The 57,671-nt window shown below is 72.4% G+C and carries 48 protein-coding genes (1 of these 48 running past the window's edge); 26 read left to right on the top strand and 22 right to left on the bottom strand.

Annotated features, from left to right (window positions below; genetic code table 11):
- On the top strand, positions 1 to 962 hold the 3' portion of the coding sequence (locus ACWGIS_RS10340) for a cytochrome P450 family protein (protein ID WP_453361960.1). 301 nt of this gene lie to the left of the window's left edge; only the last 962 of its 1,263 coding nucleotides appear in the window; the start codon falls outside the window, past its left edge; it ends in the stop codon at positions 960 to 962.
- A gap of 25 nt (positions 963 to 987) precedes the next feature.
- Here the strand turns inward: ACWGIS_RS10340 and ACWGIS_RS10335 are convergent, their stop codons facing one another.
- The 7 genes from ACWGIS_RS10335 to ACWGIS_RS10305 all read right to left on the bottom strand — a co-directional run bounded on the left by ACWGIS_RS10335 (position 988) and on the right by ACWGIS_RS10305 (position 7,870).
- Positions 988 to 1,347, bottom strand: coding sequence for a DUF742 domain-containing protein (locus ACWGIS_RS10335; RefSeq protein ID WP_453361959.1), 360 nt, complete (start codon positions 1,345 to 1,347; stop codon positions 988 to 990).
- Positions 1,344 to 3,344, bottom strand: coding sequence for an ATP-binding protein (locus tag ACWGIS_RS10330; protein ID WP_453361958.1), 2,001 nt, complete (start codon positions 3,342 to 3,344; stop codon positions 1,344 to 1,346). The genes ACWGIS_RS10335 and ACWGIS_RS10330 overlap by 4 nt, the downstream gene beginning before the upstream one ends.
- Before the next feature lie 104 nt (positions 3,345 to 3,448).
- A complete protein-coding gene (locus ACWGIS_RS10325; RefSeq protein WP_453361957.1) occupies positions 3,449 to 4,249 on the bottom strand; it encodes a VOC family protein in 801 nt (266 codons plus the stop codon).
- 243 nt (positions 4,250 to 4,492) lie between these two features.
- Positions 4,493 to 4,900: a peptide-methionine (R)-S-oxide reductase MsrB gene (msrB, locus tag ACWGIS_RS10320; protein WP_453361956.1), complete on the bottom strand. Its 408-nt coding sequence runs from the start codon at positions 4,898 to 4,900 to the stop codon at positions 4,493 to 4,495.
- Between the two features lie 28 nt (positions 4,901 to 4,928).
- Complete coding sequence (gene murC, locus ACWGIS_RS10315) at positions 4,929 to 6,320, bottom strand: UDP-N-acetylmuramate--L-alanine ligase (RefSeq protein ID WP_453361955.1); 1,392 nt, start codon at positions 6,318 to 6,320, stop codon at positions 4,929 to 4,931.
- Positions 6,321 to 6,405: 85 nt separating this feature from the next.
- Positions 6,406 to 6,879: an indole-3-glycerol phosphate synthase gene (locus ACWGIS_RS10310; RefSeq protein ID WP_453361954.1), complete on the bottom strand. Its 474-nt coding sequence runs from the start codon at positions 6,877 to 6,879 to the stop codon at positions 6,406 to 6,408.
- A gap of 187 nt (positions 6,880 to 7,066) precedes the next feature.
- On the bottom strand, positions 7,067 to 7,870 hold the full coding sequence (locus ACWGIS_RS10305; RefSeq protein ID WP_453361953.1) for a pyrimidine reductase family protein: 804 nt from the start codon (positions 7,868 to 7,870) through the stop codon (positions 7,067 to 7,069).
- Positions 7,871 to 7,907: 37 nt separating this feature from the next.
- On the opposite strand from ACWGIS_RS10305, the gene zapE reads away from it, so the two are divergent.
- From zapE to ACWGIS_RS10230, 15 genes are all read left to right on the top strand, one after another.
- Entirely contained in the window at positions 7,908 to 9,029 is a 1,122-nt protein-coding gene (gene zapE, locus ACWGIS_RS10300) for a cell division protein ZapE (RefSeq protein ID WP_453361952.1), read from the top strand.
- A gap of 147 nt (positions 9,030 to 9,176) precedes the next feature.
- Positions 9,177 to 9,512: a hypothetical protein gene (locus ACWGIS_RS10295; RefSeq protein WP_453361951.1), complete on the top strand. Its 336-nt coding sequence runs from the start codon at positions 9,177 to 9,179 to the stop codon at positions 9,510 to 9,512.
- Positions 9,513 to 9,583: 71 nt separating this feature from the next.
- A complete protein-coding gene (locus ACWGIS_RS10290) occupies positions 9,584 to 10,162 on the top strand; it encodes a carbonic anhydrase (protein WP_453361950.1) in 579 nt (192 codons plus the stop codon).
- Positions 10,159 to 11,649 carry a SulP family inorganic anion transporter gene (locus ACWGIS_RS10285; RefSeq protein WP_453361949.1) on the top strand — a complete coding sequence of 497 codons (1,491 nt, stop codon included), beginning with the start codon at positions 10,159 to 10,161 and terminating at the stop codon, positions 11,647 to 11,649. The genes ACWGIS_RS10290 and ACWGIS_RS10285 overlap by 4 nt, the downstream gene beginning before the upstream one ends.
- A gap of 138 nt (positions 11,650 to 11,787) precedes the next feature.
- A complete protein-coding gene (locus ACWGIS_RS10280) occupies positions 11,788 to 12,618 on the top strand; it encodes a slipin family protein (RefSeq protein ID WP_453361948.1) in 831 nt (276 codons plus the stop codon).
- Positions 12,619 to 12,706: 88 nt separating this feature from the next.
- Positions 12,707 to 14,089 carry a PhoX family protein gene (locus ACWGIS_RS10275; protein ID WP_453361947.1) on the top strand — a complete coding sequence of 461 codons (1,383 nt, stop codon included), beginning with the start codon at positions 12,707 to 12,709 and terminating at the stop codon, positions 14,087 to 14,089.
- A gap of 343 nt (positions 14,090 to 14,432) precedes the next feature.
- Complete coding sequence (locus tag ACWGIS_RS10270; RefSeq protein ID WP_453362063.1) at positions 14,433 to 15,269, top strand: PPK2 family polyphosphate kinase; 837 nt, start codon at positions 14,433 to 14,435, stop codon at positions 15,267 to 15,269.
- A gap of 104 nt (positions 15,270 to 15,373) precedes the next feature.
- Positions 15,374 to 16,231 carry a polysaccharide deacetylase family protein gene (locus ACWGIS_RS10265; protein ID WP_453361946.1) on the top strand — a complete coding sequence of 286 codons (858 nt, stop codon included), beginning with the start codon at positions 15,374 to 15,376 and terminating at the stop codon, positions 16,229 to 16,231.
- 104 nt (positions 16,232 to 16,335) lie between these two features.
- On the top strand, positions 16,336 to 16,533 hold the full coding sequence (locus ACWGIS_RS10260; RefSeq protein WP_453361945.1) for a hypothetical protein: 198 nt from the start codon (positions 16,336 to 16,338) through the stop codon (positions 16,531 to 16,533).
- Positions 16,534 to 16,638: 105 nt separating this feature from the next.
- Positions 16,639 to 17,373 carry an aminoacyl-tRNA hydrolase gene (locus tag ACWGIS_RS10255; RefSeq protein ID WP_453361944.1) on the top strand — a complete coding sequence of 245 codons (735 nt, stop codon included), beginning with the start codon at positions 16,639 to 16,641 and terminating at the stop codon, positions 17,371 to 17,373.
- A gap of 119 nt (positions 17,374 to 17,492) precedes the next feature.
- Positions 17,493 to 18,284 (top strand): DUF4142 domain-containing protein, encoded by a 792-nt coding sequence (locus tag ACWGIS_RS10250; protein WP_453361943.1) that lies wholly within the window; start codon positions 17,493 to 17,495, stop codon positions 18,282 to 18,284.
- A 195-nt stretch (positions 18,285 to 18,479) separates the two neighbouring features.
- Positions 18,480 to 20,006 (top strand): multinuclear nonheme iron-dependent oxidase, encoded by a 1,527-nt coding sequence (locus tag ACWGIS_RS10245; RefSeq protein ID WP_453361942.1) that lies wholly within the window; start codon positions 18,480 to 18,482, stop codon positions 20,004 to 20,006.
- Between the two features lie 294 nt (positions 20,007 to 20,300).
- A complete protein-coding gene (locus ACWGIS_RS10240) occupies positions 20,301 to 21,092 on the top strand; it encodes a DUF4142 domain-containing protein (protein WP_453361941.1) in 792 nt (263 codons plus the stop codon).
- Between the two features lie 43 nt (positions 21,093 to 21,135).
- On the top strand, positions 21,136 to 21,906 hold the full coding sequence (locus ACWGIS_RS10235; protein WP_453361940.1) for a TIGR04222 domain-containing membrane protein: 771 nt from the start codon (positions 21,136 to 21,138) through the stop codon (positions 21,904 to 21,906).
- A 170-nt stretch (positions 21,907 to 22,076) separates the two neighbouring features.
- Complete coding sequence (locus ACWGIS_RS10230; RefSeq protein WP_453361939.1) at positions 22,077 to 23,771, top strand: alpha/beta hydrolase; 1,695 nt, start codon at positions 22,077 to 22,079, stop codon at positions 23,769 to 23,771.
- Here the strand turns inward: ACWGIS_RS10230 and hemQ are convergent.
- Together hemQ and hemG are read right to left on the bottom strand one after the other, a co-directional pair.
- Entirely contained in the window at positions 23,720 to 24,439 is a 720-nt protein-coding gene (gene hemQ, locus ACWGIS_RS10225; RefSeq protein ID WP_358853119.1) for a hydrogen peroxide-dependent heme synthase, read from the bottom strand. The two genes, ACWGIS_RS10230 and hemQ, sit on opposite strands and share 52 nt — an antisense overlap.
- A 4-nt stretch (positions 24,440 to 24,443) precedes the next feature.
- Entirely contained in the window at positions 24,444 to 25,919 is a 1,476-nt protein-coding gene (hemG, locus tag ACWGIS_RS10220; RefSeq protein WP_453361938.1) for a protoporphyrinogen oxidase, read from the bottom strand.
- Between the two features lie 161 nt (positions 25,920 to 26,080).
- Between hemG and ACWGIS_RS10215 the strand changes: the two genes are divergently transcribed.
- On the top strand, positions 26,081 to 27,100 hold the full coding sequence (locus ACWGIS_RS10215) for a DUF4349 domain-containing protein (RefSeq protein WP_453361937.1): 1,020 nt from the start codon (positions 26,081 to 26,083) through the stop codon (positions 27,098 to 27,100).
- 27 nt (positions 27,101 to 27,127) lie between these two features.
- Positions 27,128 to 28,537: an FAD-dependent oxidoreductase gene (locus tag ACWGIS_RS10210; RefSeq protein WP_453361936.1), complete on the top strand. Its 1,410-nt coding sequence runs from the start codon at positions 27,128 to 27,130 to the stop codon at positions 28,535 to 28,537.
- Positions 28,538 to 28,587: 50 nt separating this feature from the next.
- Here the strand turns inward: ACWGIS_RS10210 and ACWGIS_RS10205 are convergent, their stop codons facing one another.
- On the bottom strand, positions 28,588 to 28,923 hold the full coding sequence (locus ACWGIS_RS10205; protein ID WP_453361935.1) for a hypothetical protein: 336 nt from the start codon (positions 28,921 to 28,923) through the stop codon (positions 28,588 to 28,590).
- Positions 28,924 to 29,049: 126 nt separating this feature from the next.
- Between ACWGIS_RS10205 and ACWGIS_RS10200 the strand changes: the two genes are divergently transcribed.
- The gene (locus tag ACWGIS_RS10200; protein WP_453361934.1) at positions 29,050 to 29,865 is read left to right on the top strand and encodes a rhomboid family intramembrane serine protease; all 816 of its coding nucleotides are present in this window, start codon (positions 29,050 to 29,052) and stop codon (positions 29,863 to 29,865) included.
- A 7-nt stretch (positions 29,866 to 29,872) separates the two neighbouring features.
- Here the strand turns inward: ACWGIS_RS10200 and hemE are convergent, their stop codons facing one another.
- Entirely contained in the window at positions 29,873 to 30,943 is a 1,071-nt protein-coding gene (gene hemE / locus ACWGIS_RS10195) for a uroporphyrinogen decarboxylase (protein ID WP_453361933.1), read from the bottom strand.
- Between the two features lie 193 nt (positions 30,944 to 31,136).
- Between hemE and ACWGIS_RS10190 the strand changes: the two genes are divergently transcribed.
- The 5 genes from ACWGIS_RS10190 to ACWGIS_RS10170 all read left to right on the top strand — a co-directional run bounded on the left by ACWGIS_RS10190 (position 31,137) and on the right by ACWGIS_RS10170 (position 37,987).
- Complete coding sequence (locus ACWGIS_RS10190; RefSeq protein WP_453362062.1) at positions 31,137 to 31,763, top strand: DUF3000 domain-containing protein; 627 nt, start codon at positions 31,137 to 31,139, stop codon at positions 31,761 to 31,763.
- A 374-nt stretch (positions 31,764 to 32,137) separates the two neighbouring features.
- Positions 32,138 to 32,797: a helix-turn-helix transcriptional regulator gene (locus ACWGIS_RS10185; protein WP_356174473.1), complete on the top strand. Its 660-nt coding sequence runs from the start codon at positions 32,138 to 32,140 to the stop codon at positions 32,795 to 32,797.
- Between the two features lie 126 nt (positions 32,798 to 32,923).
- On the top strand, positions 32,924 to 34,207 hold the full coding sequence (locus tag ACWGIS_RS10180; protein ID WP_453361932.1) for an HRDC domain-containing protein: 1,284 nt from the start codon (positions 32,924 to 32,926) through the stop codon (positions 34,205 to 34,207).
- A 430-nt stretch (positions 34,208 to 34,637) separates the two neighbouring features.
- The gene (locus ACWGIS_RS10175; protein ID WP_453361931.1) at positions 34,638 to 35,864 is read left to right on the top strand and encodes a thiolase family protein; all 1,227 of its coding nucleotides are present in this window, start codon (positions 34,638 to 34,640) and stop codon (positions 35,862 to 35,864) included.
- Positions 35,861 to 37,987 (top strand): 3-hydroxyacyl-CoA dehydrogenase NAD-binding domain-containing protein, encoded by a 2,127-nt coding sequence (locus tag ACWGIS_RS10170; RefSeq protein WP_453361930.1) that lies wholly within the window; start codon positions 35,861 to 35,863, stop codon positions 37,985 to 37,987. Before ACWGIS_RS10175 ends, ACWGIS_RS10170 begins: the two co-directional genes overlap by 4 nt.
- A gap of 98 nt (positions 37,988 to 38,085) precedes the next feature.
- Here the strand turns inward: ACWGIS_RS10170 and ACWGIS_RS10165 are convergent, their stop codons facing one another.
- A complete protein-coding gene (locus ACWGIS_RS10165) occupies positions 38,086 to 39,099 on the bottom strand; it encodes a hypothetical protein (RefSeq protein ID WP_453362061.1) in 1,014 nt (337 codons plus the stop codon).
- A 90-nt stretch (positions 39,100 to 39,189) separates the two neighbouring features.
- Between ACWGIS_RS10165 and ACWGIS_RS10160 the strand changes: the two genes are divergently transcribed.
- On the top strand, positions 39,190 to 39,573 hold the full coding sequence (locus ACWGIS_RS10160; RefSeq protein ID WP_453361929.1) for an NTP pyrophosphohydrolase: 384 nt from the start codon (positions 39,190 to 39,192) through the stop codon (positions 39,571 to 39,573).
- 69 nt (positions 39,574 to 39,642) lie between these two features.
- Here ACWGIS_RS10160 and ACWGIS_RS10155 read toward each other — a convergent pair whose 3' ends face one another.
- The 10 genes from ACWGIS_RS10155 to ngcE all read right to left on the bottom strand — a co-directional run bounded on the left by ACWGIS_RS10155 (position 39,643) and on the right by ngcE (position 53,324).
- Positions 39,643 to 41,109: an ArnT family glycosyltransferase gene (locus ACWGIS_RS10155; RefSeq protein ID WP_453361928.1), complete on the bottom strand. Its 1,467-nt coding sequence runs from the start codon at positions 41,107 to 41,109 to the stop codon at positions 39,643 to 39,645.
- A gap of 72 nt (positions 41,110 to 41,181) precedes the next feature.
- Positions 41,182 to 42,705, bottom strand: a complete 1,524-nt coding sequence (locus tag ACWGIS_RS10150; protein WP_453361927.1) for an amino acid permease — start codon at positions 42,703 to 42,705, stop codon at positions 41,182 to 41,184.
- 145 nt (positions 42,706 to 42,850) lie between these two features.
- Complete coding sequence (dxs, locus tag ACWGIS_RS10145) at positions 42,851 to 44,773, bottom strand: 1-deoxy-D-xylulose-5-phosphate synthase (RefSeq protein WP_453361926.1); 1,923 nt, start codon at positions 44,771 to 44,773, stop codon at positions 42,851 to 42,853.
- A gap of 237 nt (positions 44,774 to 45,010) precedes the next feature.
- On the bottom strand, positions 45,011 to 46,303 hold the full coding sequence (locus ACWGIS_RS10140; protein ID WP_453361925.1) for a sugar ABC transporter permease: 1,293 nt from the start codon (positions 46,301 to 46,303) through the stop codon (positions 45,011 to 45,013).
- Positions 46,300 to 47,091: an ATP-binding cassette domain-containing protein gene (locus tag ACWGIS_RS10135; RefSeq protein WP_453361924.1), complete on the bottom strand. Its 792-nt coding sequence runs from the start codon at positions 47,089 to 47,091 to the stop codon at positions 46,300 to 46,302. The genes ACWGIS_RS10140 and ACWGIS_RS10135 overlap by 4 nt, the downstream gene beginning before the upstream one ends.
- 181 nt (positions 47,092 to 47,272) lie before the next feature.
- Positions 47,273 to 48,370 (bottom strand): substrate-binding domain-containing protein, encoded by a 1,098-nt coding sequence (locus ACWGIS_RS10130; protein WP_453362060.1) that lies wholly within the window; start codon positions 48,368 to 48,370, stop codon positions 47,273 to 47,275.
- Between the two features lie 133 nt (positions 48,371 to 48,503).
- On the bottom strand, positions 48,504 to 49,703 hold the full coding sequence (locus ACWGIS_RS10125) for an ROK family transcriptional regulator (protein WP_453361923.1): 1,200 nt from the start codon (positions 49,701 to 49,703) through the stop codon (positions 48,504 to 48,506).
- A 258-nt stretch (positions 49,704 to 49,961) separates the two neighbouring features.
- Complete coding sequence (locus ACWGIS_RS10120; RefSeq protein WP_453361922.1) at positions 49,962 to 50,897, bottom strand: carbohydrate ABC transporter permease; 936 nt, start codon at positions 50,895 to 50,897, stop codon at positions 49,962 to 49,964.
- Positions 50,898 to 50,911: 14 nt separating this feature from the next.
- On the bottom strand, positions 50,912 to 51,844 hold the full coding sequence (locus tag ACWGIS_RS10115; protein WP_453361921.1) for a carbohydrate ABC transporter permease: 933 nt from the start codon (positions 51,842 to 51,844) through the stop codon (positions 50,912 to 50,914).
- 34 nt (positions 51,845 to 51,878) lie between these two features.
- Positions 51,879 to 53,324, bottom strand: a complete 1,446-nt coding sequence (gene ngcE, locus ACWGIS_RS10110) for an N-acetylglucosamine/diacetylchitobiose ABC transporter substrate-binding protein (RefSeq protein ID WP_453361920.1) — start codon at positions 53,322 to 53,324, stop codon at positions 51,879 to 51,881.
- Between the two features lie 444 nt (positions 53,325 to 53,768).
- Here ngcE and ACWGIS_RS10105 point away from each other — a divergent pair, with 444 nt between their 5' ends.
- The gene (locus tag ACWGIS_RS10105) at positions 53,769 to 57,569 is read left to right on the top strand and encodes a GH92 family glycosyl hydrolase (protein WP_453361919.1); all 3,801 of its coding nucleotides are present in this window, start codon (positions 53,769 to 53,771) and stop codon (positions 57,567 to 57,569) included.
- Positions 57,570 to 57,671 lie beyond the last annotated feature (102 nt).

Here is a 57,671-nt window from a genome sequence, read left to right as displayed (position 1 = left end):
GGCTCCTCGTGTCCAAGGCGTTCACCGCCCGTCGTACGGCGGCACTGCGGCCACGGATCGAGCAGCTCACCGGCGGCCTCCTCGACCGGCTCGACGCGGCCGGGCGCGGGGGCGAACCGGTCGATCTGCGGGAGGAGTTCTGCTACCCGCTGCCCATCCAGGTGATCAGCGAACTGTTCGGGCTCCCGGAGGAGCGGAGCGCGGATCTGCGGGAACTGGTCGACAGCATCTTCCACACCTCGGCGGAACCGGCGGAGGTCACCGGCAACTACGCCCGGCTGTACGCCGTCATGGCCGAACTCGTCGCCGACAAGCGGAAGTTCCCGGGTGACGACCTCACCTCCGGTCTCATCGCGGCGCGCGACGACGAGGACGGCGGCAGGCTCAGCGAGCAGGAACTGCTCGACACCCTGGTGCTGATGATCAGCGCCGGGCACGAGACCACGGTCAACCTCATCGACAACGCCGTCCACGCCCTGCTGACGCATCCCGATCAGCTCGCGCACGTCCGCGCCGGCCGCGCCTCCTGGGACGACGTCGTCGAGGAGACCCTGCGGGTGGAGGCACCGGTCGCCAACCTGCCCCTGCGGTACGCGGTGGAGGACCTCGACCTAGGTGAACTCGGGGGCCCGCCGGGCACGTCGATCGCCAAGGGCGAGGCCATCCTCGCCGCCTACGCCGCCGCCGGACGCGACCCCGAGCAGTACGGTCCCGACGCCGGCCGCTTCGACGTCACCCGCCTCGACAAGGAGCACCTCGCCTTCGGGCACGGCGTGCACCACTGCCTGGGTGCTCCGCTGGGGCGCCTGGAGGCCCGGATCGCGCTCCCGGCCCTCTTCGAGCGCTTCCCCGGCCTCGAACTCGCCGTCCCCTCGGACGAGTTGCTCCCGGTGGACTCCTTCATCTCCCACGGCCACCGCTCCCTTCCCGTACGACTGTCCGGGCGGCCCAGGCAGGGGTAGGCGGGGATGCCGCGTCCGCCCGTAGTCACCGTCGGCTACGGAGCGCGTCGAGCACCTCCCGGAGCACCTGGGGGTCGGGCGGCCGGGCGGCGGGGACGGGCGCCCGGGTGACGAGGTGCCCGCTGTCCACGAGGTCGGCGACCAGCACCTTGGTGACGCTGACGGGCAGCTCCAGCTCCCCGGCCGCCTCCGCGACCGACAGCGGCCCCGCCCGGAGCAGCTCGGCGAGCGCGCGCTCCTCCGGGCCCGCCGGAACCCCCGGGGCGTCGTCGACGCCGACCAGCAGCGTGTCCGGGTCGAGGGTGTTGCGGGTGGGACGGGACCGCCCCCCGGTGACGACGTACACCCGCACCAGCGGGTCCACGGCAGGCCGCCGCCCCGTCACGCCGCACCACCGGAACCCGGCACCGAGCCGGGCGGAGCCCCGGCCGTCCCCCCGCCCCCGCCCTCGGCCGCCGACTCCGTCGCCCGGTGCGGGGTGCCGGGTACGGGGGTGCCGGGTGCGGCGGCCCCGGACGCGGCGGCGTCGGGTGCGGGGGTGCCGGGTGCGGCGGACCCGGACGCGGCGGACCCGGGCGCGGGGGCGTCGGGTGCGGCGGACCCGGGCGCGGCGGACCCTGGCGCGGGGGCGTCGGGTGCGGCGGACCCAGGTGCGGCAGTGCCGACCGCAGAGGTGCCGGGCCCAGAGGTGCCGGGCGTGGCGGGCCCGGATGCGGCGGACCCGGGCGCGGAGGTGCCGGGCGCGGAGGACCGGGACGCGGAGGCGGCGGGCGCGGCGGACCCTGGCGGTGGGGCGGCTCCTGGCCCGGTGACCGCCTCCGCCCGGCCTCGGCGGAGCCCGCCCGCGAGCGCGTTCATCCGCCGGGCGTTCCGCTCGGCGGCGCGGACGGCGTCGGCATCGGCCCCGACCTCGGCGCCGACGTCGCCGTCGGCCTCGCCGCCGGCCTCGCCGTCACCCCCGGCGCTCTCGCCCCGCGCCCCGACCGTCGCCGCGCTCCCGTGAACCGACACGTCTCCGACCCTCACCTCTCTCTCGGCCCCCGCCCTGTCCCCGACCCTCACCGCGCGCCCGGATTCCTCCCCGGCCCCCACCGCGCCCCCGGGGTCCGGCACCGGCACGGCGTCGCCCCCGGAGTCCCGCACCGGCGCGGTGTCCGCGGCCGCCTCGCCCGGTCCGCTCCCCTCGCCTCCCGCAGCCCTCCCGCTCGTCTCGTCCCGCTCCGCCCGCCGCGTACGTCGCCGTCGTCTCGGCAGGCCCCCCGGCGCGTCCTCCTCCGTCCCCGCCGCACCGGCGTCGCCCCGACCGGTCGCCGGGGGCGCGAGGAGCGGCGTCGGCACGAGGACGACGGCGCGCAGGCCGCCGTGAGGGGAGTTGTTGTCCACGGTGACGGCGAGGCCGTGCCGGGCGGCGAGCGCGGCGACGACGGCGAAGCCGAAGCGGGGCGGCTCGCCGAGGCCGGTGAGGTCGGCCGGCTGGAACCCTGCGAGCAGTTCGGCGGCGTGGCCGGCCGCCTCGGCGTCCAGGCCGGCCCCCGCGTCGTCGACGGTCACGCGGGCTCCGCCGGGGACGGCCCGGACGCCGACGTCGACCGTCGTGCCGGGCGGCGAGTGGAGCGTGGCGTTGTCCAGCAGTTCGGCGACGGCGAGGACCAGCGGGTCCACCGCCGGTCCGGTCACGGTCACGTCCGGGTCCCCGCCGACCCGGATCCGCCGGTAGTCGCGGATGCGGGACGCCGCGCCGCGTACGACGTCGGTGAGGACGGCGCGGTCCCGGGGCCGCTCGGGCGCGGCCCCGCCGAGGACGGCCAGGGCACCGGCGCGGCGGGCGATGCGGGCGTTGGCGTGGTCGATGGCGAGGAGGTCGCCGAGGACGTCCGGGTCGTCGTGCCGGTGCTGCGCCGCGGCGATGGCGGCCTGTTGCTCGTCGGCGAGGTCGAGGAGCGCGCGCGTCGCCTCCGCGAGGACGGCACGCGCGGCCCGGTCGGCGCGGGTCTCGGCCTGCCCGAGCGCGGCGGTGAAGCGTTCCAGCACGCTGTCGAGGCAGGCCGCGAGGCCGGTGCCGGCGAGGCGCGCGTCGAGGGGCCCGGTGTCCACGAAGGGGCGGGGCGGGCCGGGCGGCGGGGTCCGGACGGAGGGGGTGGTCCCGGCGGCCGGGGCGGACTCCGGGCGTTCCCGGGCCGCCGTCGGGGCTTCCGGGCCGGGCAGGCGCACGGCGACCAGGTGCCGTACCTCCTCCTCCCAGTCCCGCAGGCGGCGGGCGAGCCGGGTGGCGCGGTCGCGGTGGTGGGCGGCGGCCCGCCGCAGGCGTACGAGGAGGACGGTCAGGGTGAGGAGCCCGGCGGCCAGGAGCCCGCACGCCGCGTCGGGTGTCCAAGCGGGCATGGGTCCCCCTCCGCGCCGCCGCGAGGTGCCGTGACCGTGTTCGGTGCGGCACCCTCACCTACGTAAGGGAGCGACGGGCTGCTCACCGCGGGGTGGGGCGGGTGTCAGCGGGCCGTGCGCGAGGTCACCGTGAAGCGCGCCCCGTCGGGGTCGCTGAGGAGGGCCTCGTCGACGTCCTGTCCGCGGGTGAGGACGCTGCCCCCGTGGGCGAGGGCGGCCTCGGCACACGCATCGACGTCGGTGACGGCGAAGTGGATCTGCCAGTGGGGCCTGAGGGCGGGGTCGGGGGCGGCGCCGAGCGCTCCGGAGTAGATGCGGGCCACGACCAGTTCCCCGCTGGTCAGGACGACCTCGTCCCCGTCGTAGTGGACCTCGCAGCCGCCGGGGCCGGCGGACGCCCACCGCAGGACCTCGCCGTAGAACATCGCGGCGTCGAAGGCGTCGCGGGTGTGCAGCCGTACGAAGGCGGGGGCGGCCTGGCGCCAGCGCTCCCAGCCCGCGACCAGCGCGCCCTCCCAGACGCCGAAGACGGCGCCGTCTCGGTCGGCGAGGAGGGCGGCCCGGCCGGGCGGGAAGGCGATGGGGCCCACGGCGGTCGTCCCGCCGCGTTCCTGGCTGCGGGACACGGCGGCGTCCGCGTCGGTCACCGCGAAGTAGGGCGTCCAGGAGACCGCCATCTGCCAGGCGGTGGCCACCTCGGCGGCGCCGGCGACCGGTACTCCGGCCGCCCGCGCGATCCGGAACTGGTCGCCGAGCCCGCCCCTGCTCCACTCCCAGCCGAGCACGGCGCTGTAGAAGGCCTCGGCGGCCGGGAGGTCACGTGCGCTCAGGCTGACCCAGCACGGCGCGCCGAACACCGAGTGACTGGAGAGCACCTCGCCGTGCAGAGTTCTGTCGCTGTTCATCCCCGTACCGTCCCGGTCGCGCCGTCCGCCATGTGCGGGCCGGGCCCGGATCCGCTCCGGACCCGGTCCCCGCCCGGCGGCCGGACGGCCTCTGCCGCTCGTGCTCCGCGCTGGTCGGGATCCAGCATCTCCCGGCGCGGCGCCGGACGCACCGTAGGTCACCCAGGCGGGTCCCCGGTGCTCGGCGTCACGGCGCTGACCTGGTGTTCTTCCGGCCGTGACGCCGTGTGGGCACTGCCCCGGTCACGCCTCGCCGGGGGTCAGCCGCAGCGAGATCGAGTTGATGCAGTAGCGCTGGTCGGTGGGCGTGGGGTAACCCTCGCCCTCGAAGACGTGCCCGAGGTGTGATCCGCACCGGGCGCACCTGACCTCCGTGCGGAGCATGCCGTGCGAGCGGTCGTCGATCAGTTCGACCGCGTCGGTGTCCTTCGGGTCGAAGAAGCTGGGCCAGCCGCAGTGCGACTCGAACTTCTCACCGGAGGTGAAGAGTTCGGCGCCGCAGGCGCGACAGGAGTAGACGCCCTTGGTCTTGGTGTCGGTGTACTCCCCGGTGAAGGCGGGCTCGGTGCCCGCCTTGCGCAGGACGGTGTACTCGGCAGGAGTCAGCTCCGCGCGCCACTGCTCGTCCGGCTTTTCGATGTCGTAGGACATGAAGCTCAACCCCTCGAAAACGCTGTGCCTACCTGGACAGGCGCGCCAGGATCTCGGGACCGAGGTCCGTGACGTCCCCCGCGCCCATGGTGAGAACGAGATCACCGGGCTTCGCCATTCCCGCGACCACGGAGGGCACCTCCGCCTTGTCGTGGACCGGTGTCACGTCGGCGCCGGCGGCGCGGGCCGCCTCGATGATCAGCGTGCTGGTGACGCCCGGGATCGGGTCCTCGCGGGCCGGGTAGATGTCGAGGACCACGGAGGCGTCCGCCAGGGCCAGCGCGTCGCCCATCTCCTTGCCGAGTTCCTGGGTGCGGGAGAAGAGGTGCGGCTGGAAGACGACCAGGATGCGGGAGTCGCCGGCCGCCGAGCGCATGGCCTCCAGGTCCGCCGTCATCTCGGTGGGGTGGTGCGCGTAGGAGTCGACGACCTGGACGCCGCCCTCCTCGCCCTTGAGCTGGAGGCGGCGCTTGACGCCGGTGTAGGAGGCGAGGGCCGGGGCGAGTTCCGCGGCCGGGATGCCGAGGGCCACGCCCGCCGCGAGCGCCGCGACCGCGTTGTGCGCGTAGTGGCGGCCGGGGACGGAGACGGCGAAGGTCAGCGTCGCGCCGTCCAGCTCGACGGTGACCTCGCTCTTCAGCCCCTGGGCGACGACGGAGAGGACCCGCACGTCCGCGTCGGGGGCCTCGCCGTAGGTGACCACGCGCACGTCACGGGTCCGGACGCGGCGGGTCAGCTCGCGGGCGCCCTCGTGGTCCGAGGAGATCACCAGGGTGCCGCCCTCCGTGACGCGCTCCACGAAGGTCTCGAAGGACGCGTAGATCTCGTCCATGGAGGCGTAGTTGGCGTGGTGGTCGAGTTCCACGTTGAGGACGATCGCGACTTCGGGGGCGTACTTGTGGAAGCTGCGGTCGGATTCGTCGGCCTCGGCGACGAAGATGTCGCCCTCGCCGTGCAGGGCGTTCGAGCCGGGGGCGTCCAGGTCGCCGCCGATGGCGTAGGAGGGGGCCAGCCCGAGCGAGGACAGCGACACCGCCAGCATGGAGGTCGTCGTCGTCTTGCCGTGGGTGCCCGCCACCGCGATCGGGCGCAGGCCGTCCATCAGCCGGGCCAGGGCGTCCGAGCGGTGGACCACCGGGATGCCCAGCTCCGCCGCGCGGGCCAGCTCCGGGTTGTCCGCGCGGATCGCCGAGGAGACGACGACGCAGGTGGCGTCGGGGGCCAGATGGCCGGCCGCGTGCCCGATGTGCACCGTGGCGCCCAGGGCGCGCAGGGCCTCGGCGGTCGCGGAGTCCTTGGCGTCGCTGCCGGCCACCCGGGCACCGCGCTGGGCGAGGATCTTCGCGATGCCCGACATCCCGGCTCCGCCGATTCCGATGAAGTGCGGTCGGTCCATGGCGGTAGGAAGGCCGGGTGCCATGCGTGTTCTCCCCAAGCGGTGCGGTGTGACGACGAGCGGTGGGCCGGCAGCGGGGGCGGGAGCCCGGCGGCTGCGCGGGCCCAGCCTATGCCTTGCTGTGGGAGAACAGTTTCAGGACCGGGACGCCCACCTTGTGCCGGGCGCGGGAGGCCCAGTCGCGGTGGAAGAACTCCTCCACGTAGTGCGGGTCGGTGAGCACGATGACCTCGTCGGCCTCGGTCTCGTCGACCAGTCCCTTGAGCGCGTCCAGGGGATGGTCCTCGATGAGACGGCCCTCCGCCTCGCTGCCCGCGGCCCGCAGGGCGATCAGGGAGATGTCGAGCGCCTGCTGTCCCTCTCCGGCCGCGTCCTTGCCCTCGGGCGTCTCGTCCTCGCGGACCGCTTCGTCCAGTTCGCCCAGGGCGACGTCGTCGATGGCCCGCAGCAGCCGGTCGGCCTGGTCGCCGCGGGGCTGGAGCAGGACGTGGAAGGACACCGCCTCGTCGCCGTGCAGGGTGGTGACGAACTCCACGTCGGCGGACGTCAGGGCCTTCTCGATCATCAATACGCTTGTGAACACGACAGGCGCCCTTCTCCTCCGAGGGCCGTCTCGGGCCCTGTCTCCTGCGGGGCCGCACGGCCCCTTCTCCTGCGTCTCGCGCACGGGCCGTCCCACGACCCTGCGGAAACCATCCTGCCCCGTAACCGCACGGGTACCGCGGAGATCCGGTGTGCCCGGCGGAAGCCAACCGGAACGGCACATTCCGTCACTCGGTCCGCTGCCGACGGTATCGGCTGAACAGGAACCCGGCCTCCTCCAGCAAAGACGCGAGTTCGAAGAGCCGGGGGACCTCCACCGCGGGGCCCGAGGCGATCCGCTGCGCGCCGCCCGCCGTCAGCATCGGGGAGAGGGTGAGGCACAGCTCGTCCAGGACGCCGGCGGCGATCAGCTGCCCCAGCAGACGGGGCCCGCCCTCGGTCAGCAGGCGGCGCATGCCGCGCTCGGCCAGGGCGGCCACGGCGCGCGCCGGATCGACGCCCGCGCCGTCCCCGGCGATCACCACCTCCGCGCCGGCCTTCTTGGCGGCGGCGATCCGGCCGGCCGGCGCCGCGGCCCCCGTCAGCACGAGCGTGGGCACCAGCGGCGAGGTGAAGAGCGGCAGCGAGAAGTCGAGGTCGAGACGGGCGCTCACCACGGCGACGGCGGGTGCGGGACCCTGGCCGGCGGCCTCCCGCAGCGCGGCGAAGTCCTCCCGCGCGCGTGCCGGGCGGTACCCCTCCTGGCGGACCGTCTCGGCCCCCACCACGATGACGTCCGCGAGGGCGCGCAGCGTGCCGAAGATCCGCATGTCGGTGGCGCAGGAGATGGGCTGCGAGCGTCCGTCGTGCTGGGCCGCGCCGTCGAGCGTGGACACCATGTTGGCGCGCAGCCACGGCCCGCGGACGTCGGGGTAGGCGTACGCCCGCGCCAGCTCCGCGAGACTCCAGTCGCGGTCCGTCACCTCCGTACCGGGGGTCCCGCCCGAGGCCTGGGCTGCTGTTTCTTCGGTCACAGGGAACAGGCGTCGCATGCCGTGCAGTGTGGCACGGCCCTTAGAGTGGGGAACCGTGTCGTCCTCCCCAGCCGCCCATGGCCTCAGCCCGATAGCCGAAGCGGCCCCCCAGTCGCTGTGCGCCCGCGAACCGCACGTCCCCGCGGACCGGCTCGTGGCCGAGATGGTGCCGCCGCCCCGCTTCGACTCGGTCCGCTTCGATACGTACATCCCGGACCCGAACCAGCCGAGCCAGACCGAGGCCGTGCGCGTCCTCGGCGACTTCGCGGCCGGTCTCGGCGCGGCGCACACCGCCGCCACGGGCCGGCGCAGGCTGTTCGGCCTCGGCAGGGCGCCGAAGGCCCCCACCGGGCCGCGCGGTGTCTACCTGGACGGCGGGTACGGCGTCGGCAAGACCCACCTGCTGGCCTCCCTGTGGCACGCGACGCCGGCCGAGCCCGCCCTCAAGGCGTTCGGCACCTTCGTCGAGCTGACGAACCTGGTCGGCGCGCTCGGTTTCCAGAAGACCGTGCAGACGCTCTCCGGCCACCGGCTGCTGTGCATCGACGAGTTCGAGCTGGACGACCCCGGCGACACCGTGCTGGTCTCCACGCTGCTGGGCAAGCTGGTCGACGCGGGAGTGGCGCTGGCCGCCACCTCGAACACCCTGCCGGGCAAGCTCGGTGAGGGCCGGTTCGCCGCCGCCGACTTCCTGCGGGAGATCCAGGGGCTGTCCGCGCACTTCCGTCCGCTGCGCATCGACGGCGAGGACTACCGCCACCGGGGTCTGCCCGAGGCGCCCGCGCCGTTCTCCGACGCGCAGGTCACGAAGGCCGCGTACGCCACCGAGGGGGCGTCCCTCGACGACTTCCCGCACCTGCTGGAGCACCTGGCGCGCGTCCACCCGAGCCGGTACGGCGCCCTGACCGACGGCCTGGCGGCCGTCTGCCTCACCGATGTGCGGCCGGTGCCGGACCAGTCGACGGCGCTGCGGCTCGTCGTGCTCGCCGACCGGCTCTACGACCGCGAGGTGCCGGTGCTCGCGTCCGGGATGCCCTTCGACCGGCTGTTCAGCGAGGAGATGCTGAACGGCGGCTACCGCAAGAAGTACTTCCGCGCGATCTCCCGGCTCACCGCGCTCGCCCGGGACGCCGGACCCCTGGTGCGGGACGGTAATTCGGACGCCGACCGAACGTAAAACGTCTTCTGTAGGCAGTATCCCGCCACCTGCGCCCACCGCCCGTTTCAGGCCCTCTTCAGGGTGAAACGTTAAGTTAACCCTGCAAACAACTCGCCGCGCTAGCGTGCCGGTTGACGCGCGGGAGGCGAGGCGGGAGGGGGGCGCATGACACGAGGTACGACGGTCCGGGCGCTGCTGTCCGCCCTCGCCGCCGTTCTGCTGGTCTTACAGCTCTTCGCGTCCGCCGAGGCGTTCGCTTCCGTACACACGAGCGAGATCGTCTCGTGCGGGGAGACCGAGGAGCCGCAGCAGGCGCCGCCGGCCGCCGCGCGCGACCGGAGTCGCGGCGGGGACCGGACGCCGGGGGTGCCCCCACGCACCGCGCCGGACCGCGGCCGCACGTTCCCGTGCCCGCCGCCCGTACCCGCCGGCCCGTACGCGCACGCGTCCAGATCCCCGGCCGCGCACTCACCCGCGACACTCCAGGTCTTCCGCTGCTGACAGGGGCCGTGACCCCCCACACCACGTTCTGTCAGCCGACGCGCCGTCCTGGCGCGCCAGGAGGAACCGACATGCAGCCCCTCATCGATCACGCCCGTGCCCACGGCCGGCGCCCGGAGGACTTCGCCCGCCTGGCCGCGGGCCAGTCCCCGCAGGCCCTGTTCATCACCTGTTCGGACTCCCGGGTCGTCCCGGCACTGATCACCGGTGCCCGTCCGGGCGAGCTCTTCGAGCTGCGCACCGCGGGCAACATCGTCCCCCCGTACACCTCCGCCCGCCCCACCGGCGAGGCCGCCACCATCGAGTACGCCGTGAACGTGCTCGGCGTCACCGACGTGGTCGTCTGCGGCCACTCGCACTGCGGCGCCGTCGGCGCGCTGGTGCGCGGCGACGACCTGACCGCCGTGCCCGCCGTGCGCGACTGGCTGGCGCACGCGAGCGAGCGCCCCCGGGGCGCGGCCGAGGACCCCGCCGTGGCCGAGGCGGTGCAGAACCACGTCCTGACCCAGTTGCTGCGCCTGCGCTCCTACCCGTGCGTGGCCGACAGGCTGGCGGACGGACGGCTGCGCCTGCACGCCTGGTTCTACGAGGTGCACACCGGCGTCGTACGGGAACACCGCCCGGACACCGACACCTTCGAGGCGCTGTGAGCGCCGCGACGCAGCCGGCGCGGTCGCGTCCGGCGCGGTTCCCTCACCTTCGGCAGGACGTCGCCGCCTCGGTCGTCGTCTTCCTCGTCGCCCTCCCGCTGTGCGTGGGCGTCGCCGTCGCCTCGGGGGTGCCGGCCGAACTGGGCCTGGTCACCGGCATCGTGGGCGGTGTCGTCACGGGCATGATGCGCGGCAGCAGCCTCCAGGTGTCGGGTCCCGCGGCCGGGCTGACGGTGCTGGTCTTCGAGGCCGTGCGGGAGTTCGGGCTGCCGGCCCTCGGCGTGATCGTGCTGGCCACGGGGCTGCTGCAACTCCTCATGGGCGTCCTGCGGCTGGGCCGCTACTTCCGGGCCATCTCGGTGGCCGTCGTCGAGGGCATGCTCGCCGGCATCGGTCTCGTGCTGATCGCGGGCCAGCTGTACTCGGCGGCGGGACTGACCGCGCCCGCCTCGGGACTGGACAAGATCACCGGTCTGCCGGAGGCGCTCGTCGGTGCCGCCGGGAACCCCGAGGCGCTGGCGTCGCTCGCCCTCGGCGCGGGCACCGTCGCCGTCCTCGTGCTGTGGAAGCGGCTGCCGAGGCGGATACGGGCGGTGCCCGGGCCGCTCGGCGCCGTCGTGCTGGCGACCGTGGCCGCGCTGGTGTTCTCCCTGCCGGTCGCGACGGTCGAGGTGCGGGGGCTGCTGGGCTCGCTCCAGCCGCCGCCCCTGGAGGCCTACGGCGAGCTGGCGAGCGTGGCCATGCTCGGCACGGTCCTCGCCTTCGTGCTGATCGCCTCGGCGGAGAGCCTGTTCAGCGCGGCGGCCGTGGACCGGATGCACGACGGGCCGCGGACCCAGTACGACAGGGAACTGGTGGCGCAGGGCGCGGGCAACACGCTGTGCGGGCTGCTCGGCGCGCTGCCGATGACCGCGGTGATCGTCCGCAGCGCGGCGAACGTGCAGGCGGGGGCGCGGACCAAGGCGTCCCGGGTGCTGCACGGCGTCTGGCTGCTGCTGTTCGCCGCGCTGCTGCCCGCCGCGCTGGGGATCATCCCGCTGCCCGCCCTCGCCGGCATCCTGGTGTACGCGGGATGGAACCTCATCCCGCTGCGCGCGATCGCCGAGCTGTGGCGGGAGCACCGCGGCGAGGCGCTGATCCTCGTCGTCACCGCCGTGTCCATCGTCGCCGTCAGCATGTTCGAGGGCGTCCTGATCGGCCTGGCGCTGGCCGTCGTCAAGACCGCCTGGGAGGCCTCGCACGTGCGCCTGGAGGTCATAGACAAGGGCGCGGGGCCCGTCCAGGCCCACCTCTCGGGCAACGCGACCTTCCTGCGGCTGCCGAAGATGCTCGACAGCCTGGAGGCGCTGCCCCAGGACCGTCCGGTCGAGGTGAACCTGTCCGGGCTGCACCATCTCGACCACGCCTGCCGGGTCGCGCTGGAGAACTGGGCGTCCCGGCACAGCACGACCGGCACCGAGCCCGTGAAGGTCACCCCGGTGCCCTGACCGGCGCCCCCACGCCCCGCCCCGGCCGGGTCCGCCCTCGCGGCGGACCCGGCCTTGCCGTGCCTGCCTCCGGTGCCGCCGACCCAGCGGCGTACAGTGGACTTTCCAGGCATATCGGGCGGCGTCAAGGGGGTCGTCGTGCTAGAGGAACTTCTCGTCGCCGGGGTGGCGGCCGGCTGCGCCGCGCTCGTGTACCTCTCGGCGGCGGCACGGGTCGTCAAGCAGTACGAGCGCGGGGTCGTCTTCCGGCTGGGCCGCCTCACCGGCGGCGTGCGCGGACCCGGCTTCACCGCGGTGATCCCGGTGATCGACCGGCTGCGCAAGGTCAACATGCAGATCGTGACGATGCCGGTGCCCGCGCAGGACGGCATCACCCGGGACAACGTCACGGTCCGGGTGGACGCCGTCATCTACTTCAAGGTCGTGGACGCCGCCGACGCGGTCGTCCAGGTCGAGGACTACCGCTTCGCGGTCTCCCAGATGGCCCAGACGTCCCTGCGCTCCATCATCGGCAAGAGCGACCTGGACGACCTGCTGTCCAACCGCGAAAAGCTCAACCAGGGCCTGGAGTTGATGATCGACAGCCCGTCCATCGGCTGGGGCGTGCAGATCGACCGGGTCGAGATCAAGGACGTCTCCCTGCCCGAGACCATGAAACGCTCCATGGCCCGCCAGGCCGAGGCCGACCGCGAGCGCCGCGCCCGGATCATCAACGCCGACGCCGAACTCCAGGCCAGCAAGAAACTCGCCGAGGCCGCCGGAGTCATGTCCGAGCAGCCCGCCGCCCTCCAACTGCGCCTGCTCCAGACCGTGGTGGCCGTCGCCGCCGAGAAGAACTCCACCCTCGTCCTGCCCTTCCCGGTGGAACTACTGCGCTTCCTCGAACGCGCCCAGAACCAGAACCCGGCACCGCAGGACACCGCCGCGCAGCCCTCGCCGCCCACGAGGCCGCCGGTGACCGACGAGTGACACGTGCTACGCGCGTGGTTCCGGTAGCCCGGAGTGCGTGATACCACAGCGGGGTCACAGTCCTGTCCGCCAGCAGGAGGGTTGCCCCATGTCCGAGACCGCCCGATCAGCGACACGACGTCAGGTCCTCGCCCGTACCGGCGCGTTGGGCGCCTCGATCGCCTTCGCAGGAAACCTCTCCGAGCTCTTCGCGGGCACCGCCGCCGCGCAGGATCTCGGCCACCACGGCTACGGCCCCCTGGTCCCCGACCCCGACGGACTGCTCGATCTGCCGGAAGGTTTCCGCTACCGGGTGCTGTCCCGCGAGGGCGACCCGCTGCGCTCCGGTGAGGGCCCGGTGCCCAGCAACCACGACGGCATGTCGGCGTTCCCCGGCCGCCACGGCCGGGTCCACCTCGTCCGCAACCACGAGAACCGCGTCACCGCGAAGATCCCCGTCCCCGCCATCGAGGGCCTCACGTACGACCCGGCGGGCAAGGGCGGGTGCACGGCGCTGACGGTCGACCGGCACGGCGAGGTCCTCTCGGAGCGCGTCGCCATCGCCGGTACCGCCGTCAACTGCGCGGGCGGGCCGACCCCTTGGGGCACCTGGCTCACCTGCGAGGAGACCGAGGACAAGGCCGGCACCAACGGCTACACCAAGGACCACGGCTTCATCTTCGAGGTCGACCCGGTGGACCCGCGCCGGACCGGAGCCGTGCCGCTCACCGCGATGGGCCGCTTCCAGCACGAGGCGATCGCCGTCGACCCCCGGCGGGGCATCGTCTACGAGACCGAGGACGCGTTCCTCAAGCCCTTCGGCCTCTTCTACCGTTTCCTGCCCAACAAGCCCGAGGGCGGCCGGGGTTCGCTGCGCGCCGGCGGCAGACTCCAGGCGATGCGCGTGCCGGGCGTACCCGACCTGTCCGCCATCCAGGAGACGGGCGCCTCCTTCGACGGCGTCGAGTGGGTGGACGTGCCGGACCCGCTGGCCACCGGAACACCCGTCCGGCTCCAGGACTTCGGCCCCAAGGGCATCACGCACGCCCAGAAGCTGGAGGGCTGCTACTGGGGCGGGAAGTCCGTGTACTTCGTCTCCTCCTTCGCCCACAGCGCCGAGGGCTCGGCCGCGGACCACTACGGGCAGATCTGGCGCTACGACCCGTCGTCACGCCGTCTCACCCTCGTGATCGTCTTCGGCCCGGACACCGACGTCCAGCTCCCGGGCGAGTCCCCCGACAACATCTGCCTCGCCCCCAGCGGCGGCCTCATGGTCTGCGAGGACGGCAACGGCGCGCAGCACGTCTTCGGCGTGACCCGGCGCGGCGAGGTCTACGCGATGGCCCGCGGCGCCCAGAACATCGGCACGCCCGAGGCCCCGGAGTGGGGCGAGTTCGCGGGCGTCACGTTCTCGCCGGACGGCCGGACGATGTACGTCAACTGCTACACCCCGGGCACGACGTTCGCGGTGACCGGACCGTGGCGCCGCTGACCCCGGCGGGCGCCGGCGTGCCTTCGGGCCGCTGACCGCCGGCCGTTCCCGCGGAGCCCCGGGCGCTTGTCCCGGGGCTCCGCCGTGCGGTCGCCCGGAAATGCCGCGGCGCCCCGGGGGTCCGCCGAGTCGAACCGCGAGTAGCGGGCACCCGCGCCCCGGCGGAAGATCGAGGGACACAGCGGTGAAGGGGTGCGTGGTGGCGAAGACCAGGACCGGGGCCGGGACGGACGCCGGGAAGAAGAAGGGGTCCGGGAAGAAGAAGGGGTCCGGCGAGAAGACGGAGTCCGGGAAGGGCCGCACGGGCGGGAAGAAGGGGGACGCGGCCGAGGCGCCGGCGCCGCTGCGCGAGCTGCTGCGCGTCCCCGCCGGGGCCCGGGTCGACCTCTCCTCGTACGACACGAAGGGCGGCGCCGGCGGCCCCGCGGACAAGGCCGCGGGCCTGGAGGCCACCGCCCGGATGGGAGAGCGGCTCGCCGACCTCCAGGAACGCCTGTACGCCTCGGCGACGGCGGGTGACCGGCGCCGGGTCCTGCTGGTGCTCCAGGGCATGGACACCAGCGGCAAGGGAGGCACGGTCAAGCACGTCATCGGGCTGTTCAACCCCTCCGGCTGCCGCATCCGGGCGTTCAAGGCGCCGACTCCGCAGGAGCGCAAGCACTCCTTCCTCTGGCGGATCAGGAAGGCGCTCCCGCAGCCCGGCGAGATCGGCATCTTCGACCGCTCGCACTACGAGGACGTCCTGATCGGACGCGTCCGCGAGCTGGCCCCGCGGACCACGATCGAGAGCCGTTACGGCCAGATCGACGACTTCGAGAAGTCCCTCGCGGACGACGGCGTGACGGTCGTCAAGTGCTTCCTGCACATCTCGTACGAGCAGCAGCGCCGGCGTCTGCTGGCCCGTCTCGACAACCCGGACAAGCACTGGAAGTTCAGCCCCGCCGACATCGACGAGCGCGGCCTGTGGCCCGCGTACCAGGAGGCGTACGAGACGGCCCTCGAACGCTGCTCGTCCGTCCCCTGGTACGTGATCCCCGCCGACCGCAAGTGGTACCGCAACTGGGCGGTGAGCAAGCTCCTTCTCGAACACCTGGAGGCTCTGGACCCGCGGTACCCGAAGGCCGACTTCGACGTGGCGGAGTGCCGCGAGCGGCTCCTGGGCCAGACCCCGGGCGCCTGACGGCGGTGCCGGACGGCAGCCGGGCGGGTGACTTCCCCGCCCGGTCCGCACGGCACGTCCCCGTGGCGGACGAATAGTCACATTTACGTAGTTATTGTCGTCCGGTGATCATTCCTGTACGACGCATCGCCGCCGTCTGCGCGCTGGGCGCCGCCCTGGCCGCCTGCGGTGCGGCCGGGGGCCCGCGGACCGCCGAGCCGCCCGCACGGTCCGTCCGCCCGTCCGCGCCGGTCCCCGCGCTCCCCCCGACCCTCGCCCCGGGACCCGCCGGACTCACGCCCGTCTTCGAGAACGGCCCCCGCACCCGGGACCGGACCGTCGCCCTCACCTTCGACGCCGACATGACCGCGGACCAGGGGGCGCGCGCCGCCTCCGGTGAGCGCTTCGACAACCCCGGGCTGATCACCGCGCTGCGGGAGCTGAAGGTGCCGTCCACGGTGTTCATGACGGGACGGTGGGCCGACGAGTACCCGCGCGAGGCCCGGGCCATCGGGCGGGACCCGCTCTTCGAGATCGCCAACCACTCGTACAGCCACCACGCCTTCACCGGCGACTGCTACGGCCTGCCGAGGGTGCCGGAGGACCGGATGCGGTCGGACGTGGAGCGCGCCTTCGCCGCGTTCCGCCGGGCCGGGGTGCCGGACCCGAAGCCGTACTTCCGGTTCCCCGGCGGGTGCTACGACCGGCGGGCCCTGCGCGCCCTGAGCGGGGCCGGTGTCACCGCCGTGCAGTGGGACGTCGTGAGCGGGGACGCGTTCGCGACGGACGCCGACGCGGTGGCCCGGCAGGTGCTCGACGGGGTGCGGCCCGGTTCCGTCGTCGTCATGCACTGCACCCGCAGCGCCGCCCCGACGACCGAGCGGGCGGTCCGGACGATCGTGCCGAAGCTGCGGAAGAAGGGGTTCAGGTTCGTCAGGGTGTCGGAACTGATCGGCGCGACGACGCGGGCGCACCACTCCTAGGGCCTGTCGCCTGTCCGCGAGGTCGCGCCCGTTTCGCGACGCCCGGCGCGCTCCCGCCCGCACCGGCGGACCGGTTCCCGCCGGGACCGTTCTACGCTGGAGGCATGAGCGACTACTGCGGCACCGGAGCTGACGCGGAGACGGCACCCGGCACGGCCCCGGCCGACGCGGCGGGCGGACCGCCGTTCGCCGAGTGCGTGCAGTGCCGGAAGCCGACCGAGTACCCGGAGTCGTACCGCGGGATCACGCTGTGCCCCGTCTGCGAGTGGCAGGAGGCCCAGCGCGGCGCCTGCTCCGGCTGACCGGAACAGGCGCGGTCGGGACGGTGCGCGCCGCGCCCCCGCCTCCTCTCCCCCGGGGCACGGCCGCCCGCGGAGCGCCGATCTTGCGCCTGGCAGACTGGAGGCGTGACCAGTGATCCGCGCGCAGCCGAACCCGCCCCCGAAGGCGACAGCCCCTTCCGCTCCGAGCGCTCCGCGCGCGACGAGGCACCGCAGTTCGTGATGCCCCTGGTCGTCCGCATCGAGAAGACCGCGCCCCCGGCTCGCACGGACGCGCTGGAGACCGCCGCGCGTGCCGTGCTCACGATCCTGGCCGACGAGCGCTCGCTCGGCGACGGGGAGTGGGCAGCGCTCATGCGGGACTGGCAGGACGCCCGGATCCGCAAGGTGGTGCGGCGGGCGCGCGGCGCCGAGTGGCGGCGGGCCGAGACCCTGCCCGGCATCACGGTGACCGGCAAGTCCGCCGAGGTCCGCGTCTTCCCGCCGGTGCCGCTGGACGGCTGGCCCAAGGACCTGGCCCGGCTCCAGGTCTCCGGCACGGACCTCGACGACCCCGAACCGCCGTCCGGCGCCGACCCGTCGGCACCCGTGCTGTGGCTGAGCCCCGACCTGGACATGTCGGCCGGCAAGGCGATGGCGCAGGCGGGGCACGGGGCGCAGCTGGCCTGGTGGGAGCTGTCGGACGAGGAGAAGGCGGCCTGGCGCGACGCCGGGTTCGCGCTCTCGGTCCGTACGGCCGCGCCCGCCGACTGGAGCCGGCTCACCGCGTCCGGGCTGCCGCTGGTGCGCGACGCGGGCTTCACGGAGATCGCGCCGGGGTCGTGCACGGTGGTCGCCGACCACCCCGCGCTGCGCCGCTGACGCACCGGCCCGCACGATCCGCGGGCCCGTTGAACAGCACGGCCGTCCCGTACGTACCTCCTGACGCTGGCCAAGCACAGGTTTCCAACGACCAGTTGGCATGTTCCCGGGAGGCTCATTTGCGGCGTATCAACGGTACGGCCCTCGTCATCGCGGCCCTCGTCGCCACCGTCGGCGCGCTCGCGTTCCCCGTGTGGTCGTACGCCGACCGCTCCGGCACCGGTCCGGCGAATCTCGCCGCCGGCACGGTGAACACCCAGTGGGGCCCCCTCTCCGCCTCCGACCGCGACCTGATCGTGCGCGTACGCCTCGCCGGGCTGTGGGAACTCCCGGCCGGGCAGCAGGCGATCGAGCGGGCCCCCACCAAGGCGATCAAGGAGGCGGGCGACCACCTGATCGTCGGCCACACCGACCTCGACAAGCGGGTACGGATCATCGCGGCCCAGCTCGGCGTCGAACTGCCGAACCAGCCGAACGAACAGCAGCAGGGCTGGCTCGACGAGCTGACGGCCGCGCAGGGCAAGGACTACGAGCGCAAGTTCGCGAACCTCCTGCGGTCCGCGCACGGCAAGATCTTCCCGGCCATCGGAGCGGTGCGGAACAGCACCCGCAACACGCTGGTGCGGCAGCTCGCCTCGGACGCCAACCAGACGGTGCTCGACCACATCACCGTGCTGGAGAAGACCGGCGAGGTCGACTTCGACGCCATCGCCAACGACACGGCGGCCGGGGCGACCGCCAGCCCGACGGGGCCGCCCCCGCCCACCGTCGGGTCGTCCCCGGCCTCGGCGCCGCCCGCGGAGCCGTCCGGCGACGTCGAGGTGTCGTCGAGCCCGTCGCCCGCGGCGCCGGGCGAGGTCAACACGGGCCGTCCCGATCCCACCGGCGATCCCGCAGGCGAGGTGGGATGACCGGGCGCTGATGCCCGCCGGGGGACCCTCGGAACCTCAAATGTTGCTCTGAAGGTCCCCCCGGACGGGTTGGGCCCCGGTTCCCGGGGCCATCACCCCGTCACGCCGGAACAACCGGCCGGTGGTGGGGAGCCGTCGCGGACGACGGCACACGGGGTCCGGCCGGACGGGACGTGACGCACAGGGGGCGGGGACATGAAGCAGCTGGGGACGGGAATCGGCTGGCGTCCGGAGATCGCGGACGCCGTGGAGCGCATGGCCGGCATCGACTGGGTCGAGGCCGTGGCGGAGAACGTGTGCCCCGGGCACCTCCCCGAGTCGCTGCTCCGGCTGCGCGAGCGCGGGGTCACGGTCGTGCCGCACGGGGTCTCGCTGGGACTCGGCGGCGCGGACCGCCCCGACGAGTCCCGCCTGACCGCCCTCGCCGAGCGGGCGCTGGCGCTGGGCGCGCCGCTCGTCACCGAGCACATCGCCTTCGTCCGCGCGGGCGGCCCGCTGACCGCGTCCCCGCCGCTGGAGGCCGGGCACCTGCTCCCCGTCCCGCGCACCCGGGACGCGCTGGACGTCCTGTGCGAGAACGTCCGGATCGCCCAGGCCGCCCTGCCCGTTCCGCTCGCCGTCGAGAACATCGCGGCGCTGATCTCCTGGCCCGGTGAGGAGATGACCGAGGGGCAGTTCCTGTACGACCTCGTGGACCGCACCGGCGTACGGCTGCTGATCGACGTCGCGAACCTCCACACCAACCACGTCAACCGGGGCGAGGACCCCGCGAAGGCGCTGGACGAACTCCCGGTGGAGGCCATCGCCTACGTCCACGTCGCGGGCGGGTTCGAGCGCGACGGCGTGTGGCACGACAGCCACGCCCACCCCGTCCCCCGGCCCGTGCTCGACATCCTCGCCGACCTCGCCTCCCGGGTCTCGCCGCCCGGGGTGCTGCTGGAGCGGGACGAGAACTTCCCCGCCCCCGGGGAACTGGAGCGGGAGCTGACCGCGATCCGGGAGACGCTGCGGACGGCGGCTCCCGTCGCGGTGGGCGCCGGGGCCGCCCGGACTCCCGCGCCGCTCGGCCCCACGCGCCTCACGGGGCCGACCCCGGCGGGCGGGCCCCCCTCGGCACCCGCGCCGGTCCCGGTGGCCGAGCGCAGCTCCGTGCCCGCGCCCGTCTCGGTGGCCGAGCCCGTAGCGGTGGCCGAGCGCAGGTCCGCGCCCGAGCCCGTAGTGGTGGACAACCGCGCCTCCGTGCCCGGGTCCCTCTCGGTCGCCGTGTCCGACGCCGACACCGCGACCGGGGCGGACGGGGTCGCCGGGCCGGCGCGGCAGCGGCTCGCGCTCGCCCAGGCCGCGCTGCTCTCCGCGCTCGTCGCGGGCACGCCGGTCCCGGAGGGCTTCGACCGGGTCCGCCTCGGCGTACAGGCCCGGGCGCTCGCGGCCAAGCGCGCGGACGTGGTCGCCAAGGTGGCTCCCGAACTGCCCCGGATCCTCGGAGCGGCGTACCGGCCGACGTTCCTCGCCTACGCGCAGCGGCACCCCATGACGGGCGGGTACCGGCAGGACGCCCTGGAGTACGCCGCGCACCTGCTGCTCGCCGGACGCCCCGAGGACGCGGAGTCCCGGCGCCGGCTGCGCGACTGGTGGCTGGACCGGTCCGGGCCCGCCCCGCGCTCCGCGCGCCCGGCGGCCCGTCTGGCCCGGGCCACCCGCCGGGTCCTGCTGCGCCGCTGAGCCGTCCGGCCGGCCACGGCGGCGCGCCGCCGGAGCGGCGGGGCGGAGCACCGCGCGGGAGGGCGGGGCGCCGAGCGATGTGCCGGAATCAACACCACCGGCCCCGCTCCTGCGGCCCGTCGACGGCTTGTGCCGTATTGCGGTGCTCTGCGGGTGGACATTTCCACCCCATCCGGCGTTCGAACCCCTCCGCTGAACCCGATTTCCCTGTACGGCAGTTGGCGTATGGACCGCAGTAATATGCCAACCCGCACCCGAAGCGCACTAGCGTGCGGTGCCGCAACAGGAGGCACCATGCGATCCATCAACCGAGAAGGACTGGTCAGTGGAACCGGGCTCGTCGTCGCGGGCCTGACGGCGACCCTCGTCGCGCTCGTCTTCCCGATCTGGTCCTACGCGGACCGCTCCGGCACCGGGCTGGACACCCTGAACGCGCAGACCGTGTCGACGCGGTTCGGGCCGCTGTCCGGGCTGGACCGGGAGTTCATCACCAAGGTGCGGCTGGCCGGCCTCTGGGAGCTGCCCGCCGGCCAGCAGGCCCAGGAGCGCGGCACCACGCAGGCCGTAAGGACCGCCGGCGAACACCTCATCGAGGGCCACACCTTCCTCGACGCCCGCGTCCGCAACGTCGCGGCGCGGCTCGGACTCGAACTGCCGAACCAGCCCAGCCCGCAGCAGCGCCAGTGGCTGGCGACGCTGGACGCGGCCCACGGAGCGGACTGGGACCGGGAGTTCGCGAACATCCTCCGCCAGGCGCACGGCAAGGTGTTCTCCGTCGTCGCGCAGGTCCGCGCGAGCACCCGCAACACCCTCGTGCGCGACCTCGCCGACGACGCGAACACCACCGTGCTCGACCACATCAAGGTCCTGGAGGCCACGGGTTACGTCGACTTCGACGCCCTCGCCGAGGACGCGGCCACCGCCGCCCCGCCGCCGCTCACCAAGTCCCCCGCCCCGCCCGGCCCCACGGCCTCCCCCAGGCCGCCGGTCCCGGTGACACCCTCCGCGGGCTACCCGCTGCCGCCGGCCGCCTCCAGTCCCCGGTCGGCGGACGGCTCCGCGGACGGCACACCGTCCACATCGTGAATAAGGTGTGGCGCTCCCGGCCCGTGTCGCATAGAAATCCGCCATGTTCTGGGTCCTCCTCCTGCTCCTCGCCTGGGCCGCGACCGGCTCGGCCTGTTCACGGCTGTGCCTGGCCGCCGTCCGCGCCGCCGCCGTGGACGAGCGGGCGGGGCGCGGACACGATCTGACGCTGTACGAGGCCGCGTTCCTGTCGGGCGGCCCCGGGCGGGTCGCCGACCTCACCCTGGTGTCGATGGCACGCCGGCGCCGGCTGCTGCTCGCGCACACCGGCTGGGTGACCGTGGTGGACCCCGACGGGCGGGACGACATGGAGCGTTCGGTGCTGGGCGCGATAGGTCCCCGGGGCCAGTCGGAGATAGCGCCGGTGCGCAGGACCGCGGCGACGGCCGAGGCGGTGCGCCGGCTCGCCGACCACCTCGTCGCGGCCGGGCTCGCCGTGCCGGACGGAGCGCGCACGACGGTCGCCGGCGCCGTCCGCCAGGTCCGGGCCGCCGCCGCGGCCGTCCTCGTGCTGGGCGCCGTCGCCCTGCTGCTGCCCGGTCAGCAGCCCGCGGACCGGGGGCTGGTCGCCCTGTGGTTCGCGCTCCCCCTGGTGCTCGCCCTGAGCTGCCTCGCCATCGCCCGGATCGAGGTCCACCCGTACACCCGCTGGGCCTCCCCGGCCGGTCAGCGGCTGCTGGGCGGCCTGTCCCGGCACTCCTCCGCGGCGGACGACGAGCGTACGTACCTCACCGCCGTGGCCGTCCGCGGCGTCCGCGCGGCCGGCGAACCGGAACTGCGCGCGGCCTTCGCCCACCGCGAGCGCCACCCGTAGGGCCCGCGGGGACTGTTCGATTCACCCCCTCCGGGGGGCGCATCGGGGCATCGGGGCCGACACCGCCGGGGGCGGTGCTTTACTTCGCCGTCCGCCGACCGAAACATCCCTTCTGTCGCTGCCGCCGGAGGGATACGCCCTTCCGCCGCCGCGCACCGAAGGGATACGCGATGAGAGCCACCGCCCTCTGTTCCGCCGCCGGGTCCGTGCTCCTGACCGCCCTCGCCTCCGCACCCGCGGGCGGGCTGCCCGCGGACCCCGGGTCCCGGGCGGCCCTCACGGACTCCGCCGAGACGCGCGGCACCGCGCTGGCCGCCCGCCGCGCCGCGGCCGCCGGCATCCGCTTCGGCTCGTGCTCCGGCGACCAGGAGCTGCCCGGCGCCCTGCGGTGCGGAACGGTCACCGTGCCGCTCGACTACGCGCACCCGGACGGCAAGCGGATCAGACTGACCGTCAGCCGCGCCGAGGCCACCGGCAGGGACCCGCGCGACCCGGAGCGCGCGGTGCCGCGGCAGGGGGCGCTCGTCTACAACCCCGGTGGCCCCGGCGGTTCGGGCATGTACTTCCCGCTGGCCGGGCTGCTCCCCGAGTGGAAGCGGATCGGGGCGGCCTACGACCTCGTCGGCTACGCCCCGCGCGGAGTCGGCCGTTCCGCGCCGCTCTCCTGCCAGGACCCGCGCGAACTGTCGCGGGGCCCCTCGCAGGCCCCGGCGTTCCCTTCCGAGTCGTACAAGAAGGAGCGCGTCGCGGAGGCGAAGGCGTACGCCCGCGGCTGCGCCCGCCGGGGCGGCGCCGGCCTGCGCCACTACACGTCGCTGAACAACGCCCGCGACCTGGACGTGCTGCGCGCCGCGCTCGGCGAGCGGAAGCTGACGTTCATGGGCGCCTCGTACGGGACCTACTTCGGGGCGCTCTACGCGGATCTGTTCCCGTCGCACGTGCGCCGCATGGTCTTCGACTCGGCGGTGAACCCCGATCCGGAGCGGATCTGGTACCGCACGAACCTCGACCAGTCGGCGGCCTTCGAGAGCCGCTGGGCGGACTTCCGCGCCTGGACCGCCCGGCACGACGAGGTGTACGGCCTCGGCCGCACCGCCGAAGAAGTGCTGCACAGCTACGAGAAGGCCCTCGCGCGCCTCGCCGCCGAACCGGCGGGCGGCAAGGTCGGCCCCGGGCAGCTCCAGGGCGCGTTCCTCCAGGCCGGGTACTACGACGACTACTGGCCGCAGCGCGCCCTGGCCCTGTCCGCCTACCTCAAGGGCGACCCGAAGCCGCTCGTCCAGCAGGCGGGACCGTATCCGGAGGCGGCCCGCGAGCAGGAGAACGCCCGCGCGGTCTACACCGCCGTCGAGTGCAACGACGCCCCCTGGCCGACGGACTGGCGCACCTGGGACCGCGACAACACGGAACTCGCCCGCGTGGCGCCCTTCGAGACCTGGGACAACGTGTGGACGAACCTGCCGTGCGCGTACTGGAGCGGGCCCCGGCAACGGCCGCTCGACGTGCGGACGCTCCCCGGTGAACTGCCGCCCACGCTGATCCTCGCGGCCGAACTCGACGCGGCCACGCCGTACGAGGGCGCCCGGGAGCTGCGGCGGCGGCTGTCCGGCTCGGCCCTGGTCACCGAGCGGGACGCGGGCACCCACGGCATCGCCGGCGGGCCCAACCGGTGCGTCAACGAACACCTGGACGCGTATCTGCTGGAGGGCCGGCTCCCGCTGTACGGCGCCGACTGCGCCCCGCGTGCCGAGCCGAGGCCGGTGGCGCCGGGCGATCGCGCGAAGGCGGCCCCCGGCGTCCCGTGGCGGGCGGGTCAGGCGAGGCCGGCGACCAGCTCGGCGACGTCCTTGCGGCGGCCCGTGTAGAACGGGACCTCCTCGCGGACGTGCATCCGGGCCTCGGAGGCCCGCAGGTGACGCATGAGGTCGACGATGCGGTACAGCTCGTCGGCCTCGAAGGCGAGGATCCACTCGTAGTCGCCGAGGGAGAACGAGGCGACGGTGTTGGCGCGCACGTCCGGGTAGCCGCGGGCCATCTTGCCGTGGTCGGCGAGCATGCGGCGCCGGTCCTCGTCGGGCAGCAGGTACCAGTCGTAGGAGCGCACGAAGGGGTAGACGCTGATGTAGTTCCGGGGCGTCTCGTCGGCGAGGAACGCCGGGATGTGCGAGCGGTTGAACTCGGCGGGGCGGTGCAGCGCCATGTTCGACCACACCGGCTCCAGGGCGCGGCCCAGGCGGGTGCGGCGGAAGAGGTTGTACGCCTCCTGGAGCTGGTCGCTGGTCTCGGCGTGCCACCAGATCATCAGGTCCGCGTCGGCGCGCAGCCCGGACACGTCGTACGTGCCGCGGACGGTCACGTCCTTCGCGGCGAGCTGGTCGAACAGCTCCTGGACCTCGTCCGCGTAACCCGCGCGGTCCTCGGGGAGGGCGTCACGGAGCTTGAAGACGGACCACAGCGTGTAGCGGATGACCTCGTTGAGGTCCTTGGCCAGCTTGCCCTTGTTCGGGATCTTGGCGGGGGCGTCGTCACTCATGGGGCTATTCTCCCGCGCCGCCGTGCAGACTCTGCACCGGGTCGGCGCGGAGCGCGTCCAGCCCGCCGCGGTCGCCGCCGAGCGCGTCGACGGCGGCGTACGCGCTCGCGATGCAGGCGGGGATGCCGACGCCGTCGTAGGCGGCCCCGCAGACGGCGAGGGCGGGGACCGCGGCGACGTGCTCGCGGACGCGGGCCACGCGCGCGTGGTGCCCGACGGGGTACTGCGGCAGGCCGTCGTACCAGCGGGTGACGCGGGTGGCGACGGGGGCGGCGGCAAGGCCGGTGGCCTCGCGCAGGTCGTGCCGGGAGACGTCGACGAGGTCCTCGTCGTCCCGGTCGAGCACCTCGGTCTCCCCGTACCGGCCGACGGAGGTCCGCACGACGAGCAGGCCGGGGTTCTCCTCGTCGATCCAGCCCCACTTGCGGGAGGCGAAGGTGGACGCCTTGATGGTGCGCCCGTCGACCGGCGGCACCAGGAAGCCGCTGCCCTCGGGCAGATCGGCGTCCGCGCGGCGGTAGGCGAGGGTGATGAGCGCCATGGAGGCGTACTCGACGGCGGCCAGCTCGGCCGCGGCGGCGGGCACCTCGGCGCGCAGCAGGGCGGCGGCGGCCGGCGCGGGCAGGGCGAGCACGACGGCGTCGGCGTGCAGGACCCGGTCGCCGGCGACGATCCGCCAGGGCGCCCCCGGCCGCTCCGGCGGGCCCGTGCGGCGCAGTTCCGTCACGCGGGCGCCGGTGACGATCTCGCCGCCCCGGGCGCGGACCGACTCGGCGACCGCGAGGGGCAGCCGGCCGACCCCGCCCTCGATCCCCATGAACACCGGCCCGCCCTGTGGCCCGCGGGCGGCCTTATCCTGGATCTCCCGGACGGCCTCGGTCAGCGAGTCGTGGGTACGGGCGGCCTGGAAGAGCTGCGGGACCGCCGAGCGCATCGAGAGGCGGTACGCGTCGCCCGCGTACACCCCGCCGAGCAGCGGTTCGACGAGGCGGTCCACGACCTCCCGGCCGAGCCGCTCGGCGACGTAGGCGCCCACCGCGACGTCGTCGCCGACCTCCGTGCGCGGCAGGTCGGCGTCGCGCCCGATGCGGCGCAGGCCCTCGTCCGACAGCAGTCCGGCGAGGGCGGAGGCGGTGCCGGGGACGCCCATGACATGGCCCTTGGGCATGGGCCGCAGGGCGCCGCGGGTCCAGATCGACGCCGTGGCGGTGGCGGGCGGTGCGAGCCGGTCCGCGAGGCCCACCTCGCGAGCCAGGGCGACCGCCTCGGGGCGCCGGGCGAGCATGGACTCGGCGCCGAGGTCGACCCGGGCGCCCGCGATCTCGCCGGGCAGCAGTTTCCCGCCCAGCCGTTCCGAGGCCTCCAGGACGGTCACGTCCACGCCGGCGGCCAGCAGCCGGTGGGCCGCCGCCAGTCCCGCGATGCCGCCGCCGACGACGACGGCCCGGCCCGAGCCCGTACGAGTGTCCTGTGCACGCATGCCCCCACCTTCTCAGACCCCGCGGACGGTTCCCTCGCGAGCCCGGTGTCCCCCGCGAGTCCTTACCGTGACCGCATCGGAACCGGATCCCCCCAACGTCCGGGCCCGCCCGGGCGTCGAAGGAGCGTCAGTCGTCACGACGCCCCCGGGGGGATGCCCACATGCAGACACGACGCTCGGTAGGACGGGTCCAGGCTCTGGCGGGAGTGCTCCTCGCCGCCGCTCTCGCGCTGACGGGCTGCGGCGCAAACGACACCGGCGGCGGCGGCGACAGCGGCAGTGCCGCGGACAGCGACGCCAAGGGGTACGCGGCGGGTGCCCAGGAGGAGGGCGCGGGAGCCGCGGACCGCAGCGGCGGCGGCTCCAGCAGCGGCAAGTCGAGGCCGTCCGCCGCCCCCAGGGCCGCCGGGAGCCACATCATCCGCACGGCCTCGCTGACCGTGCGGGTCAAGGACGTCCCGGACGCCCTCGCCGACGCCCGCACCACGGCGGAGAACGCGGGCGGCTTCGTCGGCAGCGAGACGACCAACCGGGACGGCGACGGCCACGAGCGGACCCGGGTCGTCCTGCGCGTGCCCGTCGAGCGGTACGAGGAGGTGCTCGACGACCTGGAGGGGGCGGGCAAGCTCCTGGCCCGCACCGGCAAGGCGCAGGACGTCACCGAGCAGGTCGTCGACGTGGAGAGCCGCGTCAAGTCGCAGCGTGCCAGCGTCGCCCGGATCCGCGAGCTGATGGACGAGGCCACCAAGCTCGCCGACGTCGTCACCCTGGAGGGCGAGCTGAGCAGCCGTCAGGCGGACCTGGAGTCCCTGCTCGCCCAGCAGGCATCCCTGAAGGACCGCGCGAGCCTGGCCACGATCACCCTGTCCCTGACGCAGACGCCGGTGAGGGAGGCCGGCGCGGAGGACGGGGACCCGGGCTTCGTGGACGCGCTGGCGGGCGGCTGGCACGCCTTCGTCACCATGCTCCGCTGGATCGCGGTCGCCTTCGGCGCGGTGCTCCCGTTCCTGGCGGGCGCGGCGCTGCTCGTCCTGCTGTGGGCGCGCCTGGTGCGGCCCCGGCTGTCACGCCGGACGGCGCCGGCCGCCTCCGGCGGTGCGCTCCCCGTCGCCGCGCCCGTCCGCCAGGGGGCCGGGGGCCGCGCGGAGGCACGCGAGGAGGGGGCCCGGGACCAGGACTGAAATGCCGTGTCCCCGTAGCGTGTTCGTATGAGCATGAGCCCTACGAGCGGTACCGGCGGGAAGAAAGAGCGACTGGTCGTCATCGGCGGCGACGCGGCGGGCATGTCCGCCGCGTCGCAGGCACGCCGGCTGCGGAGCGCCGACGAGCTGGAGATCGTGGCGTTCGAGCGGGGCCACTTCACCTCCTACTCGGCGTGCGGGATCCCGTACTGGGTGGGCGGGCAGGTCGCCGGCCCGGACGAGCTGATCGCGCGGACCCCGGAGGAGCACCGGGAGCGCGCCATCGACCTCCGGATGCGGACGGAGGCCGTGGAGATCGACGTGCCGGGCTCCCGGGTGCGCTCACGGAACGTCGAGTCCGGCGCCGAGGAGTGGACCGCGTACGACAAGCTCGTGATCGCGACCGGCGCGCGTCCCGTCCGCCCCGACCTGCCCGGGGTGGACGCGCCCGGGGTGCACGGTGTGCAGACCCTGGACGACGGCCAGGCGCTGCTGGACACCCTGGCCGGTACCGAGGGGCGGCACGCGGTGGTCGTCGGCGCCGGCTACATCGGCGTCGAGATGGCCGAGGCGCTCATCAACCGCGGCTACGAGGTGACGGTCGTCAACCGCGGCAGCGAACCGATGTCCACGCTCGACCCGGACATGGGCCGCCTGGTGCACACGGCCATGGAGGGCATGGGCATCACGATGGTGAACGACGCCGAGGTGACGAAGATCCTGACCGGTGACGACGGCCGGGTCCGGGCGGTCGCCACCGAGGACGCCGAGTACCCCGCGGACGTCGTGGTGCTCGGCATCGGCGTACGCCCCGAGACCGCGCTGGCGCAGGCGGCCGGGCTGCCCGTCGGCGAGCACGGGGGGCTGCTCACTGACCTGGCGATGCGGGTCCGCGGGCACGAGGACATCTGGGCGGGCGGCGACTGCGTCGAGGTCCTGGACCTGGTCTCCGGACGTGAGCGGCACATCGCGCTGGGCACGCACGCGAACAAGCACGGGCAGGTCATCGGCAGCAACGTGGGCGGCGGCTACGCCACCTTCCCGGGTGTCGTGGGCACGGCGGTGAGCAAGGTCTGCGAACTGGAGATCGCCCGCACCGGGCTGCGGGAGAAGGACGCGCACCGGGTCGGGCTGCGGTTCCAGACGGTCACCGTGGAGTCCACGAGCCGCGCGGGCTACTACCCGGGCGCGGCGCCGATGACGGTGAAGATGCTCGCCGAGCACCGCACGGGACGGCTGCTGGGCGTGCAGATCGTGGGCCGGGAGGGCGCGGGCAAGCGGGTCGACATCGCCGCGGTGGCGCTCACCGCGGGCATGACGGTGGAGCAGATGACGGCGCTCGACCTCGGGTACGCGCCGCCGTTCTCGCCGGTGTGGGACCCGGTCCTGGTGGCGGCGCGCAAGGCGGTGGCGGCGGTACGCGACGGCGCCCGCTGAGCCGGGTACCGGCGGTGCGGTGACGTCCGCCGCGCCGGACCCGCCCGGCGTCAGGCCGACTCGTGCTGCCCGGTGCCGTTGATCCGCTCGATGGCCTGCCGGGCCTGTTCCGCGGGCGGGCGCCCCGGCAGCGAGGAGACGGAGCCCGACGGCGGCATGGTCGCGGCCGGCGCGGCGGCCGGTTTGGCGTGGGCGGCCGGCCGCGCCGAGCGCAGCCGGTGGCTGACGGCCTCGTCGAGGGTCACCGGGCGCTGCATGCGCGCGGCGAGCCGGCCGGCCTCCTGGCCGAGCGCGGCGAGGTCCTCCCAGGGCAGGTGCAGCACCAGGGCGATCTCGGCCTCGCCGTCGGGCAGGGCGTGCATCGGAGGAGTAACTCGCTCGTTCATCGCCTGTGTCCTCACGTGTTCCTCGCGTCGCGGCTTCCTCGCGCCACGGGCGGTCGAGGAGTCATACGCGGGCGCGGGCAGGGGCGTTCACCGATTCGGCCCCCGGATCGAGGGCAGTAATCCGGTGTGGTCATCCCCGTCCATGACGTGAATCCGGCGCGCCGTACGCCGTACGTGACGTACGCGCTGATCGCGGCCAACGTCCTCGTGTTCCTCTTCACGCCCGGCATCGCCGGTTCGGTGGCGGGCCAGAGCGAGCTGGCGCAGCTGTGCCACCTCCAGGCCTTCCTGGACCAGTACGCCGCCGTGCCGCAGGAGCTCGTCCACCACCGGATGCCGGACATCGTGCCCACCGGCGCGATCGGCGTGGGCCCGCACGGGCCGGGCTGCCTGGTGGGGCCGCCGGACTACGACAAGTCACCGGCGCTCTCGGTCCTGTCGGCGATGTTCCTGCACGGCAGCTGGCTGCACCTGCTCGGCAACATGCTCTTCCTGCTGATCTTCGGCAACAACATCGAGGACCGGCTGGGGCACGTGCGGTTCACGCTGTTCTACGTCGCGTGCGGCTACGCGGCGGCATACGGCTTCGCGCTGCTGAACGACGACTCGGGGGACCCGCTGATCGGCGCCTCGGGAGCGATCGCCGGGGTCCTCGGCGCGTATCTGGTGCTGTATCCGAAGGCCCGGGTCTGGGTGCTCGTCCCGTTCCTGGTGTTCCTGCCGCTGCGGCTGCCCGCCTGGATCGTGCTGGGCTTCTGGTTCGTGCTCCAGGCGGTGTACTCGTCCGGCGGCGGGGTCTCCGACGCGGGGACGGTGGCGTACGCGGCCCACGTGGTCGGCTTCCTGGCGGGCATGCTGCTCGCCTGGCCGCTGCGTCCGGGCACCCCGCCCCCGCCGGAGCCGCGCAGCCTGCTGTGGGGCAGGCAGGCGCGGCACGCGTGAGGAGCCGTCAGCGGGCGGTGTGCGTGTGGACGTGCTCGACGAGGCGGGTCAGCGCGTCCGGGTCCGTGGTCGGCAGGACGCCGTGGCCGAGGTTGAAGATGTGGCCCTCCAGACCGGCTGCGGCGTCGAGCACCTCGCGCGTCTTGGTGCGCACGGCGTCGGTCGTGGAGAACAGGACGGCCGGGTCGAGGTTGCCCTGGAGCGCCTTGCCGGGGCCGACGCGGCGGGCCGCCTCGTCCAGCGGGACGCGCCAGTCGACGCCGACGACGTCCGCTCCGGCCTCGCCCATCAGACCCAGCAGTTCGCCGGTGCCGACGCCGAAGTGGATGCGCGGGACGCCGTACCCGGCGACGGACTCGAAGACCTTCGCCGAGGCGGGCATCACCGAGCGGCGGTAGTCGGCGGGGGCCAGCGCGCCGACCCAGGAGTCGAAGAGCTGGACGGCGCTCGCGCCGGCCTCGATCTGCACCTTCAGGAAGGCGGAGGTGATGTCGGCGAGACGGTCGAGCAGGTCGGCCCACAGCTGCGGGTCGCCGTACATGAGCGCCTTGGTGTGCTCGTGGTTCTTGGACGGGCCGCCCTCGACGAGGTAGCTCGCGAGGGTGAAGGGCGCCCCCGCGAAGCCGATCAGCGGGGTCTCGCCCAGCTCGGCCGTGAGCAGCTTGATGGCCTCGGTGACGTAGGAGACGTCCTCGGGCGTCAGGTCGCGCAGCCGCGCGAGGTCGGCGCGCGTACGGATCGGGTTCTCGACGACCGGGCCGACGCCCGGCTTGATGTCGAGGTCGATGCCGATGGCCTTGAGCGGGACGACGATGTCGCTGAAGTAGATCGCCGCGTCGACGCCGTGCCGGCGGACCGGCTGGAGGGTGATCTCGGCGACCAGCTCGGGCCGCATGCAGGACTCCAGCATGGGGATGCCCTCGCGCACCTTCAGGTACTCGGGGAGTGAGCGCCCGGCCTGCCGCATGAACCACACCGGGGTGTGCGGCACGGGCTCGCGCCTGCACGCCTTGAGGAAGGCGGACTCGTACGTGGCTGTCGGCTGCTGGCCCGTGGGGCGGCGATCGTTGGCACTCACGACGGAAAGTCTCGCACGGTCCGCGGGCGGTCCCGTCCCGGGCACCGGGCGCCCGCGCCGGGGCGCGTTCGTACGGCGTGATCCGGACAGTGGCCGCGTGCGCGGGTGTCCTTCCCTGCGCGGAGGCCCCGTTCCCCTTAATCTTCCCCGCATGGCTGCGGCTCAGGGACGACTGTCGGACGGCGCTGGCGGAATGGACGACCCGAAGGAGGGGGAACGGGATGCGGGGGACGCGGCTCCGCTGCCCTTCCGGGCCGCCGTCGAGGCGCTGAGAGGCGCGCGGCCGCGGCCGGAGATCGAGATCGACCCGACGCGCCCGCCGCAGCGCCTGGCTCCGTGGGCGTACGCGCTGGAGGCCGCGGTGGTCCAGGACGACGAGGACCTGGCCGACGGCCGGCTCGTCCTGCTGCACGACCCGGCGGGGCACGACGCCTGGCAGGGCTCCTTCCGCCTGGTGACGCTGGTCCGCGCGGAGCTGGAACCGGAGATGGCGGCCGACCCGCTGCTGCCCGAGGTGTGCTGGTCCTGGCTGACCGGCGCGCTCCAGGCCCGCGGCCTGTCGTACGGCGAGCCGAGCGGCACGGTCACGCGCGCGAGTTCGCACTACTTCGGCGGCCTCTCCGAGCGGCCCTCCGCCTCCCAGATCGAGATCCGGGCGTCGTGGACGCCGCGCGAGGGCCTGGGCGGTGTCCCGGACACCGCCGCCCATCTCGCCGCGTGGTGCGATCTGCTGTGCCAGGTGGCCGGGCTGCCGCCGGCGGGCGCGGGTGACGCGTCGGTGGTGACCCTGCCGCAGCGCCGGGGCCCCCAGTCCCGCTGAGCCCCGCCCCGACCTCTTCTCCCTCTGAGCGCACCGGCCTTCCGGCCGGTGCGCTCCCGCATGTGCGGCCCGTCCCGTCCCCGCGCCGACGCCCCTCGCCGCGCCCCGGCCGCGACGACCGGTCAGGGCCCGCGACTGATCGTCCCTTTGTCGATACGACCACTTTCGGACGCGTAATGACGCGGAGCGACTCGGTTCGATCTTCGGATGATCGATCGCGTGTCCGAATTGCACGGATTGTTACTCACTAAATCGTGATCATTCTCTAAAGGCGCACGGGTTTGATGCCGAAGACGTCTGTGACCTTCCAAGCACGGCCCATCCCGGCTCATCCCCACAGCCGGTCCCCCCGTCCCCGCACCCCAGGAGGCCTGGTGTCCGTTCTCCTTGAGCAGCCCGCAAGCCTGGTCGCCTACCGCCCGAACAAGCCGACCGCCATGGTGGTCGTGGCAGACCCACGGGTCCGTTCCACCGTCACCCGCCACCTGTGGGCGCTCGGAGTACGCGACGTCATCGAGGCGTCGTCCGTCGCGGAGGCCCGTCCCCGAATCGGCAACCCGCGCGACATCTGTGTCGCGGAAGTCCACCTGCCCGACGGCAGCGGGCTCACCCTGCTGTCCGAGACCAGAGCCGCGGGCTGGCCCAACGGCCTCGCCCTCTCCGCCGCCGACGACATCGGTGCCGTGCGCAACGCCCTCGCGGGCGGCGTCAAGGGCTACGTCGTCACCGGTACGCGGACGAACCTGGGGCTGCCCAACCGCCCCGGAGCCGCCCCCCTCGGCGGCGCGGCCCGCATGCACCGCCGCCCCCCGGGCGCCCCGAGCCACCCGGGCGGCTACCGCGAACTGTCCGGCCGCGAGGTCGAGGTGCTCCGCCTCGTCGCGGAGGGCCAGTCGAACAAGGCCATCGGCGTGTCGATGGGCCTGTCCGCGCTGACCGTCAAGAGCCACCTCGCCCGCATCGCCCGCAAGCTCGGCACGGGCGACCGCGCCGGCATGGTCGCGGTGGCGCTGCGGACCGGCATCATCCACTGACCCCCGAGGGTCCTCCCCGAACGTGAACCGGATCTTTCACCCCCCTGTCCGGTTTACGACCCCCAGACGCCCGTCGACGGAACGTTCCGTCGACGGGCGTCGTCCATACACAGATACTCTTGACAGGTGACCGACGCCCAAGAGACCGCAGCAGACAGCTCACTGCGAACCACCGGAGGCGCCCCTCCGGACGACGTCGAACTGGCGCCGATCCCTTTGCTCGAGCCCCGCGACGGCATTCCGCCCGTGATCGCCGACGACGCCTCGCTCGCCGAGGTGATCGCCGCCTTCGCCGCCGGGACCGGCCCCGTGGCCGTCGACGCCGAACGCGCGTCCGGGTACCGATACGGCCAGCGCGCCTATCTGGTGCAGCTGCGCCGCGAGGGGGCCGGCTCCGCGCTGATCGACCCCGTGGCCTGCCCCGACCTCTCCGGGCTCGGCGAGGCGATCTCCGAGGCAGAGTGGGTGCTGCACGCCGCCACCCAGGACCTGCCGTGCCTGCGGGAAATAGGCATGATCCCCACCAGCCTGTTCGACACCGAGCTGGCCGGCCGCCTGGCCGGGTTCCCCCGGGTCGGGCTCGGCGCGATGGTCGAGAGCGTCCTCGGCTTCGTCCTGGAGAAGGGGCACTCCGCCGTCGACTGGTCGACGCGCCCGCTGCCGGAACCGTGGCTGCGCTACGCCGCGCTCGACGTCGAGCTGCTCGTCGACCTGCGGGACGCGCTGGAGAAGGAGCTGGACCGGCAGGGCAAGCTCGACTGGGCCCGCCAGGAGTTCGACGCGATCGCGCAGGCCGACCCGGCGCCGCCGCGCAAGGACCCCTGGCGCCGTACGTCCGGCATGCACAAGGTGCGCAGGCGCCGGCAGATGGCCGTGGTGCGGGAGCTGTGGCAGGCCCGCGACCAGGTCGCGCAGCGCCGGGACATCTCGCCCGGCAAGGTGCTGGGCGACGCCGCGATCGTCGAGGCCGCGCTGTCCCTGCCCGCCAACGTGCACGCCCTCGCCGCGCTGAACGGCTTCGGGCACCGCATGGGCCGCCGTCAGCTGGAGCAGTGGCAGAGCGCCGTCGACCGCGCGAGGGCGCTGCCGGACTCCGAGCTGCCGCAGCCCGGGCAGCCGGTCACCGGTCCCCCGCCGCCGCGCGCGTGGGCCGACAAGGACCCGGAGGCCGCGGCCCGGCTCTCCGCCGCGCGGGCCGCGGTCTCGGCGCTCGCCGAGCGGCTGAACATGCCGCAGGAGAACCTGATCGCGCCCGACACCGTGCGCCGGGTCTGCTGGGAGCCGCCGGCCGCGCCCGACGCCGACTCGGTCGCCGCCGCGCTCACCGGTCACGGGGCGCGCGCCTGGCAGGTCGAGCAGGTCACGCCGGTCCTGGTGACCGCGCTGCGGTCCGGCACGGCCAAGGGCTAACCGTCCGCCCTGCGGGACCGGGCGGACGTCCGTCGCATACGGGCGCCATGCCGTGAGTGGTGAGCGCCGTGCGGTGGGCGAGGGCGACGGCCTCGGCCGGGAGCGGACCGGTGGCCCGGCCGGGTCGTCCGGCGCTCCGCGGACCCCGGGACGGCGGAACGGCGACGTCGAGATCACGCCAAGATCCCGGGCGGCCGTCCGATACGGCCGGTCGCCCCTGTCCGGCATCCCGGGACGCGGCGCGGGACCGCCCGCGGCTCCATCGGGCCCGCGCGGGACGCCTGGGCGCCGGGCTCCTTGTGTGACCTTCGCCGCTCCCGGCCGGGGGACTGGGCAGCATGGTTACCCGCAAGTAGCATGAAGGGGTGAGCGCGCGCTCAGGCGTATGCGCCGCGCAGCAGTGCCATCCCGCATCTGGAGGAGAGCCATCGTGCCTCGTACCGTCAGGGACGTCGTCTTCGTCGACGGCGTCCGCACCCCGTTCGGCAAGGCGGGCCCGAAGGGCATCTACCACGAGACCCGCGCCGACGACCTCGTCGTGAAGGCCATCCGGGAGCTGCTGCGCCGCAACCCCGGTCTGGACCCCGCGCAGATCGACGAGGTCGCCATCGCCGCGACCACGCAGATCGGTGACCAGGGCCTGACGCTGGGCCGCACGGCCGGCATCCTCGCCGGGCTCCCCCAGTCGGTCCCCGGCTACTCCATCGACCGCATGTGCGCGGGCGCGCTGACCGCCGTCACGACCACCGCGGGCTCCATCGCCTTCGGCGCGTACGACGCCGTCATCGCCGGTGGTGTCGAGCACATGGGCCGCCACCCGATGGGCGAGGGCGTGGACCCCAACCCGCGCTTCGTGTCGGACAAGCTGGTCGACGAGTCGGCCCTGTTCATGGGCATGACCGCGGAGAACCTGCACGACCGGTACCCGCACATCACCAAGCAGCGCGCCGACGAGTACGCCGTGCGCTCGCAGGAGAAGGCCGCCAAGGCGTACGCCAACGGCAAGATCCAGGCCGACCTGGTGCCCATCTCGGTGCGCAACACCAACGCCGAGGTCGGCGAGACGGGCTGGGGCCTGGTCACCGCCGACGAGCCGATGCGCCCCGGTACGACGCTGGAGAACCTGGCCGGCCTCAAGACGCCGTTCCGCGTCCACGGCCGGGTCACCGCGGGCAACGCCGCCGGTCTGAACGACGGTGCCACCGCGTCGATCATCGCGTCCGAGGACTTCGCCCGCGAGCACGGCCTGCCGGTCAAGATGCGCCTGGTCTCCTACGCCTTCGCGGGCGTCGAGCCCGAGGTGATGGGCTACGGCCCGATCCCGGCCACCGAGAAGGCCCTCGCCAAGGCCGGCCTGTCGATCGAGGACATCAACCTCTTCGAGGTCAACGAGGCGTTCGCCGTCCAGGTCCTCGCCTTCCTGGACCACTACGGCATCGCGGACGACGACGCGCGCGTCAACCAGTACGGCGGCGCCATCGCGTTCGGCCACCCGCTCGCCTCCTCCGGCGTCCGTCTGATGACGCAGCTGGCCCGCCAGTTCGAGGAGCAGCCGGAGGTCCGTTACGGCCTCACCACCATGTGCGTCGGCTTCGGCATGGGCGCCACGGTGATCTGGGAGAACCCGCACCACAAGGACGCCGGAGGCGACAAGTGACCACCGCTGAACTCCTGAAGGGCGCAGCCGAGCTGTTCCCGGACGAGGTCGTGACCTCGGCGCACGTACGCCACCTCGACCTGCCGTTCAACGCCGGGCGCTTCGCGCTCGTGACGCTGGACAACGGCTTCGACCACACCAAGCCGACCACCTTCGGCCCGCAGTCCCTCGCGAACCTCGACGCGGCGATCGACCAGGTCGAGCGGGAGGCCGCGGCGGGCGAGATCGTCGGCGTCGGCCTCACCGGCAAGCCGTTCATCTTCGCGGTCGGCGCCGACCTCAAGGGCGTCGAGCTGCTGAAGAACCACGACGACGCGCTCGCCATCGGCAAGGGCGGCCACGAGGTCTTCAAGCGCCTGTCCGGCCTCGCGGTCCCCACCTTCGCGTACTACAACGGCGCGGCGATGGGCGGCGGCGTCGAGGTCGGCCTGCACTGCTCGTACCGCACGGTCTCCGCTTCCATCGCGGCCTTCTCCCTCCCCGAGGTCTTCCTCGGCCTGGTCCCCGGCTGGGGCGGCTGCGCCCTGCTGCCGAACCTGATCGGCGCCGACAAGGCCGTCTCGGTGATCATCGAGAACTCGCTCAACCAGAACAAGCAGCTCAAGGGCCACCAGGTCTACGAACTGGGCATCGCCGACGCCCTGTTCGAGGGTGCCGACTTCCTGGAGCAGTCCCTGCTGTGGACGGCGTCCGTCCTCAAGGGCGAGATCGTCGTCGAGCGCCCCGAGGCCGACCGCGGCGAGGCCTGGGACCAGGCCGTCGCCAAGGGCCGCTTCATCGCGGACTCCAAGGTGCACGGTGCCGCCCCGGCCGCCTACCGCGCCCTGGACATCATCGCCGCCGCCAAGAACGGCGACCTCCAGCAGGGCTTCGACGCCGAGGACACGGCGCTCGCCGACCTGATCATGGGCGGCGAACTGCGCGCCGGCATCTACGCGTTCAACCTGGTGCAGAAGCGCGGCAAGCGTCCCGCGGGCGCCCCGGACAAGTCGCTCGCGCGTCCGGTCACCAAGGTCGGTGTCGTCGGCGCCGGTCTGATGGCCTCCCAGCTCGCGCTGCTCTTCCTGCGCCGCCTGGAGGTCCCGGTCGTCCTCACGGACATCGACCAGGAGCGCGTCGACAAGGGTGTGGGCTACGTCCACGCCGAGATCGACAAGCTGCTCGGCAAGGGCCGCATCAACCAGGACAAGGCCAACCGCCTGAAGGCCCTGGTCACCGGTGTGCTGGACAAGGCCGAGGGCTTCTCGGACGCGGACTTCGTCATCGAGGCCGTGTTCGAGGAGATCGGCGTCAAGCAGCAGGTGTTCGCGGAGGTCGAGGCGGTCGCCCCGGCGCACGCGATCCTCGCCACCAACACCTCCTCGCTCTCCGTCTCGGAGATGGCGTCGAAGCTGAAGAACCCCGAGCGGGTCGTGGGCTTCCACTTCTTCAACCCGGTCGCGATCCTGCCGCTGCTGGAGATCGTGCGCGGCGAGCAGACCGACGACGCCTCGCTGGCCACGGCCTTCGCCGTCGCCAAGAAGCTGAAGAAGACCGCGGTGCTCACCAAGGACGCCCCGGCGTTCGTCGTGAACCGCATTCTCACCCGCTTCATGGGCGAGATCCAGAACGTCATCGACGAGGGCACCCCGGTGGAGGTCGCCGAGAAGGCCATCGAGCCGCTCGGCCTGCCGATGTCGCCGCTGGTCCTCCTCGAACTGGTCGGCCCCGCGATCGGCCTGCACGTCTCGGAGACCCTCAACCGGGCCTTCCCGGACCGCTTCACGGTCTCCCCGAACCTCGCGGCCGTCGTCAAGGCGGGCAAGCGCGGCTTCTACGTCTACGACTCCGGGAAGCCGGAGCTGGACCCGGAGGTCGCCGCGCTGCTGCAGCAGGGCGACGTCGTCCTGACCGAGCAGCAGGTCCGGGACCGCGTGCTCGACGCCGTCGCCCAGGAGATCGGGCTCATGCTCGACGAGGGTGTCGTCGCCGAGGCGCAGGACATCGACCTCTGCCTGATCACCGGTGCCGGCTGGCCCTTCCACCTGGGCGGCATCACGCCGTACCTGGACCGCGAGGGCGTCTCGGAGCGGGTGAACGGCAAGAAGTTCCTGGCGCCGGGCGTGGCGAGCGTTCCCGCGTAACCGCCGCCCGAGTCCCCCGTTGCCCGGCACGCCGACTGGTGTGCCGGGCAACGGCGTTCACGGGGGCGGCTCCGAACCCGGGGCCATATGGCGGGAGTTCAGACGGCCCGCCACGCCTCCAGGGCGAGGCCCGGCTCGTCCTTGCGGCGGGTGACGAGGAGTTCGCCGGACGGGGCGAGGCTCGCCGCGACCACGCGGTCCTCCTCGTCCGTGGCCAGCGACACCACGGAGCCGTCGGGCAGCCGGGGGCCCGAGGGCGCCCACCAGGCGCCGGCGGCCTCCTCCTCGGTCGGATAGGCGGCGAAGGCGACCCGGCCGTCGGCGGCGATCTGGGCGAGCAACGTGCAGTCGTGGCCGTCCAGTTCGGTGCGGACGGCCGACACGGGCCCCGGTCCGGCGGCGGCGAGCAGCTCGACGGGACCGGTGCCCGGGCGCCAGACGCACAGCACGCCCGACTCGTCCGTGTAGAAGAGCGAGGTGGACCCGGCGGAGGTCGCCAGCGCGCGGAGCGTGCCGGGCCGTGCGGCGGCCTCCACGGTCTCGTGCAGGACCGGCTGGGCGCCCGGCTCCTCCTGCCGCCAGTGCAGCAGCGCGCCGGGGGCGGACGCGTACAGCTCGACCCGGCCCGACTCCCCCGTCACGGCCGCGAGTCCGGTGTGGACGTCCTGGCCCCCGAGGTCGCGGAAGGGGCCCCAGCCGCCCTTCTCCTTCTGACCGAGCATGCTCACCCCGCCGCCCTCGTTGCGCACGAAGACATGGGCCCGGCCCTGCGCGTCGACGGCGACGGCCGGGGTGCCGGTGCGGTCGCCGGTCCTGTCCGGGTGCCCGAGAGGGACCCAGTCCAGGGCCGCGAGACGGGCGCGGAAGTGCGTGGAGTGGACGAGGCCCGATTCCCGGGGGACCGTCGGCCGCCAGGACACCAGATGGGCGTAGTCGTCCGCACCCTGGCCGACGGCGAGCACGGGATGCAGGCGCTGGTCGCCGCCGACGACCCGCGCCGGGTCCCAGGGGCCGCCGGGCCCGCGCTCGGCACGGCACAGGACAGCGGCGTCGGACAGCAGGTACACGCTCAGCCTGCCGTCGCGCCCGCGCAGGAACCAGTCCCCGTTCACCACCGTCGACACAGGCTCACTCTAATTCGGCGGTTCCGGCGGGTGCGGGCGGGGCCTCCCGGGCGGCGGGCTCTCTGGCAGGCTGGCCCCATGACGACCGGGACGACCCTGCTCATCGTGGACGGCGCGAACGTGGTGGGCTCCGTGCCCGACGGCTGGTGGCGCGACCGGCGGGGCGCCGCCGTACGCCTGCGGGACCGGCTCGCCGGCCTCGCGGAGCACGGGCTGCCCGGCCGGCCCGGCCCGCTGGAGATCGTCCTGGTGCTGGAGGGCGCGGCCCGCGGCGTGGAGTCCGTCCCCGGGGTCCGTGTCGAGGACGCCCCGGGCAGCGGCGACGACCGCATCGTGGAGCTGGCGTCGGCGTCCCCCGGCCGCGCCCGCCTCGTCGTCACCGCCGACCGCGGACTCCGGGACCGCGTGACCGTCCTCGGCGCGGAGGTCGTGGGTCCCCGCGCGGTGAACGGCCGGCCCTGACCCGGGCGGTACGGGCGGTACGGGCGGTACGGCGGTACCGGCGGTACCGGCGGTACGGGCGAGGAACGGTCAGCCCTGTCCCCGGGCGGGTACGTAGAGCACCGCGCCGGAGACCTCCCCGACGGCCACGTACCGCTCGGCCAGCAGGCGCCGCAGTGACGGCATCCGCTCCGGGCGGTACGGCCCGCCGCGCGAGTCGTCGACGATCAGCGCCGGCGGACGGGCGGCCAGCTCCTCGCGGAAGACCGGCCAGGTGCCCTCCACGCCGTACCTCTCGCCCACCCGGGGGCCGTCGCGGCCGCCGCTGTAGTTGGTGAGCAGACCGGCCGTCAGATAGCGGCTGGCGGGCTCGCGGTGGGCGAGCCAGTAGACCTCCGGGTGTATGCCCCACACCAGGACGCGGTCGCCCGGCGCCGTCCGGCCGGCCACCGTGTCCGCGAGGCGCTGCGCGTGCGCGAGGTCGGACCGGGGGGCCAGCGCGCCCCAGGCGAGGAAGAGCGCGCAGCAGCAGGCCGACGTCAGCACCGCCGTCACCAGGCGCTCCCGCGGCAGGACCTGGAGCGCCGCCGTCGCCAGCAGCGCGACCGGCGGGAGGAGCTGGAGGTAGTAGTGGCCGAAGAAGTGGAACCCCGCGGACACCGCCGCGACCGAGGCGCCCAGCCACAGCCACAGCTCCGCCGGGCCCGTACGGGTGAGGCGCAGCGCGCGGACGACGGGCGGGATCAGCCCCACGCAGGCCACGGCGAGGATCGCGGCGTTGACCGCTCCCCGTGCCAGCACGTGCGGTCCCGACCCGGTGAGGCTCGCGTAGGAGCCCGAGCCGGTGACGGTCCAGAACAGGAAGCCGGCCGGACCGGTGAGCAGCGCGGCGGCCAGCACCGGCGAGACCGCGCCGGCCGCCGCCCGCAGTGCCGCGGCCCGTCCGGCGCCGTCCCGGTACAGCAGCCACAGCACCGGCACCAGGACCGCGCCACCCGTCTGCTTCACCAGGAACGCGCAGGCGACGGCGGCTCCCGCCGCGCCCCAGCGGCGCCGGTCGGCGCACCACATCGCCGCCGCCGTGCACGGCAGCATGAACACCTCGAAGGTCGCGGCCTGCGCGTCCTCGGGGTTGAGCCCGACCGAGACCAGCAGGTACAGCGTCCCCGCCGTGCGGCCCGCCCCGGGGCCCCACCGGCGCCGCGCCAGGGACGCCAGGAGCAGCGCGGTCAGCAGCTGCGCGGCGACGGCGAGGACCCGTACCGGGGTCAGCGACCCGGAGCCGAAGACGGCGAAGGCGCCCTGGTAGAGCCAGGGCACCAGCGGCGGCTTGCGGTCCACGACCGTCCCGTACAGATCTCCGCCGTCCGCCAGCAGCCGCGCCTGTACGGCGAGGAACCCCTCGTCCGGGTTCCACAGCGGCCGCAGGAACGAGGGCACGCGGGTCGCGCAGGCCAGCAGCGCCAGCGCGGGCAGCAGCCGCCCCCAGTAGGCGCGGCGCCCGAGCCGCCGGGGCGCGGGCAGGGGGCGTGCGGGGGCGAGGGGGCCGGCGGGCATGCGGTGCACGCTATCCGGCCCCGCAGCCCCGCCTGGGCGGGACATACGGGGCCGGACGGGGAATCGTTCGGGTCACTCGGTGGTGCGGCCGGGCGGGGGCACGGCGCCGGCCGCCGCGGCCTTCTCGCTCCGGCCGAGACGGCTGTGGGAGCGCCCGTACAGGAAGTACACGAGGAAGCCGATCGCCATCCAGATGCCGAACCGCAGCCAGGTCTCGGCGGGCAGGTTCAGCATCAGCCACAGGGAGGCGAGCACCGACACGATCGGCAGCACCGGCACCAGCGGGGTGCGGAAGGAGCGGGGCAGGTCGGGACGCGTACGGCGCAGGATGATGACGCCGATGGCGACGACGACGAAGGCGAACAGCGTGCCGATGTTCACCAGCTCGGCCAGTTCGCTCAGGCTGGTGAAGCCGGCCAGGATCGCGATGACCACGCCGAGCAGGATGGTCGGCCGGTGCGGGGTCTTGAAGCGGGGGTGGACGCGCGAGAAGAAGCGGGGCAGCAGCCCGTCGCGGCTCATCGCGAAGAACACCCGGGTCTGGCCGAGCAGCAGGATCATGCAGACGGTGGTGAGGCCGACGGCGGCGCCGAAGCTGATGAAGCCCGCGAACCACGGGTGCCCGGTGGCCTTGAACGCGTCGGCGAGCGGGGCGTCCACGGACAGCTGCTTGTAGTTCTGCATGCCGGTGACGACGATCGACACCGCGACGTACAGGGCGGTGCAGATGATGAGGGAGCCGATGATGCCGCGGGGCATGTCGCGCTGCGGGTTGCGGGTCTCCTCGGCGGCGGTGGCCACGACGTCGAAGCCGATGAAGGCGAAGAAGACGACGGAGGCGGCCGTGAAGATGCCCATCACGCCGAAGTTGGAGGGCGCCCAGCCGAACATCAGCTGGATCAGCGGGGAGTCGAGGCCGCTGCCCGCGTCCACGGGCTTGGCCTTCGGGATGAAGGGGTCGTAGTTCTTGCCCTCGATGAAGAAGGCGCCCGCGATGATCACGACCATGACGACCGTCACCTTGATGGCGACGACGACGGCGGTGACCCGCGCGGAGAGCTTCGTGCCGACCACGAGGATGGCGGTGAGCACCAGCACGAGGGCGGCGGCCAGGATGTCGAAGCCGAAGCCGTCGGCCCCCTCGCGGCCGCTGAGCGCGGCGGGCAGATGCCAGCCGGCGTTGTCGAGCAGCGAGGCGATGTAGCCGGACCAGCCGACCGCGACCACCGCCGTGCCGAGCGCGAACTCCAGGACGAGGTCCCAGCCGATGATCCAGGCGGGCAGTTCGCCCAGGGAGGCGTACGAGAAGGTGTACGCCGATCCGGCCACCGGGACGGTGGACGCGAACTCGGCGTAGCACAGCGCGGCCAGCGCGCAGACGACGCCGGCGACGACGAAGGCCAGGGCGACGGCCGGACCCGCGTTGTTCTTGGCGACCGTGCCGGTGAGGACGAAGATGCCGGTGCCGATGATGACACCGACGCCGAACACGGTGAGATCCAGAGCGGACAGCGACTTCTTGAGTGCGTGCTCCGGCTCCTCAGTGTCCAAGATCGACTGTTCGACCTTCTTCGTTCTGAAGAGGGTGCTGCTCACGGGTGTACCTCCCACGCTCGTCGTCCTCGACATGATCCGAGGGGGTTTTAGCTCCGCATGCCCCGGCGCGGGCGGGTTCACGCGAACGGGCCGGTTCCACCACCCGTACAGGGAGGAGGAACCGGCCCAATGGCGCAGCGGCGGGTCAGTCGCGCGCGGACTCCACGGCGTGCGCGGAGGTGCGCTCGAAGCGGCCGTCCAGCTTCGCGACGAGCCCGGTGACCTGGCGGGCGATGTCCGGGGCGGTCAGGCCGATCTCCGCCATGACCTCCTTGCGGGAGGCGTGGTCGAGGAAGCGCGGCGGGATGCCGAAGTCGCGCAGCGGCACGTCGACACCGGCGTCCCGCAGGGCCTGCGCGATCGTCGAGCCGACGCCGCCGACCCGGGAGTTGTCCTCGACGGTGACGACCACGCGGTGCTGCTCGGCGAGCGGGGCCATGGCCTCGTCGACGGGCTTGACCCAGCGCGGGTCGACGACGGTCGTGGAGATGCCCTGCTTGTCGAGGAGGGCGGCGATCTCCAGGCACATCGGGGCGAGGGCGCCGACGGAGACGAGCAGCACGTCGGGGGCGTCGGTGCCGGGCGCGCGGAGCACGTCCATGCCGCCGACACGGCCCACGGCGGGCACCGCGGGACCGACGGCGCCCTTGGAGAAGCGGACCACGGTCGGCGCGTCGTCGACCTCCACGGCCTCGCGCAGCTGCGCGCGGACCTGGTCGGCGTCGCGCGGGGCGGCCAGCCGCAGGCCCGGGACGACCTGGAGGATCGACATGTCCCACATGCCGTTGTGGGAGGCGCCATCGGTGCCGGTGACGCCCGCGCGGTCCAGCACGAAGGTGACGCCGCACTTGTGCAGGGCCACGTCCATCAGGACCTGGTCGAAGGCCCGGTTGAGGAAGGTGGCGTAGACGGCGAAGACGGGGTGCAGTCCGCCGGTGGCGAGGCCGGCCGCGGAGACGGCGCCGTGCTGCTCGGCGATGCCGACGTCGTACACCCGCTTCGGGAAGGCCTTGGCGAACTTGTCGAGGCCGACCGGCTGGAGCATCGCGGCGGTGATGGCGACGACGTCCTGGCGCTCCTGGCCGAGCTTGACCATCTCCTCGCCGAAGACCGAGGTCCAGTCCGCGCCGGAGGAGGCCACCGGCAGGCCCGTGTCCGGGTGGATCTTGCCGACCGCGTGGAAGCGGTCGGCCTCGTCCTGGAGGGCGGGCTGGTAGCCGCGGCCCTTCTCGGTGAGGCAGTGCACGATGACGGGGCCGCCGAAGCGCTTGGCGCGGGCGAGCGCCGACTCCAGGGCCTCGATGTCGTGTCCGTCGATCGGGCCGACGTACTTCAGGCCCAGGTCCTCGAACATGCCCTGCGGGGCGATGAAGTCCTTGAGGCCCTTCTTGGCGCCGTGCAGGGTCTCGTACAGGGGCCGGCCGACGACCGGGGTGCGCTCCAGGAGGTCCTTGCCGCGGGCCAGGAAGCGCTCGTAGCCGTCGGTGGTGCGCAGGGTCGCCAGGTGGTTGGCGAGGCCGCCGATGGTCGGCGCGTACGAGCGCTCGTTGTCGTTGACGACGATGACCAGCGGGCGGTCCTTGGCGTCGGCGATGTTGTTCAGCGCCTCCCAGGCCATGCCGCCGGTGAGGGCGCCGTCACCGATGACGGCCACGACGTGGTCGTCCCGCTCCAGGACCTGGTTGGCCTTGGCGAGGCCGTCGGCCCAGCCGAGGACGGTGGAGGCGTGCGAGTTCTCGATGACGTCGTGCTCGGACTCGGCCTGCGAGGGGTAGCCGGAGAGGCCGCCCTTCATCTTCAGCCGGGAGAAGTCCTGACGGCCGGTGAGCAGTTTGTGGACGTAGGACTGGTGGCCCGTGTCCCACAGGACCCTGTCCTTCGGCGACTCGAAGACGCGGTGCAGGGCGATGGTCAGCTCGACGACACCGAGGTTCGGGCCGAGGTGGCCGCCGGTCTTGGAGACCTCCTCGACCAGGAAGGTCCTGATCTCCTCGGCCAGCTGCGTCAGCTCTTCCAGGCTGAGCCGGTCCAGATCGCGCGGTCCCCTGATGCGGGTCAGCAGCGGCACCCGTGCCTCCTTGCAATAGAGCTGTTCGAGCTTTGCCGGGTCTGTCGAGTCTAATGTTCCGCCTTTGGCGGCGGTGCCCGGGCCATGCGTTGTACGTCACGCGAACGGGCGTAAATCCTCTCGTACGAGCATTCCCACGCGGGACGCCGGGGTACGGGGACAGGGAAGTGCCCGGCACCGCCATTGGTGCCGGGCACTTCGATCCGGGGGATCCGGGGCCGGAAAGGCCGGGAGCGGCTAGGCGCGGCCCGCGGTCTTCTGGGTCTTGCGGGTGACGGCGTCGATGACGACGGTCGCCAGCAGCACGCCACCGGTGATCATGTACTGCACCGGAGAGGCGATGCCCTCCAGGGCGAGGCCGTACTGGATCGAGACGATCACGAGGACACCGAGCAGCGCGTTCCAGGTGCGGCCGCGGCCGCCGAAGAGGCTGGTGCCACCGATGACGGCCGCCGCGATGGCGTTCATCAGCAGGTCACCGGCGCCGGCGCCCTGGTTGGCGGAGGCGATCTTCGAGGCGATGAACAGGCCGCCGATCGCCGCGAAGGTGCCGGAGATCGCGAAGACCGAGATCCGGACCATCTCGACGTTGATACCGGCACGCCGGGAGGCCTCGACGCTGCCGCCGAGCGCGAAGACCTTGCGGCCGTAGGAGGTACGGCGCAGGACGAAGTCCGTGAGCAGCAGCACCGCGATGAAGATCACCACGGCCAGCGGCAGGCCCTTGTACTGGTTGTAGAGGATCGCCACGGCGAACGCGAGGACCGCCAGGAGCGCGGTGCGCACGATGATCTCGCTGAGCGGCTGGGACGGCACGCCCGCGGCCTCGCGACGGCGGTTGCCGAAGAACGAGGTCAGGAAGTACACCGCCGTCACGGCGATCGCGAGGACGTAGGCGGCGGCCACATCGGTGAAGTAGTAGCTGGTCAGCTTGGCGACGACGCCCTCGCTGTCCAGGTTGATGGTGCCGTTGCTGCCGAGGATCTGGAGCATGAAGCCGTTCCAGAACAGCAGACCCGCCAGGGTGACCGCGAAGGCCGGCACACCGATCCGGGCGAAGACGAAGCCGTGGATGGCTCCCGCGACGGTGCCGGTGAGGATGGCCAGCACGAAGGCCAGCCACTCGTTCATGCCGTGGGTGACGTTGAGCACCGCGAAGGAGGCGCCCGCGACACCGGAGACCGAGCCGACCGACAGGTCGATCTCGCCGAGCAGCAGCACGAAGACGATGCCGACCGCGATCATGCCCGTGCCGACCATGGCGACGGAGATGTCGGACAGGTTGCCCGCGGTGAGGAAGTTCGAGTTCAGGCTCGCGAAGATCGCCCAGATGATGATCAGACCGATGACGACCGGGATGGAACCCAGGTCGCCGGACTTCATCTTGCGCTTGAACTCGGTGACGTAGCCCGCGAGGCCCTGCTCGCGGACGAGCAGCCGGGGGTCGACCACGGTGACCGCCTTGGCGGCCGCCTCCGGGTTCGCCACCACGTGCTCTTCAGGGGTCTCAGAGGTCTTGTCGATGCTCACTTCTGAGCCTCCCCGTTGCTGCGCGCCGCACGACGGGTCACGGCGTTGTCCGTGGCGCCCGTGATGGCGGAGATGATCTCTTCCTGCGAGGTCGACTTGACCTCGAAGACGCCGTTGTTGCGCCCGAGGCGCAGGACGGCGACCTTGTCGGCCACGGCCTTCACGTCCGCCATGTTGTGGCTGATGAGGAGGACCGCGTGGCCGCGCTCGCGCAGCCGCTCGACCAGGTCCAGGACCTGGGCGGTCTGCTCGACGCCGAGGGCCGCGGTGGGCTCGTCGAGGATGACGAGCTTGGGCTCACCGAGCATCGAGCGGGCGATCGCCACGGTCTGGCGCTGACCGCCGGAGAGCGAGGCGATCGGGATGCGGACGCTGGGGATGCGGATGGACAGCGTGTCCAGCAGCTCGCGGGAGCGGCGCTCCATCTCGACCTCGTCCAGGATGCCGCGCTTCTTCAGCTCACGGCCCAGGTAGAGGTTGCCGACCACGTCGATGTTGTCGCACAGCGCGAGGTCCTGGTAGACGGTCGCCACGCCCAGGTTCTGGGCGTCGTGCGGCTTGTTGATCGAGACGGCCTTGCCGTCCCACTCGATGACGCCCTCATCGATGGGATGCACGCCGGCGATCGTCTTCACCAGCGTGGACTTTCCGGCGCCGTTGTCGCCCACCAGGGCGACCACTTCACCGGCGTGGACCTCAAGCTCTACATCGGTGAGCGCCTGGACGGCACCGAATCGCTTGGAGACCCCGCGCAACGCCAGAACAGGCGTAGCGGACACGTGAACCATCTCCTTCGCCGCCTGACCCGGCGGGAGGTTGTGCAGAAGTGTGTGGAGGGGGGTGTTCCGTCCGGCGCCCCGCCTAGCTTGCGGGGCTGTTGGATGCGGGGCGCCGGAGGAGCTTCAGTACGCGGGTCCCGTACGGGAACCCGGAGTGGGTTCCCGTACCGGAACGGCGACTATCGGCTGATTACTCGAGGCCGATCTTCTTGCAGGCCGCCGCGTACGCGGAGGTGCAGATGTCCTGGACCGTGTAGACGCCGTCCTTGATGACGGTGTCCTTGATGTTGTCCTGGGTCAGCGAGGTGACCGGGACGAGCACCGACGGGACCTGCTTGGTGGTGGGGCTGTCGACCTTGTCCTTGGCGACCGAGTCGAGCGACTTGCCCTGGGCGAGCGCGACGGCCATCTCCGCGGCGGCGTCGGCCTCCGGGGCGTACGGCTTGTAGACGCTCATGTACTGCGTACCGGCGACGATGCGCTGCACACCCGCGAGCTCGGCGTCCTGGCCGGTGACCGGGACGGAGATGCCGGCGGACTTGAGGGCGGTGATGATACCGCCGGCCATGCCGTCGTTGGCGGAGTAGACGCCGATGATGTTCTTCTTGCCGAGAGCCGAGATGGCGCCCTCCATGTTGGAGTTGGCGTTCTCCGGCTTCCACTCCTTGGTGTCGTACTCCTTGCCGACGTTCACCTTGCCGTCGAGGACGGAGTGGGCGCCCTTCTTGAAGAGGGCGGCGTTCGGGTCGGTGACCGACCCGTTCATCATGACGATCTTGCCGTCCTTGGCCTTGTCGCCAAGAGCCTTGAGGAGGGCCTCACCCTGCGTCTTGCCGACCTCTTCGTTGTCGAAGGAGGTGTAGGCCTTGATCGGGCCCTCGGCGAGGCGGTCGTACGCGACGACCGGGATGCCGGCCTCGTCGGCCTTCTTCACCGAGCTCGCGATCGCCTTGGAGTCGACAGCGTCCACGATGAGGACGTCCACCTTGTTGGTGATCATCGTGTCGACCTGCTGGTTCTGCGTGCTGGCGTCCTGCTTGGCGTTGGCGTAGACGACCTCGCCCTTGTTGTTCGTCAGCTCCTTGATCTTCTTCTCGATCAGGGGCTTGTCGAACTTCTCGTACCGCGCGGTCTGGTTCTCCGGGAGGAGCAGACCGACCTTGATCGCGTCGCCCTTCTTGGCGGAGCTAGAGCTGTCACTTCCACCGTCGGCCTTGTCCGCACTGCCACAAGCGGCCAGCGAAACGGCCATCGCACCAGCGGCGACGGCAACGGCGGCACGACGCATACGCGTGTTCACTTCAGAAACCTCCCTGACGAGGCCGCGACGTTGCGGCCGAGGTGGCTGGAAGTCAACTCGGCCGCACGTGCGACGTCAAGAAGTAAATCCTTAACGAGATGGCAACGGTGCCATCCGTTCTCTAAGTGAAGGCAGGGGTGACGGCCGTCAGAGATCCGTCCAAAAGGGTCGAATCACCCATCTCGCTGAGTGCGAGAGCGAGTGCCCCGAGGACCTCCGCACGGCCCCCAAGGGCCCCTGGCAACACCGAGAGTTGACGCGCGGCGCTGGGGATCGCGTACCGGCCGACAGACTCCCTTATGGGCCCGAGAACCAGCTCCCCGGCCTCGGCGAGATCGCCGCCGAGAACCACCCGGCTCGGGTTCAGCAAATTGCAGAGATTCGCGACTCCACTCCCGATGTGGCGGCCGACGTCGGCGATCACCCGACGGCAGCCCGGATCACCGTCCCGCGCCAGCCTGACGACGCCCTCCATGCTCAGATCGGTGCCGTGACTGGACTGGAGGAGCGGCAGCACGTAGCGCGCCGCCGCGAAGGTCTCCAGACAGCCGCGGTTGCCGCAGCGACAGACCGGACCGGACTCATCAAGAGTAATATGCCCGATTTCTCCCGCTGTGCCACCCGGGCCGCGATAGATCTTGCCGCTGATCACCAGTCCCGCGCCGACACCGCTCGCGACCTTGATGTAGGCCAGGTCCCGCACACCGCGTCCGCTGCCCCACACCAGCTCGCCCAGGGCCCCCAGGTTCGCGTCGTTGTCCACGTGCACCGGCACGCCGAGCCGCCCCCGCAGCTCCTCGGCGGGCCTGGTGCCGGACCAGCCGGGCAGGATCGAGGTGGACCCCAGCGTGCCGGACTCGACGTCGATCGGGCCGGGCACGCCAAGACCTACGCCCGCGATCTTCGACCGGTCGACTCCTGTCGCCGCGATGAGGCGGCTGACCAGCTCCTCGGCCCGGTCGAAACCCTGCGCGGCGGACGCGTCCACGTCGAGCGGCTCGGACTCCTCGGCCAGCACCTGATGGGCGAGATTCCCGACCGCGACGCGCAAATGCGTGTGCCCGAAGTCCACGCCGATGACGATGCCGGCGTCGCCGCTGAGCGAGACGCTGCGCGCCCTGCGACCCCCCGCCGACGTGGGCGTGACCTCGACCGTTCCGCCGTCCTTGAGCTCACGCACGATGTTGGAGACCGTCGCTGCGGACAGGCCCGTCGTCCTCGCGATCTCCGCCTGCGTGAGCGACCCGGCAAGGCGCACCGCACGGACGACGCGCTCCAGATTTGCTCGGTGCAGCGACGACTGCGACCCCGGAGTCTCCATCGACTCATCCACTCCTGCCCTCAGCCGGGCGGCGCCGATGCCGCCCGTGTGACCCGGGCCACATCAACGGGACCCGGGTCACTTACAAGTTGTGAACTCCAAGCTCCGCTGAACGGGTTACCGCAGTCAAGTCCTTGACGGAAATCGGGACGAGCGATCACCGTTCCGTCTCCGTCACCGCCCGGACACGCGTACGCCACCCCCGCGTGGGAGGTGGCGCAGGCGCGTACGCGGTCCGGACCGCTTGGATGCCCGGGGCTACTTGAGGGTGGCCGAGGTGAGGCCGGCCTGGACCTGGCGCTGGAAGGACAGGTAGACCACCAGCATCGGGATCATCGCGATCGTCACGCCGGCGAAAAGGACGGGCAGGTCGGTGGCGTACCCCTGCTGCTGCTGGAGCTGGATGAGGCCCTGGGTGAGGACGTACCGCTCCGGGTCCCCGCCGCTCTGCGGCTGCATGAGGACCGACGGCAGGATGTACTGGTTCCACTGGCCGAGCACGTTGAAGATGCCCACGCTCAGCAGTCCCGGCTTGGCCATCGGCAGCATCACCTGGAAGAACGCCCGGGTGTGCGAGGCGCCGTCCAGGACCGCCGCCTCGAAGACCGCGTGCGGCAGCGTGCGGAAGAAGGCGTGCATGAAGAAGACGGTGAAGGGCATCGAGTAGGCGATGTAGACCAGGATCAGACCCTGGTACGTGTTCAGCATCTCCAGCCGCTTCACCATGAAGAAGAGCGGCACGAGCGCCAGGAACACGGGGAACATCGCCCCGCCGACGAAGAAGTAGTAGATGAGCCGGTTGCCCGGGAACTCGTAGCGGGCCAGCACGTACGCCGCCATCGAGCCCAGCAGCATCGTCAGCGGGACCGAGAACACGAGCACGATGACCGTGTTCGTGAAGTAGTCCCCGATGCCCTTGTCCCAGGCCCTGCTGAAGACGTCGAACTGCCAGTTCGTGGGCCAGCCGAGCGCCGAACCGCCGATCTGCGCGTCCGTCTTGAAGGACCCGAGGACCAGCCAGATCAGCGGAAGGATGATCAGCACGGCCCACAGGGCGAGGAATCCGTGCGAGAAGACGTTGAGGGTGATTCCCTCGCCGCGCCGGCCTTCGGGGCGCGGCGGGGCCTTGTCGACCGACCGCTGGCCGGGGATGCCGCCGCCGACCGCGGTCGGCTCCTTGATGGGTGCGCTCATGTTCTCTCTCCCGCTCAGAACTCGATGCGCTCGCGGCGGGTGGCGCGCAGCGTGACCACGGACAGGACCAGGGTGAGGAGGAGCATGATGACGCCCATCGCGCAGGCGTAGCCGCTCTTCCCGTAGTACAGGAAGTTGCGCATCATCACGTTGGACATCACTTCGCTGTGGTGGTCGGGACCGCCGCCGTAGCCCGCTCCCTGGGTCATCGTGGAGACCAGGACGAACATGTCCATCGCGATGATGCCGAGGTAGACCCAGGCGGTCTGCACGGTGTCCCAGAGCAGCGGCAGCGTGACCCGGAAGAAGGTCTGGGCGCGCTTGGCGCCGTCCAGCAGCGCCGCCTCGTAGATGTCCCTCGGAATGGACTGCATCGCCGCCGAGAACAGCACCAGGTAGAAGCCGACGCCGTGCCAGACGACCACCGCCACCAGGCACCAGAGCACCAGGTTCGGCTCGTTCATCCACTCGACGGGACTGTTCGCGTCGACCAGTCCGAGTTTGATGAGGACGCCGTTGAGCAGGCCGCCGCCGTCACTGCGGTAGACCGCTCCGAAGAGCACCGCGAGGATCGCCAGCGAGAGCACCTGCGGGAAGAAATAGACGATCTTGTAGAAACCCGAGCCCGTCACGCCCTGCACTCCGCCGGCACCGCCCCGCCCGCCCGCGTTCACCATGAAGGCGAAGAAGAGGGCGAGCAGGATGGTGACGACCGGGATGAACAGCAGGAACAGGATGTTGTGCCAGATCGCTCCGAGGAAGACGTCGTCCTGGAACAGGGTCTTGTAATTGTCCAGACCGACGAAACTGAACGTCTGCGACTGGCCCTTCCAGTCGGTGAAGGAGTAGCCGATGGTCTGTATGTACGGCCAGATCACGAAGATCAGATACAGAGCCAATGGTGCGAGGAGAAACCCCGCGACGAACCGGTACTGCCCTTTTCGCATGGCATCCTGCCCCTGGTGTTCCGGGTGAGCGTGATCAGTCGCGGTGGTTCTTCTTGGACTCCGGGTCCTTGGCCGCCTTGTCGACCGCCTGCTGGGCCCGCTTCAGCCATTCCTTGGGCTGAATGCGCTTGGACATCAGCTCGTTGGACGCGTTCTCGATGGCGGTGCCCATCTCGCTGTACCAGTTGATGTACAGGTAATTGAAGGTGTTGTCACCCGCCGCCTTCGACGCCTCGACGGTGGACTGCGTACCGGGGCGCAGCTGCACGCCGTCGGCCACGCCGTCCTTGAGGATGGTGAGGGAGTTCGCCTTCTGGGCGAAGACCGTCGACCACTCCTTGGAGAGCATGGACCGCATGAACTCCTTGGCGCCCGGCAGGTTTCCGGCCTTCTTCGGGATGATGAAGGGCTCGCCCGAGCCGGCCCGGATCGCCTCGAAGGGCAGCGCGCTGTCCGGCAGCACCGGCATCGGCAGGAACTTCATGTCGAAGTCGTCCGGCGTCTGCTTGAGCTGCTCGTTCTCCAGCCAGGAGCCGGAGGTGATGAAGGCGGCCTTGTACTGGTTCCACCGGGTCTGCGACTCGGTGTGGGTGAGGCCGTTGGTGCCCGGCATCAGGTAGCCCTTCTCGACGATCTCGTAGATCGCCTCGATGGCCGCCTGCGCCGCGTCGCTGCCGACGAACGCCTTGGGGTCGAGGTTGTCGATCGCCTTCATGGCGTCCAGACCGCCCTTCTTGGCGATCAGGTCCATGATGGCGACGTTGATGTAGTACGGGTACTTGCCCTGGTGCGCGAGTCCGCCGATGCCCTGCGACTTGGCGTCCTTGCAGACGGCGAGGAAGTCGTCCCAGGTCTTCGGCGGCTCCCAGCCCTTCTCCTTGAAGAGCTTGCCGGAGTACCACAGGCCCCACACCGTGTAGATGTAGTTGAGGGCGACCACCTTGCCGCCCTGCAGGCCCGGGTCGAGCGTGCCGGGGATGAGGGTGTCGCGGACCTTCTTGGACGGGTCGTCGATGGACGGCGCGTCGAGCACCTCGGCGAGGTCGAGGAGCTGGTCGTTCTTGTAGAGCACGTCCAGCTTGATCTGCTGGGCGCCGGAGTCGTCGACGATGTCCGGCGGGGTGTTGTTGTTGAAGCGCGGCTGGAGCTTTCCGGTGATCTCCTGGGTGCCGGTGTGGGCGCTCTTGGTGCCCCATTTCTTGTCGAACGCGGCTTCCCACGCCTTCGCGTAGTCGTCGCCGTAACCGCCCTTGAAGACGACGACGTCGAGCTTGCTGCCCTTTTGCACGCCGAAGGGGTTCTTCTTGCTGGTCTTGCCCTTGTTCTCGTCGCCGGAGCTGTCGTCACCTCCGCCGCTGGCACACGCGGACAAGAAGCCCATCGTGGGGACGGTGATCAAGCCGAGCGCGGCGGACCGCTTGATCAGATCGCGGCGGCCGACACCCTCGGTGTTGCTGTTCTCGGCGGAAGTGGATCCCATGCTCAAGTCCTCGCCTTCTCCAGGACTCAGGCGGTGAACCGGATCCTCCCCGGCACCGCGGTGTGGTGAAGCTGGGGTCGTGCGTGGGGGATTCAGCCGGACGGCACGGCATTGCGCGCGCTGGGCGCGGTCCGTGACATCACGATTCCCCCCGGGTCCTGCCTGTGTCCCCCACCATCGGAGACGGTGGACCAGACGCCGACAGGTATAGTCCACTTCCCGCCAGGGGAGCAAGATCGAATGCAGGTTTGCCCGTGGGTCTTTTCCGAGTTGAGACCTCCCGGAAATATGGGGCGCTCCGGCACTCCCTCCGAGAGAAATCCTTGACATCCGGCCCGAATGCCACATCCAACACCCTTGACATCCCTGGCAACTTGACTCCCTACTGGTCCTTGCGCAGCGATTTTGACAACGTTGTCCAAAGCGCAGGGAGGGTACTCACGCATGCAGAGAGCTCGGCTCAGACGGGGTTCTTCGGCGGTCGTCGCGACGGCCGCCTTCGCTCTGGTGGTGGCCTCACAGGGCGCCGCCTTCGCGCGGCCGGCCGAAAAGGCGGCAGCGGACCAGGAGTTCGCCTCCTCCTTCGAAACAGGTGATCCCGCACCGGACTGGCTGAATACGGTCGATACCGCTGCGGACGGTACGAAAAACGCCTCCGGAGTGGACGGCGGCTACAGCAGCGGCATCCCCGGCAACGTCTCCGACCACGTCACGGATCTGCGCGCCAGCGGCGAGAACGCGGGCAGCGGCGAGGTGAAGGAGAACCTGGTCGACGGTGAGTCCAGCACCAAGTGGCTCACCTTCGCGTCCACCGGCTGGGTCGAGTTCGACCTGGACGCCCCCGTCAAGCTCGTCACGTACGCGCTGACGTCCGCCAACGACCACGACGAACGCGACCCCAAGGACTGGACGCTCCAGGGCTCGACGGACGGCAAGGACTGGAAGGACCTCGACAGCCGCACCGGCGAGACCTTCTCCGCGCGGTTCCAGACCAAGTCCTACGACCTGGCGGCGCCGGCCGAGTACCAGCACTTCCGGTGGCAGGTCACGAAGAACAACGGCGCCTCGGACGCCACGCAGCTCTCCGATCTCCAGTTCTCCGTCGGCGGCAGCGACGACCCGGCGCCCAAGGACATGCTCTCGCTGGTCGACCGGGGCCCCAGCGGCTCCCCCACGGCCAAGGCGGGCGCCGGCTTCACGGGCAAGCGCGCCCTGCGCTACGCGGGCACGCACAAGCCCGAGGGCCGCGCCTACTCGTACAACAAGGTCTTCGACGTGAACGTCGCGGTGGGCCGCGACACCGAGCTGTCGTACCGGATCTTCCCCTCGATGGCGGACGGCGACCGGGACTACGACGCCACGAACGTGTCGGTGGACCTGGTCTTCACCGACGGCACCCGGCTGAGCGGCCTCCACGCCACCGACCAGCACGGGTTCGCGCTGACCCCGCAGGGCCAGGGCGCCTCGAAGGTCCTGTACGTCAACCAGTGGAACGACGTACGGTCGCGGATCGGCTCCGTCGCGGCGGGCCGCACCGTGGACCGCATACTCGTCGCCTACGACTCCCCCAAGGGCCCGGCCAAGTTCCGCGGCTGGGTGGACGACATCGCCGTGAAGGCCGTCGCGCCCGAGAAGCCGAAGGCGCACCTGTCGGACTACGCGCTGACCACCCGCGGCACCAACTCCAGCGGCGGCTTCTCGCGCGGCAACAACTTCCCGGCGACGGCCGTGCCGCACGGCTTCAACTTCTGGACGCCCGTCACCAACGCGGGCTCGCTGAGCTGGCTCTACGACTACGCCCGCTCGAACAACGCGGACAACCTGCCCACCATCCAGGCGTTCAGCGCGAGCCACGAGCCGAGCCCCTGGATGGGCGACCGGCAGACCTTCCAGGTGATGCCGTCGGCCGCGTCCGGCGCCCCCGACACCGGCCGCACCGCCCGCGCGCTCCCGTTCAAGCACGAGAACGAGACGGCCCGCCCGTACTACTACGGGGTCACGTTCGAGAACGGTCTGAAGGCGGAGATGGCGCCCACCGACCACGCCGCCTCGCTGCGCTTCACCTACCCCGGTGACGACGCGAGCGTCGTCTTCGACAACGTCACCGACCAGGCCGGGCTCACGCTCGACAAGGAGAGCGGGACGTTCACCGGTTACTCGGACGTGAAGTCCGGGCTGTCCACCGGCGCCACCCGGCTGTTCGTGTACGGCGCCTTCGACGCGCCGGTGACGGACGGCGGTTCGTCGGGCGTCAAGGGCTACCTGAAGTTCAAGCCGGGCGCCGACCGCTCGGTCACCCTGCGGCTGGCGACCTCGCTCATCAGCGTCGACCAGGCCAAGGACAACCTGCGCCAGGAGATCCCGGAGGGCACGTCGTTCCAGGACGTCAAGGCGCGGGCGCAGCAGAGCTGGGACCGCATCCTCGGCAAGGTCGAGGTGCAGGGCGCCACGCCCGACCAGCTGACCACGCTGTACTCCAGCCTGTACCGGCTGTACCTGTACCCCAACTCCGGTTTCGAGAAGGTCGGTTCGAAGTACCAGTACGCCTCGCCGTTCTCGGCGATGCCGAACCCCGACACCCCGACGCACACCGGCGCGAAGATCGTCGACGGCAAGGTGTACGTCAACAACGGGTTCTGGGACACCTATCGGACGACCTGGCCGGCGTACTCGCTGCTGACCCCGAGCCAGGCCGGTGAGATGGTCGACGGGTTCGTCCAGCAGTACAAGGACGGCGGCTGGACCTCGCGCTGGTCCTCGCCCGGTTACGCGGACCTGATGACCGGCACGTCCTCCGACGTGGCGTTCGCGGACGCGTACGTGAAGGGCGTCGACTTCGACGCGGAGTCGGCGTACAAGGCGGCCGTGAAGAACGCCACCGTCGTCCCGCCGTCCTCCGGCGTGGGCCGCAAGGGCATGGCGACCTCGCCGTTCCTCGGCTACACCAGCACCGACACCCACGAGGGCCTGTCGTGGGCGCTGGAGGGCTACCTCAACGACTACGGCATCGCGAAGATGGGCCAGGCCCTCTACAAGAAGACCGGCAAGAAGCAGTACAAGGAGGAGTCCGCGTACTTCCTCAACCGGGCCCAGGACTACGTCAACCTCTTCGACTCGAAGGCCGGCTTCTTCCAGGGCCGGGACGCCAAGGGCGACTGGCGGGTCGAGTCCTCCAAGTACGACCCGCGCGTGTGGGGTTACGACTACACGGAGACGAACGGCTGGGGCTACGCGTTCACCGCGCCCCAGGACAGCCGGGGTCTGGCCAACCTGTACGGCGGGCGCGGCGGTCTGGCGGAGAAGCTCGACACCTACTTCGCGACACCGGAGACGGCCTCGCCGGAGTTCGTCGGCTCGTACGGCGGGGTCATCCACGAGATGACGGAGGCCCGTGACGTCCGGATGGGCATGTACGGGCACTCCAACCAGGTGGCGCACCACGTCAACTACATGTACGACGCGGCGGGCCAGCCCTGGAAGACGCAGAAGAACGTCCGCGAGGTGCTCTCCCGCCTCTACACCGGCAGCGAGATCGGCCAGGGCTACCACGGCGACGAGGACAACGGCGAGCAGTCGGCCTGGTACCTCTTCTCCTCGCTCGGCTTCTACCCGCTGGTGATGGGAAGCGGCGAGTACGCCGTCGGCTCCCCGCTGTTCACCAAGGCCACCGTGCACCTGGAGAACGGCCGTGACCTGGTGGTCAAGGCGCCGAGGAACAGCGCGAAGAACGTGTACGTGCAGGGTCTGAAGGTCAACGGCAAGACCTGGAAGTCGACCTCCCTGCCGCACTCGCTGATCGCCAAGGGCGGGGTGCTGGAGTTCGACATGGGGTCCAAGCCGTCCGCCTGGGGCTCCGGCAAGAAGGACGCGCCGGTGTCCGTCACGCAGGACGACGAGGTGCCCTCGCCGCGCGCGGACACGCTCAAGGGCGACGGCGCGCTCTTCGACAACACCTCGGCGACGAACGCGAGCGTGACGTCGGTGGAGCTGCCGGTCGCCGGGCGCACCAAGGGAGTTCAGTACACGCTGACCTCCGCGGACCACACCAAGGCACCGACCGGCTGGACCCTGCAGGGCTCCTCCGACGGGACCGAGTGGTCGACGCTCGACAAGCGCTCCGGTGAGTCCTTCACGTGGGACCGGCAGACCCGGGCGTTCTCGGTGGCGACGCCGCGCTCGTACACGCACTACCGCCTGGTGCTGACCGGCGAGGCGACGCTGGCGGAGGTGGAGCTGCTGTCCTGAGGCACCTCCCCCACGGGAGCGGGGGGGGGGGCCGGGATGTCCACGGGGCCGCCCCCCCCCCGCTGGGCGCGTGGCCCCGGGGGGCCGGGGGGGGACGCCGCC

It is taken from the genome of Streptomyces sp. NPDC054842, assembly GCF_053611025.1.
The sequence above is the reverse complement of the archived record's forward strand: the minus strand, read 5'-3'. Positions and strand labels throughout refer to the sequence as shown.

What these genes read in the sequence shown, in the direction of transcription:
- ACWGIS_RS10210 (WP_453361936.1), top strand. Translation starts at nt 27,128, where the DNA reads ATGAGCATGAGCCCTACGAGCGGTACCGGCGGGAAGAAAGAGCGACTG.
- ACWGIS_RS10235 (WP_453361940.1), top strand. Translation starts at nt 21,136, where the DNA reads ATGTTCTGGGTCCTCCTCCTGCTCCTCGCCTGGGCCGCGACCGGCTCG.
- ACWGIS_RS10160 (WP_453361929.1), top strand. Translation starts at nt 39,190, where the DNA reads ATGACGACCGGGACGACCCTGCTCATCGTGGACGGCGCGAACGTGGTG.
- ACWGIS_RS10245 (WP_453361942.1), top strand. Translation starts at nt 18,480, where the DNA reads ATGAAGCAGCTGGGGACGGGAATCGGCTGGCGTCCGGAGATCGCGGAC.
- ACWGIS_RS10230 (WP_453361939.1), top strand. Translation starts at nt 22,077, where the DNA reads ATGAGAGCCACCGCCCTCTGTTCCGCCGCCGGGTCCGTGCTCCTGACC.
- ACWGIS_RS10155 (WP_453361928.1), bottom strand. Translation starts at nt 41,109, where the DNA reads ATGCCCGCCGGCCCCCTCGCCCCCGCACGCCCCCTGCCCGCGCCCCGG.
- ACWGIS_RS10295 (WP_453361951.1), top strand. Translation starts at nt 9,177, where the DNA reads ATGACACGAGGTACGACGGTCCGGGCGCTGCTGTCCGCCCTCGCCGCC.
- ACWGIS_RS10305 (WP_453361953.1), bottom strand. Translation starts at nt 7,870, where the DNA reads ATGCGACGCCTGTTCCCTGTGACCGAAGAAACAGCAGCCCAGGCCTCG.
- ACWGIS_RS10125 (WP_453361923.1), bottom strand. Translation starts at nt 49,703, where the DNA reads ATGGAGACTCCGGGGTCGCAGTCGTCGCTGCACCGAGCAAATCTGGAG.
- ACWGIS_RS10275 (WP_453361947.1), top strand. Translation starts at nt 12,707, where the DNA reads ATGTCCGAGACCGCCCGATCAGCGACACGACGTCAGGTCCTCGCCCGT.
- hemG (WP_453361938.1), bottom strand. Translation starts at nt 25,919, where the DNA reads ATGCGTGCACAGGACACTCGTACGGGCTCGGGCCGGGCCGTCGTCGTC.
- hemQ (WP_358853119.1), bottom strand. Translation starts at nt 24,439, where the DNA reads ATGAGTGACGACGCCCCCGCCAAGATCCCGAACAAGGGCAAGCTGGCC.
- msrB (WP_453361956.1), bottom strand. Translation starts at nt 4,900, where the DNA reads ATGTCCTACGACATCGAAAAGCCGGACGAGCAGTGGCGCGCGGAGCTG.
- ACWGIS_RS10325 (WP_453361957.1), bottom strand. Translation starts at nt 4,249, where the DNA reads ATGAACAGCGACAGAACTCTGCACGGCGAGGTGCTCTCCAGTCACTCG.
- ACWGIS_RS10120 (WP_453361922.1), bottom strand. Translation starts at nt 50,897, where the DNA reads ATGAGCGCACCCATCAAGGAGCCGACCGCGGTCGGCGGCGGCATCCCC.
- ACWGIS_RS10240 (WP_453361941.1), top strand. Translation starts at nt 20,301, where the DNA reads ATGCGATCCATCAACCGAGAAGGACTGGTCAGTGGAACCGGGCTCGTC.
- ACWGIS_RS10330 (WP_453361958.1), bottom strand. Translation starts at nt 3,344, where the DNA reads ATGCCCGCTTGGACACCCGACGCGGCGTGCGGGCTCCTGGCCGCCGGG.
- ACWGIS_RS10205 (WP_453361935.1), bottom strand. Translation starts at nt 28,923, where the DNA reads ATGAACGAGCGAGTTACTCCTCCGATGCACGCCCTGCCCGACGGCGAG.
- ACWGIS_RS10135 (WP_453361924.1), bottom strand. Translation starts at nt 47,091, where the DNA reads ATGGTTCACGTGTCCGCTACGCCTGTTCTGGCGTTGCGCGGGGTCTCC.
- ngcE (WP_453361920.1), bottom strand. Translation starts at nt 53,324, where the DNA reads ATGGGATCCACTTCCGCCGAGAACAGCAACACCGAGGGTGTCGGCCGC.
- ACWGIS_RS10215 (WP_453361937.1), top strand. Translation starts at nt 26,081, where the DNA reads ATGCAGACACGACGCTCGGTAGGACGGGTCCAGGCTCTGGCGGGAGTG.
- ACWGIS_RS10105 (WP_453361919.1), top strand. Translation starts at nt 53,769, where the DNA reads ATGCAGAGAGCTCGGCTCAGACGGGGTTCTTCGGCGGTCGTCGCGACG.
- ACWGIS_RS10190 (WP_453362062.1), top strand. Translation starts at nt 31,137, where the DNA reads ATGGACGACCCGAAGGAGGGGGAACGGGATGCGGGGGACGCGGCTCCG.
- murC (WP_453361955.1), bottom strand. Translation starts at nt 6,320, where the DNA reads ATGGCACCCGGCCTTCCTACCGCCATGGACCGACCGCACTTCATCGGA.
- ACWGIS_RS10260 (WP_453361945.1), top strand. Translation starts at nt 16,336, where the DNA reads ATGAGCGACTACTGCGGCACCGGAGCTGACGCGGAGACGGCACCCGGC.
- ACWGIS_RS10290 (WP_453361950.1), top strand. Translation starts at nt 9,584, where the DNA reads ATGCAGCCCCTCATCGATCACGCCCGTGCCCACGGCCGGCGCCCGGAG.
- ACWGIS_RS10115 (WP_453361921.1), bottom strand. Translation starts at nt 51,844, where the DNA reads ATGCGAAAAGGGCAGTACCGGTTCGTCGCGGGGTTTCTCCTCGCACCA.
- ACWGIS_RS10130 (WP_453362060.1), bottom strand. Translation starts at nt 48,370, where the DNA reads ATGCGTCGTGCCGCCGTTGCCGTCGCCGCTGGTGCGATGGCCGTTTCG.